Origin of the sequence: Paracraurococcus lichenis (assembly GCF_030657435.1) — a bacterium.
Lineage (GTDB): Bacteria > Pseudomonadota > Alphaproteobacteria > Acetobacterales > Acetobacteraceae > Paracraurococcus > Paracraurococcus lichenis.
In genome coordinates this window covers 1-55,854 of the sequence record NZ_JAUTWS010000023.1, presented here as the reverse complement: position 1 = coordinate 55,854, position 55,854 = coordinate 1, and the positions used below count along the sequence as shown (strand labels likewise).

Annotated in this window: 50 protein-coding genes (1 of these 50 only partly in view); 24 read left to right on the top strand and 26 right to left on the bottom strand. The window is 73.5% G+C overall.

The window, feature by feature from the left end; genetic code table 11:
* Together sdhD and sdhC are read right to left on the bottom strand one after the other, a co-directional pair.
* Positions 1-218, bottom strand: the 5' portion of a protein-coding gene (sdhD, locus tag Q7A36_RS21800) for a succinate dehydrogenase, hydrophobic membrane anchor protein (RefSeq protein ID WP_305105859.1). 187 nt of this gene lie to the left of the window's left edge; the window shows 218 of its 405 coding nt (coding positions 1-218); it begins with the start codon at positions 216-218; its stop codon lies off the left edge, out of view.
* 12 nt (positions 219-230) lie between these two features.
* A complete protein-coding gene (gene sdhC, locus Q7A36_RS21795; RefSeq protein ID WP_305105858.1) occupies positions 231-647 on the bottom strand; it encodes a succinate dehydrogenase, cytochrome b556 subunit in 417 nt (138 codons plus the stop codon).
* Positions 648-830: 183 nt separating this feature from the next.
* Here sdhC and Q7A36_RS21790 point away from each other — a divergent pair, with 183 nt between their 5' ends.
* On the top strand, positions 831-971 hold the full coding sequence (locus Q7A36_RS21790; protein ID WP_305105857.1) for a hypothetical protein: 141 nt from the start codon (positions 831-833) through the stop codon (positions 969-971).
* A 59-nt stretch (positions 972-1,030) separates the two neighbouring features.
* Here the strand turns inward: Q7A36_RS21790 and Q7A36_RS21785 are convergent, their stop codons facing one another.
* The 7 genes from Q7A36_RS21785 to Q7A36_RS21755 all read right to left on the bottom strand — a co-directional run bounded on the left by Q7A36_RS21785 (position 1,031) and on the right by Q7A36_RS21755 (position 7,999).
* Positions 1,031-1,345: a DMT family transporter gene (locus Q7A36_RS21785; protein WP_305105856.1), complete on the bottom strand. Its 315-nt coding sequence runs from the start codon at positions 1,343-1,345 to the stop codon at positions 1,031-1,033.
* 136 nt (positions 1,346-1,481) lie between these two features.
* Positions 1,482-3,254, bottom strand: coding sequence for an ABC transporter ATP-binding protein (locus tag Q7A36_RS21780; RefSeq protein WP_305105855.1), 1,773 nt, complete (start codon positions 3,252-3,254; stop codon positions 1,482-1,484).
* Between the two features lie 119 nt (positions 3,255-3,373).
* A complete protein-coding gene (locus Q7A36_RS21775; RefSeq protein WP_305105854.1) occupies positions 3,374-4,912 on the bottom strand; it encodes a sensor histidine kinase in 1,539 nt (512 codons plus the stop codon).
* A gap of 233 nt (positions 4,913-5,145) precedes the next feature.
* Complete coding sequence (locus Q7A36_RS21770; protein WP_305105853.1) at positions 5,146-6,360, bottom strand: CCA tRNA nucleotidyltransferase; 1,215 nt, start codon at positions 6,358-6,360, stop codon at positions 5,146-5,148.
* Positions 6,357-6,608 carry a hypothetical protein gene (locus Q7A36_RS21765; protein ID WP_305105852.1) on the bottom strand — a complete coding sequence of 84 codons (252 nt, stop codon included), beginning with the start codon at positions 6,606-6,608 and terminating at the stop codon, positions 6,357-6,359. The genes Q7A36_RS21770 and Q7A36_RS21765 overlap by 4 nt, the downstream gene beginning before the upstream one ends.
* 85 nt (positions 6,609-6,693) lie before the next feature.
* Positions 6,694-7,284: a CoA pyrophosphatase gene (locus tag Q7A36_RS21760; RefSeq protein ID WP_305105851.1), complete on the bottom strand. Its 591-nt coding sequence runs from the start codon at positions 7,282-7,284 to the stop codon at positions 6,694-6,696.
* Positions 7,285-7,345: 61 nt separating this feature from the next.
* Positions 7,346-7,999 (bottom strand): DUF1285 domain-containing protein, encoded by a 654-nt coding sequence (locus Q7A36_RS21755; RefSeq protein ID WP_370655691.1) that lies wholly within the window; start codon positions 7,997-7,999, stop codon positions 7,346-7,348.
* A 132-nt stretch (positions 8,000-8,131) separates the two neighbouring features.
* Between Q7A36_RS21755 and Q7A36_RS21750 the strand changes: the two genes are divergently transcribed.
* From Q7A36_RS21750 to Q7A36_RS21720, 7 genes are all read left to right on the top strand, one after another.
* Complete coding sequence (locus tag Q7A36_RS21750) at positions 8,132-9,160, top strand: AAA family ATPase (protein WP_370655690.1); 1,029 nt, start codon at positions 8,132-8,134, stop codon at positions 9,158-9,160.
* On the top strand, positions 9,153-10,082 hold the full coding sequence (locus Q7A36_RS21745) for a DUF58 domain-containing protein (RefSeq protein ID WP_305105850.1): 930 nt from the start codon (positions 9,153-9,155) through the stop codon (positions 10,080-10,082). The genes Q7A36_RS21750 and Q7A36_RS21745 overlap by 8 nt, the downstream gene beginning before the upstream one ends.
* Positions 10,083-10,286: 204 nt before the next feature.
* The gene (locus tag Q7A36_RS21740) at positions 10,287-13,034 is read left to right on the top strand and encodes a DUF4159 domain-containing protein (protein WP_305105849.1); all 2,748 of its coding nucleotides are present in this window, start codon (positions 10,287-10,289) and stop codon (positions 13,032-13,034) included.
* A 14-nt stretch (positions 13,035-13,048) separates the two neighbouring features.
* The gene (locus Q7A36_RS21735) at positions 13,049-13,348 is read left to right on the top strand and encodes a hypothetical protein (protein ID WP_305105848.1); all 300 of its coding nucleotides are present in this window, start codon (positions 13,049-13,051) and stop codon (positions 13,346-13,348) included.
* Positions 13,345-15,435: a hypothetical protein gene (locus Q7A36_RS21730; RefSeq protein ID WP_305105847.1), complete on the top strand. Its 2,091-nt coding sequence runs from the start codon at positions 13,345-13,347 to the stop codon at positions 15,433-15,435. Before Q7A36_RS21735 ends, Q7A36_RS21730 begins: the two co-directional genes overlap by 4 nt.
* A complete protein-coding gene (locus tag Q7A36_RS21725; protein ID WP_305105846.1) occupies positions 15,435-15,785 on the top strand; it encodes a hypothetical protein in 351 nt (116 codons plus the stop codon). Before Q7A36_RS21730 ends, Q7A36_RS21725 begins: the two co-directional genes overlap by 1 nt.
* 94 nt (positions 15,786-15,879) lie before the next feature.
* A complete protein-coding gene (locus Q7A36_RS21720; RefSeq protein ID WP_305105845.1) occupies positions 15,880-16,545 on the top strand; it encodes an ankyrin repeat domain-containing protein in 666 nt (221 codons plus the stop codon).
* Positions 16,546-16,708: 163 nt separating this feature from the next.
* Here Q7A36_RS21720 and Q7A36_RS21715 read toward each other — a convergent pair whose 3' ends face one another.
* Both Q7A36_RS21715 and Q7A36_RS21710 read right to left on the bottom strand, forming a co-directional pair.
* Positions 16,709-17,287 (bottom strand): TIGR04282 family arsenosugar biosynthesis glycosyltransferase, encoded by a 579-nt coding sequence (locus tag Q7A36_RS21715; protein WP_305105844.1) that lies wholly within the window; start codon positions 17,285-17,287, stop codon positions 16,709-16,711.
* Complete coding sequence (locus Q7A36_RS21710; protein WP_305105843.1) at positions 17,284-17,958, bottom strand: TIGR04283 family arsenosugar biosynthesis glycosyltransferase; 675 nt, start codon at positions 17,956-17,958, stop codon at positions 17,284-17,286. The genes Q7A36_RS21715 and Q7A36_RS21710 overlap by 4 nt, the downstream gene beginning before the upstream one ends.
* An 89-nt stretch (positions 17,959-18,047) precedes the next feature.
* Between Q7A36_RS21710 and Q7A36_RS21705 the strand changes: the two genes are divergently transcribed.
* Positions 18,048-19,163 (top strand): PA0069 family radical SAM protein, encoded by a 1,116-nt coding sequence (locus Q7A36_RS21705; RefSeq protein WP_305105842.1) that lies wholly within the window; start codon positions 18,048-18,050, stop codon positions 19,161-19,163.
* Between the two features lie 145 nt (positions 19,164-19,308).
* Here the strand turns inward: Q7A36_RS21705 and Q7A36_RS21700 are convergent, their stop codons facing one another.
* Positions 19,309-19,722 carry a cupin domain-containing protein gene (locus tag Q7A36_RS21700; protein WP_305105841.1) on the bottom strand — a complete coding sequence of 138 codons (414 nt, stop codon included), beginning with the start codon at positions 19,720-19,722 and terminating at the stop codon, positions 19,309-19,311.
* A gap of 187 nt (positions 19,723-19,909) precedes the next feature.
* Between Q7A36_RS21700 and Q7A36_RS21695 the strand changes: the two genes are divergently transcribed.
* The 5 genes from Q7A36_RS21695 (at position 19,910) to Q7A36_RS21675 (ending at position 25,146) form a co-directional block, all read left to right on the top strand.
* The gene (locus Q7A36_RS21695; RefSeq protein ID WP_305105840.1) at positions 19,910-20,305 is read left to right on the top strand and encodes a cupin domain-containing protein; all 396 of its coding nucleotides are present in this window, start codon (positions 19,910-19,912) and stop codon (positions 20,303-20,305) included.
* Between the two features lie 98 nt (positions 20,306-20,403).
* The gene (locus tag Q7A36_RS21690) at positions 20,404-21,030 is read left to right on the top strand and encodes a ribonuclease HII (RefSeq protein WP_305105839.1); all 627 of its coding nucleotides are present in this window, start codon (positions 20,404-20,406) and stop codon (positions 21,028-21,030) included.
* Between the two features lie 125 nt (positions 21,031-21,155).
* Positions 21,156-22,253, top strand: a complete 1,098-nt coding sequence (locus Q7A36_RS21685; RefSeq protein ID WP_305105838.1) for a site-specific DNA-methyltransferase — start codon at positions 21,156-21,158, stop codon at positions 22,251-22,253.
* A gap of 206 nt (positions 22,254-22,459) precedes the next feature.
* Complete coding sequence (locus Q7A36_RS21680; protein WP_305105837.1) at positions 22,460-22,912, top strand: (2Fe-2S)-binding protein; 453 nt, start codon at positions 22,460-22,462, stop codon at positions 22,910-22,912.
* A gap of 14 nt (positions 22,913-22,926) precedes the next feature.
* Positions 22,927-25,146 carry a xanthine dehydrogenase family protein molybdopterin-binding subunit gene (locus Q7A36_RS21675; RefSeq protein ID WP_305105836.1) on the top strand — a complete coding sequence of 740 codons (2,220 nt, stop codon included), beginning with the start codon at positions 22,927-22,929 and terminating at the stop codon, positions 25,144-25,146.
* 312 nt (positions 25,147-25,458) lie between these two features.
* Here Q7A36_RS21675 and Q7A36_RS21670 read toward each other — a convergent pair whose 3' ends face one another.
* The 5 genes from Q7A36_RS21670 to Q7A36_RS21650 all read right to left on the bottom strand — a co-directional run bounded on the left by Q7A36_RS21670 (position 25,459) and on the right by Q7A36_RS21650 (position 31,407).
* Positions 25,459-26,322: a WecB/TagA/CpsF family glycosyltransferase gene (locus tag Q7A36_RS21670; RefSeq protein ID WP_305105835.1), complete on the bottom strand. Its 864-nt coding sequence runs from the start codon at positions 26,320-26,322 to the stop codon at positions 25,459-25,461.
* Positions 26,323-26,333: 11 nt separating this feature from the next.
* Positions 26,334-27,440 carry a hypothetical protein gene (locus Q7A36_RS21665; protein ID WP_305105834.1) on the bottom strand — a complete coding sequence of 369 codons (1,107 nt, stop codon included), beginning with the start codon at positions 27,438-27,440 and terminating at the stop codon, positions 26,334-26,336.
* A gap of 37 nt (positions 27,441-27,477) precedes the next feature.
* The gene (gene wecB, locus Q7A36_RS21660) at positions 27,478-28,611 is read right to left on the bottom strand and encodes a non-hydrolyzing UDP-N-acetylglucosamine 2-epimerase (RefSeq protein ID WP_305105833.1); all 1,134 of its coding nucleotides are present in this window, start codon (positions 28,609-28,611) and stop codon (positions 27,478-27,480) included.
* Positions 28,612-28,961: 350 nt separating this feature from the next.
* Positions 28,962-30,848 carry a PHA/PHB synthase family protein gene (locus Q7A36_RS21655; protein ID WP_305105832.1) on the bottom strand — a complete coding sequence of 629 codons (1,887 nt, stop codon included), beginning with the start codon at positions 30,846-30,848 and terminating at the stop codon, positions 28,962-28,964.
* 196 nt (positions 30,849-31,044) lie between these two features.
* Positions 31,045-31,407, bottom strand: a complete 363-nt coding sequence (locus Q7A36_RS21650) for an HPF/RaiA family ribosome-associated protein (RefSeq protein WP_305105831.1) — start codon at positions 31,405-31,407, stop codon at positions 31,045-31,047.
* Positions 31,408-31,488: 81 nt separating this feature from the next.
* Between Q7A36_RS21650 and Q7A36_RS21645 the strand changes: the two genes are divergently transcribed.
* Complete coding sequence (locus tag Q7A36_RS21645; RefSeq protein WP_305105830.1) at positions 31,489-32,061, top strand: NUDIX domain-containing protein; 573 nt, start codon at positions 31,489-31,491, stop codon at positions 32,059-32,061.
* A gap of 99 nt (positions 32,062-32,160) precedes the next feature.
* Here Q7A36_RS21645 and Q7A36_RS21640 read toward each other — a convergent pair whose 3' ends face one another.
* A complete protein-coding gene (locus tag Q7A36_RS21640) occupies positions 32,161-34,140 on the bottom strand; it encodes a phosphatidylglycerol lysyltransferase domain-containing protein (RefSeq protein ID WP_305105829.1) in 1,980 nt (659 codons plus the stop codon).
* Entirely contained in the window at positions 34,137-35,708 is a 1,572-nt protein-coding gene (locus tag Q7A36_RS21635) for a lysine--tRNA ligase (RefSeq protein WP_305105828.1), read from the bottom strand. Before Q7A36_RS21635 ends, Q7A36_RS21640 begins: the two co-directional genes overlap by 4 nt.
* A 159-nt stretch (positions 35,709-35,867) precedes the next feature.
* Between Q7A36_RS21635 and Q7A36_RS21630 the strand changes: the two genes are divergently transcribed.
* The 5 genes from Q7A36_RS21630 (at position 35,868) to Q7A36_RS21610 (ending at position 42,093) form a co-directional block, all read left to right on the top strand.
* The gene (locus Q7A36_RS21630) at positions 35,868-36,866 is read left to right on the top strand and encodes an aspartate-semialdehyde dehydrogenase (protein ID WP_305105827.1); all 999 of its coding nucleotides are present in this window, start codon (positions 35,868-35,870) and stop codon (positions 36,864-36,866) included.
* A gap of 394 nt (positions 36,867-37,260) precedes the next feature.
* The gene (locus Q7A36_RS21625; RefSeq protein WP_305105826.1) at positions 37,261-37,884 is read left to right on the top strand and encodes a PRC-barrel domain-containing protein; all 624 of its coding nucleotides are present in this window, start codon (positions 37,261-37,263) and stop codon (positions 37,882-37,884) included.
* A 7-nt stretch (positions 37,885-37,891) separates the two neighbouring features.
* Positions 37,892-39,142 (top strand): MFS transporter, encoded by a 1,251-nt coding sequence (locus Q7A36_RS21620; RefSeq protein WP_305105825.1) that lies wholly within the window; start codon positions 37,892-37,894, stop codon positions 39,140-39,142.
* A 124-nt stretch (positions 39,143-39,266) separates the two neighbouring features.
* Positions 39,267-40,283, top strand: coding sequence for a D-cysteate sulfo-lyase (gene cuyA / locus Q7A36_RS21615; RefSeq protein WP_305105824.1), 1,017 nt, complete (start codon positions 39,267-39,269; stop codon positions 40,281-40,283).
* Between the two features lie 307 nt (positions 40,284-40,590).
* Entirely contained in the window at positions 40,591-42,093 is a 1,503-nt protein-coding gene (locus Q7A36_RS21610; protein ID WP_305105823.1) for a flavin-containing monooxygenase, read from the top strand.
* 28 nt (positions 42,094-42,121) lie between these two features.
* Here the strand turns inward: Q7A36_RS21610 and Q7A36_RS21605 are convergent, their stop codons facing one another.
* Positions 42,122-42,640 carry a hypothetical protein gene (locus tag Q7A36_RS21605; RefSeq protein WP_305105822.1) on the bottom strand — a complete coding sequence of 173 codons (519 nt, stop codon included), beginning with the start codon at positions 42,638-42,640 and terminating at the stop codon, positions 42,122-42,124.
* Between the two features lie 166 nt (positions 42,641-42,806).
* Here Q7A36_RS21605 and Q7A36_RS21600 point away from each other — a divergent pair, with 166 nt between their 5' ends.
* From Q7A36_RS21600 to Q7A36_RS21590, 3 genes are all read left to right on the top strand, one after another.
* Complete coding sequence (locus tag Q7A36_RS21600; protein WP_305105821.1) at positions 42,807-45,650, top strand: ATP-dependent DNA helicase; 2,844 nt, start codon at positions 42,807-42,809, stop codon at positions 45,648-45,650.
* Positions 45,651-45,741: 91 nt separating this feature from the next.
* Positions 45,742-46,158 carry a tellurite resistance TerB family protein gene (locus Q7A36_RS21595; RefSeq protein WP_305105820.1) on the top strand — a complete coding sequence of 139 codons (417 nt, stop codon included), beginning with the start codon at positions 45,742-45,744 and terminating at the stop codon, positions 46,156-46,158.
* A 270-nt stretch (positions 46,159-46,428) separates the two neighbouring features.
* A complete protein-coding gene (locus Q7A36_RS21590; protein WP_305105819.1) occupies positions 46,429-47,931 on the top strand; it encodes an oligosaccharide flippase family protein in 1,503 nt (500 codons plus the stop codon).
* 91 nt (positions 47,932-48,022) lie between these two features.
* On the opposite strand, the gene Q7A36_RS21585 is transcribed toward Q7A36_RS21590, so the two are convergent.
* From Q7A36_RS21585 to Q7A36_RS21560, 6 genes are all read right to left on the bottom strand, one after another.
* Complete coding sequence (locus tag Q7A36_RS21585; protein ID WP_305105818.1) at positions 48,023-48,544, bottom strand: cyclase dehydrase; 522 nt, start codon at positions 48,542-48,544, stop codon at positions 48,023-48,025.
* Entirely contained in the window at positions 48,541-49,710 is a 1,170-nt protein-coding gene (locus Q7A36_RS21580) for a zinc-dependent alcohol dehydrogenase (protein ID WP_305105817.1), read from the bottom strand. Before Q7A36_RS21580 ends, Q7A36_RS21585 begins: the two co-directional genes overlap by 4 nt.
* Before the next feature lie 61 nt (positions 49,711-49,771).
* On the bottom strand, positions 49,772-50,758 hold the full coding sequence (locus Q7A36_RS21575; protein WP_305105816.1) for a cation diffusion facilitator family transporter: 987 nt from the start codon (positions 50,756-50,758) through the stop codon (positions 49,772-49,774).
* A 19-nt stretch (positions 50,759-50,777) separates the two neighbouring features.
* Entirely contained in the window at positions 50,778-51,248 is a 471-nt protein-coding gene (locus Q7A36_RS21570) for a nuclear transport factor 2 family protein (protein WP_305105815.1), read from the bottom strand.
* A 97-nt stretch (positions 51,249-51,345) separates the two neighbouring features.
* On the bottom strand, positions 51,346-52,140 hold the full coding sequence (locus Q7A36_RS21565) for a Bax inhibitor-1/YccA family protein (protein ID WP_305105814.1): 795 nt from the start codon (positions 52,138-52,140) through the stop codon (positions 51,346-51,348).
* A 197-nt stretch (positions 52,141-52,337) separates the two neighbouring features.
* On the bottom strand, positions 52,338-54,911 hold the full coding sequence (locus Q7A36_RS21560; protein ID WP_305105813.1) for an ABC transporter permease: 2,574 nt from the start codon (positions 54,909-54,911) through the stop codon (positions 52,338-52,340).
* Positions 54,912-55,027: 116 nt separating this feature from the next.
* Here Q7A36_RS21560 and Q7A36_RS21555 point away from each other — a divergent pair, with 116 nt between their 5' ends.
* Positions 55,028-55,783: a TerC family protein gene (locus tag Q7A36_RS21555; RefSeq protein WP_305105812.1), complete on the top strand. Its 756-nt coding sequence runs from the start codon at positions 55,028-55,030 to the stop codon at positions 55,781-55,783.
* Positions 55,784-55,854 lie beyond the last annotated feature (71 nt).

Genomic DNA, 55,854 nt, shown 5'->3' with positions numbered 1-55,854 from the left:
GCGTTCAGCGGATGCGCGATCCAGGCCCGCGTCGCCTCATAGGGCGCGCCGGCGAGGGAGGCGGCGGAGAGCGCGAACCAGAGCGTCAGCGGCAGCAGGGCGACGGAGGTGATGCGCTGCATCCACCAGTGATGCGTGCCCCCCTTGGCGGAGCCGAAGCCCCGCACCCGGCCGAGCGGCGAGCGGAGCGTGGTGTTGCGGGCGGTTTCGGTGGCCATGGCGGCGGCTCCTCAGCGGGCCCAGGCGATGATGGCGATGAGCCAGGTGAGCGCGGTCATGGCGGCCGTCCCGATCAGCACCGCCCGGCCGGACTTGTAGGTGGTGGGGATGTCGTAACCATAACCGGCATCCCAGGCGAGGTGGCGGATCCCGTTCAGGCTGTGGAACCAGGCCGCGGCGGTCAGGCCCACCAGGCCGAGCACGCCGATCCAGGAGGAGAGGAACCAAGTGACGGTGGCATAGGGGCCGGGGCCGCTGGCGGTCGCCACCAGCCACCAGACCAGGAAGAGCAGCCCGATGGTCCAGACGACGCCGGTGATGCGGCCGCTGATCGACAGCGCGCTCGTCAACTGCATCATGTCGTAGACCTGCAGGTGCGGCGACAAGGGCCGGCGGATGGTCGTGCCGTCCGTTCGGCGACCGATCATCGTCGCCTCCCGCGAATCCTGCATGATCGACATAATCGGGTACACTCCGGAATTTCATGGGCCGCGCCGGGCGCGGAGCCATGGCCAAGCCTTCTATTGTGCCCTGCGGCACAGCGTCAATTGCACGGTGCCGCAGGCGTAATCATGTGGACGCCGGGGATTAGGAATGATATCCTAATCTTTATGTCCGACACCCAGCCCGACATGCCGCCTCCGCCGCCGCGCCCGCCCTGGGCGCAGCGGGTCCGGCCCTGGGTCGAGCTGATCTCCAGGCTGCTCGCGGCCCTTGCCTATGCGATCGCGATCTGGAAGGAGCTGGGTTGAGGACAGGGCCACCCCCACCAAAGAACGAGGCAGGCGCCGCGGTTCCCGCGCCGCCGCGGTCACGCCGCAAGCTTGAGCCCCGCGACCCCGGCCAGGATCAGCGTGAGGCAGAGGATGCGGGCGGCGGTCGCCGGATCGCCCTCCACCGTCATGCCCCAGAGCGCGGTGCCGAAGGCGCCGATGCCGACCCAGACGGCATAGACCGTGCCCATGGGCAGCACCTGCAGCGCCCGCGACATGCAGTAGAAGCTGACCGCCATGGCGCCGAGCGTGGCGGCGCTCGGCAGCAGGCGGCTGAAGCCGTCGGTGTATTTCAGCAGCACGGCCCAGACGATCTCGAAGCCGCCGGCGACGGCCAGCCAGACCCATGCCATTCGGTGCCCTCCCGGCTCGACAGGCAGCGCATCCCGCCCTGCTCGATAGCTGGGCACTCCCGGGTCGGCGACCACCGCCATTCCCGTCGCCCTGCCCTGCAGCCGCGCCATGCGCCCGGCTGCCCGGCGGGCCGCATCAGGCGGCGACCGGCGCCTCCGCCGCGAAGGCCTGGGTCCGCACCAGCCGGGCATAGAGCCCGTCCTCGGCCATCAGCGCGGCATGGGTCCCCTGCTCCACCGCGCGGCCATCCTGCATGACGACGATCCGGTCGGCCTCCCGCACGGTCGCCAGCCGGTGGGCGATGACCAGCGTGGTCCGCCCCTGCCGCAGCCGCGCCAGCGCCGCCTGCACCAGCGCCTCGTTCTCGGCGTCCAGCGCGCTGGTCGCCTCGTCCAGCAGCAGCACGCGCGGGTCGCGCAGCAGGGCGCGGGCCAGCGCCACCCGCTGCTTCTGCCCGCCGGAGAGCCGCCCGCCGCCGGGGCCGAGCAGCGTGCGGTAGCCATCCGGCAGCGCCGCGAGGAAGTCATGCGCCGCGGCGGCGCGGGCGGCGGCCTCGACCTCCGCCGCGGTCGCGCCGGGCCGGCCGCAGGCGATATTGGCGAAGGCGGTGTCGTCGAAGATCACCGCGTCCTGGCCGACATAGGCAATGGCGTCGCGTAGCGAGGCCAGCGTCACCGCGCGCAGGTCGGCGCCGTCGATCCGCACCGCGCCGGCGGTGACGTCGTAGAGCCGCGGCACCAGCGCCAGCGCCGTCGACTTGCCGGCGCCGGAGGGGCCGACCAGCGCCACGGTCTCGCCCGGCTCGGCGGTGAAGGAGAGGCCGGCCAGCGCCGCATCGGGCGTGCCCTCGTAGCGGAAGCCGACGGCGTCGAACTCCACCCGGCCGCGCCCGGCCGGCAGCGGCGCCGCCCCCGGCGCCTCGGCGATCGAGCGCGGCGCATCCACCACGGCGAAGACCCGGGCGAGGCCGGCCAGCCCCTCCTGCAGCGCCGCGTTCAACGAGCCGAGGGCGCGGGCGGGGCGGGAGGCGATGAGGAGCGCGGCGACGAAGCCGGTGAACTCGCCGACCGTCCCCTGCCCGGTCGAGACCCGCCAGCCGACGAAGCCCAGCACGGCGGCGACGGCGAGGCCGCCCAGCGCCTCCAGCATCGGGTCGAGGCTCGCGCGGGTGCGGGCGATGGCCATCAGGCTCTCGCGCAACCGGGCGAAGGCGCGGCTCGCGCGCGCCTCCTCCTGCCCTTCCAGCCGGTAGGCGCGGACCACGCGGGCGGCGGCGAAGCTCTCGGTCAACTGCGCCGCGGTCTCGCCCATCCGCTCCTGCATCCCGCCCGAGGCGCGGCGGATCCGCTTGCCCAGCCGCAGGATCGGCAGGATGGCGATCGGGTACATGGCGGCGGCGATCAGCGACATCTGCCAGTCCAGCCAGACCATGGAGCCGACCAGGCCGACCACGGTCAGGATATCGGCGGCGCCGTTGATCGACTTGGTCAGCGCTTCCCGGATGGCGGCGGCATCGACGGTGAACTTCGTCGCATGCCGCGCCGGCGCGTCGCGGATGACGGCGGCGAGGTCGGCGCGGGTGAGGGCGCGGAACAGGTCGCCCTGCAGCGCCTCGATCACCCGCAGCACCACCGCCTGCACCGCGACGGCCTGGCCGTACTGGGCGAGCGCCTTCGCTGCGGTCACCACGATGATGACCAGCGGCAGTTGCCAGGCGAGGTCGGGGTCGTTCGCGGTGAAGCGGTCGAAGCCCTGCTGGATGACGATGGGATAGAGAGCGGTAAGGCCGGCCAGCGCCAAGGTGCAGACCACGGCGAAGGCGATGCCCCGGCCATGCCGGGCCAGGTAGTCGCGGGCCAGGCGGCGGACCAGGGCGCGGGAGGAGGGGTCGGCAGGAAGGGCGGCCATGGCGGCGGGGCGTAACAGCTTTTCCCGGGGGCGTCGAAGCCCGGCATCCTCCCGGGCCGCAGCGGCGACCACCCTTGCCCGACCTGCGACAGCGGGACGCCGCCCGGACGCGCGGGCGGTCAGCCCGGACCGCGCATCGGCGCGGGCGTGAAGCGGATGCTGGCCTGCAGCCCGGCGGGGTCGAAATGCAGCGTCACCGTGCTGCCGGGCCCGAGGTCGTGCGCCAGGCCGCGCTCGAGCAGCCGCGTCCCGAAGCCGCGCCGGTCCGGCGGCCGCGACACCGGCGGGCCGCCCGTCTCGGTCCAGTGCAGCAGGACGGTTGCACCCGGCGCCGCCTCGCACCGGATCCCGACGCGTCCCCCCGGCACCGAGAGCGCGCCGTATTTCGTGGCATTGGTCGCCAGCTCGTGGAAGGCCAGGACGAGCGCCTGCGCCTGCGCCGGGGACAGCTTCGCCGTGCCGGCCGCGTTGACGATGCCGATCGACGGCGCCGCCCGGTTCGTGCCCAGCCAGGGCGCGAGGGCGGTGCGGATCACCTCCTCGACGCCCGTCGGCTCCCAGCCATGCGCGGTCAGCAGGTCGTGCGCGCGGGCCAGGGTGCGCAGCCGCGCCCCGAAATGCTGCGCGAAGCGCCTGGGATCGCCGCCCACGCCCTTCAGCGTCTGGGCGGCGAGGCCCTGGATGGTGGCAAGGATGTTCTTGACCCGGTGGTTCAGCTCCGCCAGCACCACCTCGCGCCGGGCCTCGGCCCGCACCCGCGCGTCGACATCCTCGACCAGCAGCACCGCCCCGGCGACGCTGCCCGCCGGTCCGGGCACCGGCACCGCGGCCACCCGCGTCCAGCACTCGGCGCCGTCCTGGCCGTGGTGGAGGAAGTCCGCCCCGGGCACCACGCGTTCGCCGCGCAGCGCACGTGCCACAGGAAAGTCCTGCGGCGCGATGCGCCGGCCGTCGGGGTGATACCCGACCCAGCGCGCCGCCAAGGCGGCATCCGTCGAGGGCACCGCCGTGGCCAGGAAGCGGTGCAAGGCCGGGTTGCCGAGGATCATGCGCCCCGCCGTGTCGACGATGCCGACGCCGACCGGCAGGTATTCGAGGATCGCGGCAAGCTGCCCGCGCCCGAGTTCCGCCTCCTGCCGTGCCGTCTCGAGCGCGGCGAGCAGCGCCTCGCGCTCGGCCGCCGCGGCCCGGCGCGCCGTGGCGTCGAGGATCACGGACATGGCGCCGTCCACCTGCCCGGCCGGGTCGCGGGTCGGCGAGACGTGCACCTCGACCCAGACCGGCGTGCCGTCGGGGCGGAGATAGCGCTTCTCGAGGGCGAAGGGCTCGCCGGTGTCGAGCAGGCGGTGGAAGAGCGCGAGATTGCCGGGCCTGTCCTCCGGATGGGTCAGGTCCTGCATGCGCAGGCCGCCGAGAAGCTCCTGCCGGGTCCGGCCGAGGATGGCGCAGTGGCGGTCGTTCACCAGGACGAAGCGGCCCTCGGCATCCGTCAGGCCGATGCCGACCGCGGCCTGCGAGACGACGGCCTCGAGCCTCTGGCGGCTCTCGTGCAGCGCGGCATCGAGGGGTCCGAAGACAGCGCGGGCGGCGGCCTTGCCGACAACCCCGGGCCCGGACGCAACGGCGGCCGGCCGGGCCGCGTCCTCCTCATCAAGCATCAGATCGGCTCATCACGCGTCGCATCGGCCGGTTCGGCGCAGGGGAAAGCAATGTCGATCTCCAAATTCTGCCCCCCGGCAGGCGGGAGCAGGGCGCGCGCATGACGGCCCGGAAACCGCCCGGGGAACGGTCCTGCAATCTACCATCGCGTGCGGATGAGGATCATAAATTTTCCAGGGAATGCAATTCTCGCGCTGGGCAGCCGCGCTTCCGGCCAGGTCCCGCCATGCCCTCAGCCTGCCGGGCGCGCCGCGGCCTCGCGCAGATGCGCCCGGCAGGCCTCGGCATCGTCCGTGCAGCCGCGCCAGAGCCACCAGGCGCGGGTCTCGGCCAGCGCCGCGCCGAGCGCCGGGCCGGGCGGGATGCCGGCGGCGAGCCCGTCCCGGCCCTTCAGCGGGAAGATCGGCCGCGGTGTCGCCGCGATGCGGGCGCGGAGCGCCGCCCAGTCGCCCGGCAGGCCGCGCGCCTCGGCGATCCAGGCGCGGTCGAGGGCGGCGTCCGGCGCGACATCGGCCAGCACCCGGCGCAGCGCCGCGCCCTCCGGCAGCGCCAGCACCGGCGCGAGGTCGCGCGCCGCGGCATAGCGGGCGGCCTCGGCCACCGACCAGCGCAGCCGCTGCGGCAGCCCGGCATCCGCGGCCTCCGGCGCCACCAGCGCGGCGATGCGCAGCAGCGGGTCGACCGGCCCGCCGGCGGCGACCAGCGCCGCCAGCACGACGCGGTCCGCACCTTCCGGCAGCACCGCGCCGAGCACGCCGGTCTCCGCCATCAGCGCCAGCGCCGCCACCGGGTCGGGCGCCGCCAGCAGGCGCTTCAGTTCCATCCAGACCCGCTCGGCCGAGAGCCGCGCGAGGCCCGGCACCGCCGCCCGGATCGCCGCGACCGCCGCCAGGTCGGGCGCGCCCTCCCCGTAGCGGGCCTGGAAGCGGAAGAAGCGGAGCGCCCTGAGGTAGTCCTCGGCCAGCCGGGTCGCGGGGTCGCCGACGAAGCGCACCCGCCCCGCCGTCAGGTCGGCACGGCCGCCGAAATAGTCGAACAGCGCGCCTTCGGCCGAGAGCGACATGGCATTGATCGTGAAGTCGCGCCGCGCCGCATCCTCCCGCCAGTCGGTGGTCCATTCCACCTCGGCATGCCGGCCGTCGGTCGCGAGGTCGCGGCGCAGGCTGGTCACCTCCACCGGCTCGCCCTCCAGCACGGCGGTGACGGTGCCATGGGCGAGGCCGGTCTCGAAGACCTTCAGCCCGGCGGCGCGCAGGCGGGCCGCGATCGCCTCCGGCGGCAGCGGCGCCGCCACGTCCACATCCTGCACCGGCCGGCCCGCCAGCAGGTCCCGCACCACGCCGCCCACCGCCCGCGCCCCGGGCAGCGCCGCCAGCACCGCCGCCGGCGCGCCCCGCCGCAGCAGGTCCGGCGGGTCGAGTTGCGCGGCGGGCGGGTCCGCCGTCACCGCGCCGGCTCCAGCCGGCCGGGGACCACCCTTCCGTCCGGGCCGAGATGGGCCGGCACATAGACCTCGTGCGGCGCCATGGAGACGGAGAGGCCGTACCAGATCGCGAAGAGCAGCATCAGCAGGACCCCGGCCGCGGCCGCGGCCATCACCCGCGGGCCCGGCTCGATGCCGGGATTGTACCAGCGCCAGACCGCATAGGCGGCGAAGGGCAGGAGGAAGAGCAGGAACTCGATCAGATAGGGCATGGGTTCGCCACGCTGCGCAATGGTATCATGGCACGCCCAACGCGAGACGCGTCCGGCCCGCCGCACCCGTGATCGCAGGGGCGGTTCACCCGCCGCGCAGCACCTTCGCCAGGTTCACCAGGATCGCCGCGGTCGCGCCCCAGATATAGTGCCGCTCATGCGGCCAGACCCAGAAGGTGCGGGTGCGGCCCTTCCATTCCGCCGTCCGCCGCTCCGGCGCCTTCGGGTCCAGCACGACCGAGAGCGGCAGCTCGAAGGGCTCCTCCACCTCGGCCGGATCGGGCACCAGGTTCAGCGGCGGCGGCACCAGGCCGACGATGGGCGTGATGCGAAAGCCGGTGCCGGTATGGTGTTCCGGCAGCCGCCCGATCAGCTCCGGCAGCCGCGGGTCGAGCCCGACCTCCTCTGCCGCCTCCCGCACCGCCGCCGCCTCGGGCGTCTCGCCCGCCTCGATCCGGCCGCCAGGGAAGCTGACCTGGCCGGCATGGGCCGAGAGCTTCGCCGCCCTGAGCGTCAGCAGGATGGTCGGCGCCGGGTGCAGCACGATCGGCACGAGCACGGCGGCGGGGCGGATGCTGTCCGCCGCGAAACCTTCCGCATCGTTGAACAGGGTCGGGCCGACCAGGGCCTGGGCCGCGGGGTCGGCGAGGCGGGCGGCGATCTCGGCGGGCGTCACGCCGGCAGGATAGACCGGCGCCGGCAGCCTCGGCCATCCCCGGCGGCGGGATGCCGCGCGCTCACTCCGCCGCGGCGTCGATCGCGCTCACCTCGTCGATCGGGAAGAAGACGCCCTCGCTCCAGACGCCGAGCACCTCCCGCCCGTCCACCACCTCGGTCTCGCCGAGCGCGACGAGCTCGTAGAAGACCGCGCGGTTGATCTTCGCCTCGAGCCCCGGCCGCACCAGGATATAGGGCCGCGGCTCGCGCGTCCGCGGATCCACATGGATGCGGATCGGGTGCTCGGCATTGGCCGTCACGATCTGGTCCAGGTTGGTGCGGAAGGCCAGGCATTGCTGCGGCCGGCCGCTGCCGCAGTCGCAGTCCTTCCAGACCATCTCGACGGCGACGAAGGGGGCATCCTCCACCTCGATCCGGCCGCGCTCCACCGGCGTCTCCAGCCAGTAGGACCCGTCCGGCTCCCGCCGCAGCACGCTGGCGAAGAGGCAGACCAGCTCCTTACGGTTGATCGGACTGCCCTGGTAATACCAGGTGCCGTTGCGGTCGATGCGGATCGCGTAGTGGCCCACCTCGTGCTTGCGCCGCAGGCCATTCGCCCCGCGCATGCCCGGCGCCTCCGGCCCGGCCGCGATGCCAGTCGGGCAGCCCTGGGACGTCCCCGCCTGGGATGTCCCCGGCCGGGAGTTCTCCTCGGCCCTCATCCGGTTCTGCACGGCAGCCTCCCATTCACCGCTTTGTTCTCGCCGCTCCTGGCCATAGGCTGCTGCATCCACACGTCCGGGTGACGCACATCCCCGGGGCGTCGCCAGGGCCGCTCAGGCGCCAATATAGGGATCGACGTTGGGATGATTGAAGTGGCCGACACCGCAATGAGTGGCAGCAACGGCACCGGCGACCCCGCCGCCATGGTGGCGGAGGTCGAGGCCCTCGGCGAACGCCTGCACCGCGTGCGGGAGGCCGTGGGACGGGTCATCTTCGGCCAGGAGGAGGTGGTCGAGCATACGCTCATCACCCTGCTCTCGGGCGGCCATGCGCTGCTCGTCGGCGTCCCCGGCCTCGGCAAGACCAAGCTGGTCGAGACGCTCGGGACCGTCCTCGGCCTCGATGCCCGCCGGGTGCAGTTCACCCCGGACCTGATGCCGGCCGACATCATCGGCTCGGAGGTGCTCGAGGAGAGCGAGGAGGGCCGCCGCGCCTTCCGCTTCATTCCCGGCCCGGTCTTCTGCCAGCTTCTCATGGCAGACGAGATCAACCGCGCCAGCCCGCGCACCCAGTCCGCCCTGCTGCAGTCGATGCAGGAGCACAAGGTCTCCGTCGCCGGGCATGTCCACCCGCTGCCGGCGCCCTTCCACGTGCTGGCGACACAGAATCCGATCGAGCAGGAGGGCACCTATCCCCTGCCGGAGGCGCAGCTCGACCGCTTCCTGCTCGAGGTCGAGATCACCTATCCGGACGAGGCCGCCGAGCGCGCCATGCTGCTGGCGACCACCGGCGCGACGGATGCGAAGCCGGTCCGGGCGCTGACGGGGCCGGAGCTGATGGCGGCGCAGGCGCTGATCCGCCGCATCCCGGTCGGCGAGGGCGTGCTCGACGCCATCCTGCGGCTGGTCCGCGGCGCGCGGCCCGAGAACTCCCCCATCCCCGCCGTCGGCAAGCACCTCGCCTGGGGCCCCGGCCCGCGCGCGGCGCAGGCGCTGATGCTGGCGACCCGCGCCCGCGCCCTGCTGGACGGCCGCCTCGCCCCCTCGATCGAGGACGTGCTGGCGCTGGCCGCGCCGGTGCTCCGCCACCGCATGGCGCTGAACTTCTCCGCCCGTGCCGAGGGGGTGCAGATCGCCGACGTCATCGAGACGCTGAAGGCCCGGCTTGGCTGAGCCCCGCACGCCGGCCGCCCGGCCGCCCGGCAGCCCTCCCCTGGCGCCGGGCCAGGCGGCGCTGCGCGCCGAGGCGCTGGGCGCCCGGCTGCCGCCGCTGGTGGTCGCGGCGGACCGGGTCGCCGCCACCATCCTGCAGGGCGTGCATGGCCGCCGCCGCGCCGGCCAGGGCGATGCCTTCTGGCAGTTCCGCCCCTTCCTGCAGGGCGATGCGGTCGGCCGCATCGACTGGCGGCAGAGCGCCAAGTCCGACCGGCTCTTCATCCGGGAGACGGAATGGGAGGCGGCGCAGACCATCGCCCTCTGGTCCGATGCCTCCCGCAGCATGGAATGGCGCTTCTCCGCCAACCGGCAGAGCAAGCGGGAGAGGGCGGACCTGCTCACCGCGGCGCTCGCCGCGCTGGCGCTGCGCGGCGGGGAGCGGGTGCGGCTGATCGGCGGTCCGCCGCGCGCCCATGCCGGCCGGGCGGGCCTGGCCTCGCTGGTCGAGACCATGACCGCGGTCACCAAGTCGCGCGCCCTACCGCTGCCGGACCACAGCCTGCCGCGGCATGCCCGCGCGGTGCTGATCGGCGATTTCATGGCGCCGCTGCCCGAGATCCATGCGGCGGTCGCGGCGCTGGCCGCCTGGCCGGTGCGCGGGCACATCCTGCAGGTGCTGGACCCCGAGGAAGAGACTCTCGGCCAAGGCAACCGGGCCTATGCCGGGCGCGTCCTGTTCGAATGGGGCAGCGGCCGCGAGGGCGTGCTGGTGCCGAGGGTCGAGGAGGCCCGCGCCGTCTATGTCGAGCGCCTGCGCCACCATCGCGACGGGATTGCCGCCATCGCCGCCGCCGCCGGCTGGGGGTTCATGACCCATCATGTCGATCAGCCGCCGCAGACGGCTTTGCTGGCCTTGTGGCAGGCACTCGCGCCACAGTAGGCCCGATCGCGTGGGCACAACCGACATGCTGCAGGGTCCGATGGCGCCGCGTCCGGCGAGTTCGTTGCCAGTTAGGCACACAAAAGCATTGAGGACGGGCCCGGCCTGGCACGCGACGTGCCTCGACCGGTCCTCCCGGCAAGGCCCGCGCATGCTCCACAGCGCCGCAAGACTGCGCCCCCCCACCCCGACGCCGAGTCCCGCATGCTGAGCCTTGGCCCGATCGCCTTCGCCGCGCCCTGGCTGCTGCTGGCCCTGCCGGCGCTGCCGATCCTGTGGTGGCTGCTGCGGGTCACGCCGCCGGCACCGCGGCGCATCGGCTTCCCGGCGCTCCGCCTGCTGCGCGACCTGCCCATCACGCAGGAGACGCCGGCCCGCACGCCCTGGTGGCTGCTGCTGCTCAGGATCGTGGCGGCCGCGCTGCTCATCCTCGGCCTCGCCCAGCCGGTGCTCGGCCCGCGCGGCGGGGTGGGCGGCGAGGGCACGCAGCTCCTGGTCCTGGACGACGGCTGGGCCGCGGCGGCCGACTGGCCGGCCCGCATGGCGGCCGCCGGGGCCGCGCTCGACCGCGCGGCACGGGAGGGACGGCGGGCCGCCCTGCTGGCGACCGCGCCTTCCGAAACAGGTGATGCGCCGCGGGTGATCGGCCCCATGCCGGCCGAGGACCTGCGGGCGCGGCTCGCGGCGCTCCGGCCCAAGCCCTGGGCGCCGGACCGGGCGGCGGCGCTGGCCGCCTTCCAGGCCTGGCGCACGACCAATACCGGGCCGGTCAGCACCCTGCTGGTCAGCGACGGCATCGAGCATGCCGAGGCCGGCGCCGCGCCCTTCCAGGCCGCGCTCGCCGGGGCGGGGACGCTGACCCTCGCCATGGATGCGGCCCGGCCGGTCCGGCTGCTGCCGCCGCCGGTGGCGGAGGCCGACCGGCTCCGCCTCACGGTGCAGCAGCGGCCGCTGCCGACCCCGTCCGAAGCGGTGGTGCTGGCCCGCACCGGCGATGGCCGCGCGCTGGCCCAGGCGACCGTGCCGGTCCCGGCCAATGCCGCGCAGGGCGAGGGGGTCCTGGAACTGCCGGTCGAGCTGCGCAACCAGGTGGTGCGCCTTGAGATCGAGGGCGAGACCGGCGCCGGCGGCGTGGTGCTGCTGGACGAGCGCTTCCGCCGCCGGCCCGTCGGCCTGCTGCCGGCGCAGGAGGAGAGCGCCGACGCGCCGCTGATCGGCGACCTCTTCTACCTCGACCGGGCGCTGGCGCCCTTCGTCGAGATCCGCCGCGGCCCGCTCGACCGGCTGCTCTCCCGCCCGATCGCCGTGCTGGCACTGGCCGACCGGCCGGTGGCCGAGGGCGTCGAGCGCGACGCCCTGACCCGCTGGGTGGAGCGCGGCGGCACGCTGATCCGCTTCGCCGGGCCGCGCATCGCCGACCATCAGGATCCGCTGCTGCCGGTGCCGCTCAGGGCCGAGCGCTCGCTGGGCGGCTCGCTCTCCTGGGAGCAGCCGCAGCGCCTGGCGCCCTTCCCCGACCATTCGCCCTTCCTGGGCCTGCCCGTGCCGGCCGAGGTGACGGTGGAGCGGCAGGTGCTGGCCGAGCCCTCCCCGCGCCTGTCGGAGCGGACCTGGGCGCGGCTCGCGGACGGCACGCCGCTGGTCACCGCCGAGGCGCGCGGCCAGGGGCGCATCGTGCTGTTCCACGTGACCGCCAATGCCGAGTGGTCGAACCTGCCGCTCTCGGGCCTCTTCGTGCAGATGCTGCGGCGGATCGTCGCCCTCTCGGCCGGCATCCAGGGGCAGGAGGGCGACGCGCCGCTCGCCCCGCTCGAGACGCTGGACGGCTTCGGCCGGCTGGGCGCGGCGCCGCCGGCGGCGAGCGCCCTGCCGGCCTCCGCCATCGAGGGCACGGTGCCCTCCCCGCGCAACCCGCCGGGCTGGTACGGCACGCCCGGCCAGGACGCGGCGAATGCCGCCTATCGCCGGGCGCTGAACCTCGGCGGCGCCATCCCCGGCCCGCGCGCCGCGCCGCCGCCGCCGCCGGGCACCTCGGTGCTGGCGATCGGCGGCATCCCGGCCGAGCGCGACCTCGGCCCCTGGCTGCTGGCGGCGGCGCTGCTGCTGCTGGCCGCCGACCTCGTCATCGGGCTGGTCCTGCGCGGCCTGCTGGCGGTGCCGCGCGCCGCGCGGGTGGGCGCCGTGGCGGCGCTCGCGCTGCTCGCCGCCGCACCCGCCATGGCGCAGCGCGGCTCGGCCGGCGGGCCGGAGGGCGACCCGGTGCTGGCCACCCGCCTCGCCTATGTCGTGACAGGCGATTCCTCGCTGGACGAGACGCAGCGCATGGGGCTGGTCGGGCTGTCCGACTTCGTGAACCGGCGGACCGCGGCGGCGCTGGCCGATCCGGCGGCGGTGACACCGGGGCAGGACGACCTCTCCTTCTACCCCCTGCTCTACTGGGTGATCACGCCCGACGCGCCGCAGCCCGATGCCCAGGCGGTGACGGCGCTGAACGACTTCATGCGCCATGGCGGCATCATCCTGTTCGACACGCGGGACGAGGGCTCGGGCGAGGGCTTCGCCAGCGGCGCCCGCGCCGCCCTCCGCCGCGTCACCCGCGACCTGGCGATCCCGCCCCTGGCGCAGGTGTCGGAGGACCATGTCCTCAGGCGCGCCTTCTACCTGCTGGTGGACCTGCCCGGGCGCTTCGCCGGCGGCCCGGTCTGGGTGGCGCGCGACCAGGACCGGGCGAATGACAGCGTCTCGCCGGTCATCATCGGCGGGCATGACTGGGCGGCGGCCTGGGCGATCGACGCGCGGGGCAACAACCCCTTCGCCGTGGTGCCGGGCGGGACGCGGCAGCGGACGCTGGCCTATCGCTTCGGCGTCAACCTCGTGATGTACGCGCTGACCGGCAACTACAAGGGCGACCAGGTGCATGTGCCGGCCATTCTCGAGAGGCTCGGCAATTGAGCCCGGAGGCAGGCATGCTGCTCGACCTCCGGGAGGAGTACGAGGCGGGCGGGACGGCCGGATCCCGGCTGCTGCGTGCGCTCGACCACCTCGAGGTGCAGGCGCGGCACAACCTCGCCGACCTCTCGACCTGGGAACCGGTGGAGCGCGACCTGGTCTACACCGAGATGGATGCGCGCTGCGCGCATGAGCCCCTGCTGCCGGGGCTCTGCGCCGCGATCCGCGCGCAGGCGGAGATGCGGATGGCCATGGCCGGAGAGGATGTCGCAGCGCTCCGTGCCAGGCACGGCCTGCCGGCGGAGGCCACGCCATGACCCAGGCCCTCGCCGGCATCGACCTCGCCCCCGTCCTGCCGCTCTGGCTGCTCGGCGCCCTCGCCGCGGTCGCGGCGCTCTCCCTCGTCCCGGCGCTCTGGCGGCGGGCGCGGGGCACGCCGCTGCGGGCGCTCGCCTTCGCCCTCATCCTCCTCGCGCTGGCCAATCCGCGGCTGGTCGAGGAGACGCGCGAGACGCGGCCCGACATCGCCCTGCTGGTCGTCGACCGCTCCGACAGCGCCCGCATCGGCGACCGCGCGAAGCAGCTCGAGGCCGCCCGCGCCGCCATCGAGGCGCGCGCCGGCAAGCTGCCCGAGCTGGAGCTGCGCACCGTCGAGGTGCCGGAGGCGGGCAACCAGGGCACGCGCCTCTTCACCGCCATGGAGCGGGCGCTGGCGGAGATCCCGCGCCCGCGCCTCGCCGGCGTCATCGCGCTGAGCGACGGCCAGGTGCACGACGTCCCGGCGGCCTCCCCCGTCGAGGCGCCCTTCCACCTCCTGCTCCCCGGCAAGCCCGGCGAGGTGGACCGGCGGCTGCGCATCATCGAGGCGCCGGGCTTCGGCATCGTCGGCCGCGCGGTCGAGCTGCGGGTGGCGGTGGACGATCTCGGGGTGCCGAACGCGGGCGGCGCCGCCCGCCTCTCCATCCGCCGGGACGGCCAGCCGCCGCGGATCGAGAGCGTGCCGGTGGGCCGCGAGCACCGCATCGAGGTGCCGATCGAGCGCGGCGGACCGACCGTCATCGAGCTCGCCGCCGAGGCGCGGCCGGGCGAGGTCTCCGAGCTCAACAACCGCGCCGTGGTCACGGTGACGGGCGTGCGCGACCGGCTGCGCGTGCTGCTGGTGAGCGGCGAGCCGCATGCCGGCGAGCGCACCTGGCGCCGCCTGCTGAAGGCCGATCCGGGCGTCGATCTCGTTCACTTCACCATCCTCCGCCCGCCGGAGAAGGACGACCTGACGCCGCTGAATGAGCTGGCGCTGATCGCCTTCCCCGTCCGCGAGCTGTTCCAGGTGAAGCTCCGCGAGTTCGACCTGGTCGTCTTCGACCGCTTCGCCAATCGCGGCATCCTGCCGCCGGCCTATCTCCGCAACATCGCCGACTATGTCCGCGGCGGCGGCGCGCTGCTGATGTCGGTGGGGCCGGAATTCGCCGGCCCCGTCAGCCTCGCCTCGACGCCGCTCGGCGCCGTGCTGCCGGCGCGGCCGCCGCAGGGCGGCGGCAACGGCGCGGCGGAGGGGGCCTTCCGGCCGATGGTGACCGCCCTCGGCGCCCGCCATCCGGTGACGGAAGGGCTGACCGGCGCCAACCCGGACGAGCAGCACGAGGCGAGCTGGGGCCGCTGGTACCGCAGCATGCGCGCCGATACCCGCGGCGGGACCACGGTCATGGAGGCGGCCGGCGGCGCCCCGCTCATGGTCCTCGATCGGGTCGGGGAGGGCCGGGTCGCGCTGCTGCTCTCCGACCATATCTGGCTCTGGTCGCGCGGGCATGACGGCGGCGGGCCGCAGGCCGAGTTGCTGCGCCGCGCCGCCCATTGGCTGATGCGCGAGCCGGAGCTGGAGGAGGAGGACCTGACCGCCCGCATCGAGGCCGGGCGGCTGCGCGTCCTCCGCCGCAGCGTCGAGGCCGGGCCACCGCCCGAGGTGACGATCACCGCCCCGGACGGCAGCGCGCGCCGCATGCCGCTGCAGGCCGGCGCGGGCGGCCGCGCCACGGCGGAGATGCCGGCGGAGCAGCCGGGCGTCTGGCAGGTGACGGACGGCAAGCGCACGACCTTCGTCGCCGCCGCCAATACCAATCCGCTGGAGATCGCCGACCTCCGCGCCGATGGCGCGCGGCTGGCGCCCATCCTGGCCGCGACGGGCGGGGGGCAGCGCTGGCTCGGCACCGGGGCGGAGCCGGCGCTGCCGGAACTGCGCCGCGTGGCGCCGGGCCGCGACGCGCAGGGCGCCAACTGGATCGGCCTGCGGCGCAACGGCGACCATACGGTGACCGGGATCGCCGCCCTGCCGCTGCTGCCGCCCTGGCTGGCCCTGCCGCTCATCCTCGGCGTCGCGGTGCTGGCGTGGCGGCGCGAGGGGCGCTGATGCGGCGATTGCTGTTCCTGACCCTGCTGGCGCTGGCTGCCTGCGCGCAGGAGCCGCCGCTCGAGGCGCGGCTGCAGCCGCTGGTCGGCAGGACGGAGGCCGAGCTGGTCGGTGCGCTCGGCGTGCCGAACGCGACCTATGAGGCCGAGGGCACGCGCTTCCTGCAATACGAGGACCGCACCAGCACGGTCTATCCGGGCGACCCCTTCTGGCCGGGCGGCCCCTATCGGCGCTGGGGGGCGCCGATCTACTCCCCGCCGCTGGTCATCAACCGGGTCTGCAGCATCACCTTCGGCGTGCGGCAGGGGCGCGTGGCGGGCTTCACCTTCCGCGGGAATGGGTGCCGGTAGGGCGCTGCCGGAGGTTTTGCGCCTGTAAGCGTTTCTGCCCTGCGGCGATCCGCCCTGGCTGGCGGCCTGTGGCGGAGCGCGGTAAGCAGGCGCCATGCGCGCCCCTGCCCGTCTGCTGCCGCTCGCCCTGATCGCCCTCGCCCTGCCCTCCGGCGAGGCCGCTGCGCAGTTCGCCCGCGGCCCGAGCCGCGTGCCGCGGCCGGATGCCTCGCAGAACGCCACCCGGCCGCCGCCGCCCGCCCTGCCCGGGCTGCAGAACCGCGACGCACCGGCGCCGATCCCGGGCGACCCGACCCAGGTGCTCTCGCCCAATGCGGCGCTGTTCGACGCCATCAACCGCGGCGACATCGCCGCGGCGCGGGATGCGGTGGCGCGCGGCGCCGATCTCGAGGCGCGGAACGTGCTCGGCCTGACGCCAGTGGATGCGGCGGTCGATCAGGGGCGGAACGAGATCATGTTCTACCTGCTCTCGGTCCGGGGCGGCACGCGGGTGGCCGGGCCGCCGGAGGAGGAGCCGCCGGTGAAGCCGGCGCCCGCCGCCCGCGGCCGCCGCCCGGCCGAGCCGCCGGTGCCCGCGCCGGCCGCCGAGCGCGGCGTGCCGATGCCGGCCCCGGTCGTGCGCAACCCGCGGCTCTGGGCCGGGGATGGCGGCGCGGCCAATCCGGAGATCGGGTTCCTCGGCTTCGATGCGGGCCGGCCGGCGGGGGCAGCCGCACCGGTATCCGCGCCGGCAGCGCCCGCGCGGCGCGGCCGCGGCTGAACCGACTTCGTCGGATCGGGCACGCCCGGCCCGGTCGAGCGCAGGCGAGGCTCGGAACGGGGTCGAGGACGCGGCCGCTCGGCTTGCGAGAGCGCGCTTCCGTTGCGCGGCATCCCTGGCGCCGCTCCGGCCGCCCGGCATTCGGCCATGCGGCGGCGACGCCTCAGCCGCCTTCGCGGGGCGGACCGAGGGCGCGGAGGTCGGCGGCGGTATCCACGTCCCGCAGCCGGCGCAGCAACGCGATGCGATGGCCGCGGCAATTCGCCAGCGTGTCAGCCAGCGCATGCTCAGTCGACCAGCGCACCCGGGCGAAGGGCGCCGGCGGCCGGCGCGGGCCGAAGCCCACCAGCCAGTAGCCGCCATCCTCCGCAGGACCGAACACCGCCTGCGCCCGGCCGAGCGCCCGGAAGGCCGCGGCAACATCCGCCCGCTTGAGCCCCGGGATGTCGCAGCCGACCAGCACCGCCCGCCGGTGCCGCGCCAGCGCCCGGCCCATCCGCTGGCCGAGGTCGCCCCGCCCCTGCCCCACCGCGGCCAGGCCGGTGGGCCAGCGCGGTCGGTCCGGCGTGACGGCCAGCACCGTCCGCCAGCGGCGGTCGCGCCCCACCTCCCGCATCATTCGCCGGAGTTGCCCCTTGTAGAAGCGCAGCGCCGCCATGTCGCCGATCCCGGCTGCCAGCCGCCGCTTGACGGTGCCGAGGCGCGGCGCGCGGGCGAAGACGATCAGCGTGTCGCCCCTCATGCATAGAGCTTCCGGATCAGCCGCGGCGGCACGCCGAGAAACCAGAGCGACAGGCAGGCCAGGTTGCGCGCCGAGCGGCGGCGCCAGCCCTCCCGCCGCCAGCGCTCGGCCGAGGTGACGGCAGGGACGGGCAGCCCGACGATCCGCCGCCGGCCCAGGCGGCGGACCAGGTCCACATCCTCCATCAGCGGGATGGGCCGGAACCCGCCCACGGCCTCATACAGCGCGCGGGAGAGCAGCAGCCCCTGGTCGCCATAGGGCAGCGCGAGCGCGCGGCAGCGCCAGGCCACCAGCCGCTCCAGCCGCCGCGCCTCGGGCGAGGGATCATCGAGGGCGAAGGCGAAATGCGCGGCGCGGCCGCGGTTGCCGGGACCGGCCATGAAGGCGCGCGCGGCCGCCGACCAGCCCGACGCCGGCCGCGTGTCGGCATGCAGGAAGAACAGCCAGTCCCCCCGCGCTTCCGCCGCCCCGGCGGCAAGCTGCATCCCCCGCCCGTGCGGCGCCTGCACCAGCCGCGCCCCGGCGGCGCGGGCGATCGCCGCCGTGCCGTCAGTGCTGCCGGCATCGGCGACGAGGATCTCCGCCCCGGCCTCGGCGCAGGCGGCGAGCGTCGCGGCGAGGCCGGCCGCGGCATTCAGCGTCGGGATGACGATGGTCGGGCTTTGTTCCAAGGCTTTCTTAACCAAGTGTTCCCAAACTGTTCTTGACACCGGGCCGGGGAACCCGGCAAGGTGCTAACGAACAGAATGGGAACGCCGCCATGCCGGATGGTCTCTCCGCTTCTGCCGGGCTGCCGGGGCTGCGCAAGGGCCGCGGCGCGGTGTCGAATCCCGCCATCCGGTACGAGTCCACGGCGCGCGAGGCCTTCGACGACGGCTGGGACACACTGGCCGATTTCTCCGAGTTGCCGCCGCTGCCGACCACGCTGCTGCGGGAGAGGGCGAAGACCGCCCTCACCTTCAACGACAGTCCCGATATCGGCTTCGACCGGTCGCTGAACCCCTATCGCGGCTGCGAGCATGGCTGCGTCTACTGCTATGCCCGGCCGAGCCATGCCTATGTCGGCTATTCCCCCGGCCTGGATTTCGAGACCAAGCTGCTCTTCAAGCCCGACCTGCCGGCGCTGCTGGAGAAGGAACTGCGCCGCCCGGGCTACGAGCCGCGGCCCGTCGCGCTCGGCGCCAATACCGACCCCTACCAGCCGATCGAGCGCAGCCTGCTGATCACCCGGCAGGTGCTGGAGGTGCTGGAGCGCTTCGGTCACCCCGTCACCATCGTGACCAAGTCGGCCGGCGTGCTGCGCGACCTCGACATCCTGACCCGCATGGCGCGGCGCAACCTGGTGCATGTCTGCCTGTCCGTCACGACGCTGGATGCGAACCTCGCCCGGCGGATGGAGCCCCGCGCCGCCGCGCCCTGGCGCCGGCTGCAGGCCATCGCGGCGCTGACCCAGGCGGGCGTGCCGACCGGCGTGCTCGCGGCGCCGATGATCCCCGGGCTGAACGACGCGGAGCTGGAGCGCATTCTGTCCGAATCCTGCAGGGCCGGCGCCACCCGCGCGGGCTACGTCCTGCTGCGCCTGCCGCTCGAGATCCGGCAGATGTTCGAGGAATGGCTGCAGGCGCATGTGCCGGACCGGGCGGCGCGGGTGCTCGCCCTGGTGCGGGAGACGCGCGGCGGCCGCGCCTATGACAGCCGCTGGGGCCTGCGGCAGACCGGCACCGGCGCCTATGCCGACATGCTGGCGCAGCGCTTCCAGGTGGCGGCGGCGCGGCTCGGCCTCTCCGGCACGAATGCCCGCAGCCAGCCGCTCGACTGCGGCCAGTTCGCCCCGCCGCCGGAGCGGGCGGAGCCGCGGCAATTGGAGCTGCTCTAGCCGGCGCGACGGCCGTCCCCCCGCGTCATGGCCGGGCTGCTTCCCCCCACCCGGCCATCCCGCCCATCGGCGCCGCCCCGCGCCCGGGCGGGGTGCACGGCCGCGGCCTTCCCCGGGCCGCGGCCGTGCATGGCGGGACGGGCGGCTACGGCCTGTCCTGCGTGAAGAAGGGCCGGCCATCGGCGAAGATGTTGGGCCGGAGGAAGATGCCGAGGATGGTCGCGCCTTCCTTCCCGGCCCAGGCGACATGCGTGTTGCCCTCCGGCCGCCAGACGAACTGGCCGGGCAGGCACTCGCCTTCCTCGTCGACGAAATGGCCGGCGAGGACATAGGTCTGCTCGATCGCCGTGTGCTCGTGCAGCGGCACCACCGCGCCGGGCTCGAGCTCGAGCAGCAGCGTCGCCATGCCGCTGCCGTCGCTGTAGAGCGTCTTGCACTTGATGCCGGGGAACTTGGTCTCCTCCCAGGGCATATTCGGCACGTCGAGGAAGACCGAAGGCGGCGAGGGCTCGTCCTTCGTCAGGCGCTGGCGCATCGGCTTGCTCGCCCCGTCGGGCATGGACGCCTCCTGTGTTCTTCTTGGCCATCCAGCCTAGCGCGCGCCGCGCGGGCGGGCCAAGCGGCTTGCACGCGCCGGCGCCGCCGGGCGCTGGTGGTCCGGACAGGGTCACGCCGCAGGGCGTTTCCACGCCGCGGCGATCTGCTCTAGCGTCCCGGGATCGAAACACCCGAGGAGGACACACGTCATGGCATCCCGTCGCGGCTTCATCACCTGCGCCATCTGCAGCGCGGTCGGCCTGATCGCCACGGGCGTCGAGCCGGCGCAGGCCCAGGGCGTGCAGCGCAAGACTCTCAGCACCATCGACTATCCCGGCGACGGCAAGATCTCGATCCTGATGACGCTGGAGGCGCCGGCGGAGACGGTGATCGCCCGCCACACCCATCCGGGCATCGAATCCACCGTTGTCATGGAGGGCGAGCTGGAGCTCGAGGTGCAGGGCCAGCCCAGCAAGCGCTTCACCGCCGGCGAGGGCTTCCAGGTGCCGCCCGGCGCGGTGCATGGCGGGAAGACGCTGAAGCCCTGCCGCCTCGCCATCACCTATGTGGTGGAGAAGGACAAGCCGCTGGCCACCCCGGCCTGATCGCGCGGCGGCGGAGGATCCGGCCCTTCATCCCAGCCGAGCGAATTCCGGGGTCCGGGAGGCTCCCCCCGGGCGTCCTTTGCCCTACCCTGCCCACCATGCCGGATTTCTCCCTGGAACTGGCGGCGGGCGGCCGGGTCGCCGGGATCGATGAGGCCGGGCGCGGCCCGCTCGCGGGCCCCGTCCTCGCCGCCGCCGTGGTCTTCCCGCGCGGCGTGCCCGGGGACCTCGCCGCGCTGCTCGACGACAGCAAGCGCCTAAGCGCGGCGGCGCGCGAGGCCGCCTTCGCCGCCCTGCGCGCGACCGCGGCGCGGGGCGAGGCGGAGATCGGCATCGCCGCCGCCTCCGCCGCCGAGATCGGCCGGCTGAACATCCTGCGTGCGACCCATCTTGCCATGGCGCGTGCCCTGGCGCGGCTGCGGCGGCCGCCCGACCTCGCGCTGGTCGACGGCAACCGGCCGCCGCCCCTGCCGTGCCCGGTGCAGTGCGTCATCGGCGGGGACGGGCTGAGCCTCTCGATCGCCGCCGCCTCCATCCTCGCCAAGGTCACGCGGGACCGGGCGATGGCGCGGCTCGACCCGCGCTGGCCGGACTACGGCTTCGCCGCCCATGCCGGCTATCCGACGGCGCGGCACCGGGCGGCGCTGGCCGCGCATGGCCCCTGCCCGCACCATCGCCGCGGCTTCGCGCCGGTGGATCGGGCCACGCTCGCGCTCGCGCCATAGCCGGTGGGCCAAGCTTCCATTGACCCCGGGACTCCGCGCGGCGAATGTGGCGACTCGTGGGGATTCGCGCCCCGATCGCATCGATCCGGGCCGCCCCGGCATGCGGGAGGCCGGCGCGCGATGGCATGAGGGACAGCGTGGGAACCGGCCTGGATCTGCCACTCGATCAGGTGCTGGTCGGGGACTGCATCGACCTGATGCGGCGGCTGCCGCCGGCCTCGGTGCATGCGATCTTCGCCGACCCGCCCTACAACCTGCAGCTCAAGGGCGACCTGCGCCGGCCGGACGACAGCCTGGTGGACGGGGTGGACGACGAGTGGGACCGCTTCGACGGCCTGCCCGCCTACGACGCCTTCACCCGCGCCTGGCTGGCCGAGGCGCGGCGGGTGCTGCGCAAGGACGGCACCATCTGGGTGATCGGCAGCTACCACAACGTCTTCCGCCTCGGCGCCACGCTGCAGGACCTGGGCTTCTGGGTGCTGAACGACATCATCTGGCGCAAGGCGAACCCGATGCCGAATTTCCGGGGCCGCCGCTTCACCAATGCGCATGAGACGCTGATCTGGGCCGCCCGCGGGGCGGAGAGCCGCTACCGCTTCAACTACGCGGCGATGAAGGCGCTGAACGAGGAGGTGCAGATGCGGAGCGACTGGTTCATCCCGCTCTGCACCGGCCAGGAACGGCTGCGCGACGAGAAGGGCGGCAAGCTGCACCCGACCCAGAAGCCGGAGGCGCTGCTGCATCGGGTGATCCTGAGTTGCACCGCGCCGGGCGAGGTCGTGCTTGACCCCTTCTTCGGCACCGGCACCACCGGCGCGGTCGCCAAACGCCTCGGCCGCCGCTTCCTGGGGCTGGAGCGCGATCCCGCCTATGCCGAGGCGGCGAAGGAGCGCATCGCGGCGATCGAGCCGATCTCCGAGACCGCCGCCCTGGTCACGCAGGGCAGGCGGGAGCAGCCGCGCCTGCCCTTCGGCACGCTGGTCGAGCGCGGCATCATCCCCGCCGGCACCCTGCTGACCGACCGCGCGCGGCGCTGGAGTGCGACGGTCGCGGCCGATGGGTCCCTCCGCTGCGGCCGCGCGCAGGGCTCCATCCACCAGGTGGGCGCCGCGGTGCAGGAGGCGCCGTCCTGCAACGGCTGGGCCTTCTGGCATGTCGAGCAGCCCGGCGGGAAGCTGCGCGTGCTGGACGAATACCGGGCGGAACTGCTCGGCACGGCGTAGCGCAGGCCGCGAACCGCGACGGTTTCATGCTGCACTGCAACGACAGCGCGATCGCGATTGCCGGAAAGCCGACCAATACAGGCATGATCCGGCTCCGCCGGATGGCGGGGGGCGCCTGGACACCCACGCCGCTCCCGCCATGTCGCTCGTGATCGCCCTGCCGGGCAACCGGTGCGGCGCGAATCCTCCAGCACGGAGCAGCCCCGATGATCGAGATCACCGTCAACGGCCGCAGCCAGCGCGTGGATGCGGAGCCCGATACGCCGCTGCTCTGGGTGCTGCGGGACTGGCTCGGCATGACCGGCACCAAGTACGGCTGCGGCGTCGCGCAGTGCGGCGCCTGCTCGGTCCTGGTGGACGGGCAGGTGATGCGGAGCTGCCAGGTGCCGGTCGAGAGCGTGGCCGGCCAGCAGGTGCTGACCATCGAGGCGATGGCCGACCACCCCGTGGGCCGGAAGGTGGTGGAGGCCTGGGTCGCGCAGCAGGTGCCGCAATGCGGCTACTGCCAGTCCGGCCAGGTGGTCGCCGCGACCGCGCTGCTGCTGCAGACGCCGAAGCCGACGGAGGCCGACATCGCCGATGCGATGACCAATCTCTGCCGCTGCGGCACCTATCTCGACATCGCCGCCGCGGTGCGCCGCGCCGGCACGGCGGCCTGAGGGAAGCGGACGCAATGGGCAACATCTTCCGCCTCGCCGCCGGCGAGATCGCCAATGTCTCCGCCTCCCGCCGCGACCTGCTGGGCGCCGGCGCCGCCGGCGCGCTGCTGCTGGCCTTCGGCCTGCCGCGCGGCGCCCGCGCGCAGAAGGGCCCGCCGCTGTCGCGGCACGCGACGGAGGTCGCGGCCTATCTCCGCATCGAGACGGACGGCACCATCCGCCTGCTGAGCCCCTTCGTCGAGGGCGGGCAGGGCATCGCCACCTCCTCCGCCCAGATCATCGCGGAGGAGCTGGACGCCGACCCGGCGCGCTTCGTCGTGGACTGCGCGCCGGCCGGCGCGGCCTACCAGATGATGTTCAACGACCAGGTCCGCTTCACCGGCGGCAGCTTCTCGACGCGCGCGAGCTACGAGATGTTCCGCAAGCTCGGCGCGACGGCGCGCGCCATGCTGGTGAATGCCGCGGCCGAGCGCTGGGGCGTGCCGCCGGAGCAGCTCTCGACCGAGCCGGGGCGCGTGCTGCATGCCGCGACCGGCCACGCGCTGTCCTACGGCGAGCTTGCCGAGGCGGCCGCGAAGCAGCCGGTGCCGCCGAACACGCCGGTGAAGGATCCCGCGGGCTTCCGGCTGATCGGCAAATCCGTTCCTCGCCTCGATATCAGGGCAAAGTCCACCGGCGCCGCACGGTACGGCATCGACAGCCGTGCGGATGGCATGCTGCAGGCCGCCATCGCGCATGCGCCGCGCCTCGGCGCGCAGCCCACGGCCATCGGCAACGAGGATGCGGTGAAGGCGATGCCGGGGGTGCATTCCATCCACCGCCTGCCCGGCGCGGTCGCGGTCGTCGCCGATCGCTGGTGGCACGCCCGCAAGGCGGCCGAGGCGCTGGAGGTGACCTGGGGCGAGGCCGGACTGCCGGCCGACTTCTCCTCCGCCGGACAGCTCGCCGCCTTCAAGGCGGCCGTGGGCGGCGCGGCGGAGCCGGCGGAAGCGCATGGCGATGTCGAGGCCGCGCTGCGCGGCGCGGCCAAGGTCGTGGAGGCCGAGTACGACGCCCCCTACCTCGCGCATGCGCAGCTCGAGCCGCCCTCGGCGCTCGCCTCCTTCGCGCCGGACGGCTCGCTGGACCTGACGCTGCCCAACCAGGCGCCGGAGATGTACCAGGTCGCGGCGGCGCAGATCGCCGGTCTTAAGCCGGAGCAGGTGCGGATCCACTCCCCCATGCTCGGCGGCTTCTTCGGCCGGCACTTCCTGTACGACACGGCGAATGTCTTCCCGCAGGCCATCGCCCTGGCCAAGGCGACGGGCAGGCCGGTGAAGGTGCTGTGGAGCCGGGAGGAGGAGTTCCGCCGCGACGCCTACCGCCCGCTCTCCTACGTGAAGCTCCGCGCCGGGCTGGATGCGCAGGGCCGGCCCGTCGCGCTGCATGCGGCGGCCGTCGGCGAGGGCCCGCTCGGGCGGCACATGCCGGGCTTCCTGGCCAATCCGAAGGTCGATGACAGCGTGGTCGAGGGGCTGACGGAGAAGCCCTACGGCATCGCCGCGAAGCGCATCGACTTCGTCAAGGCGCCGCAGCCCGTCAATATCGGCTTCTGGCGCTCCGTCGCGCATTCGATGAACGACTTCTTCTACGAGTCCTTCATCGACGAACTCGCGGGCACCGCCGGCCGCGATCCCTTCGAGTACCGCATGGCGATGCTGTCGGGCAGCCCGCGCCACGCGACCTTGCTGCGGGCGGTCGGTGAACTCTCCGGCGGCTGGAAGCGCGGGCCCTACCAGGCCGAGGACGGCACGCGCCGCGCCCGCGGCGTCGCCATGGCCTCGCCCTTTGGCTCGGAAACCGCGACCATCGCCGAGGTCTCGATCAGGGATGGCGAGGTGGTGGTGCACCAAATCTGGGTCGCCATCGACCCGGGCAGCATCGTCAACCCGGCGATCGTCGAGGCGCAGGTGCGCTCGGCCGTCGCCATCGGCCTCTCCTCGGCGCTGCTCGAGGAGGTGGTGTTCGAGAAGGGCGAGCCGCAGGCGCTGAACTTCGACGGCTACCCGATCCTGCCGCCGGCGCGCATGCCGAAGGTCAGCGTGCGCATCGTCGAGAGCGGCGCGCCGATGGGCGGCGTCGGCGAGCCGGGCACGCCCGGCGTGCCGCCCTCGGTGGCCAATGCGGTGGCGGCGCTGACCGGCCAGCGCATCCGCAGCCTGCCGCTGGCGAAGACGCGGCTCGGCACGACCTGAGGCGCGCGGCCGGGGCGGGCGGTCCTCCGCCCCGGCCCGCGCAAGGCGGAGGCCGGGCGTCTGGCGGGCCGGCCACCGGGCCTCGCTCGACCACCGCGCCAGGGCGGATGCGGCGCTGCGACGCCGGATCGGCGGAAGCCGCGATCGCCGGAGCATTCCCGCGCTGATTCCGCAGCGCGAGAATGCTCCAGGCTCTCGATCTGCTGCGCAGGTTCATGCCGCCGAGCGTTTCCACTCTGCGGCGATCCGCCCTGCAGCGGATTGTGGAGCGGCTTCACGCTCCCGGCCGGTCACGTCCGGCCGCGATCCGCTCTAGGGATGCGGGGGTTCGGGCCCCCCGGCGGGCACTCCGCCGCGCACCACCAAGCGCGCCGCATCCTCGGCGCGCTCGCCCTGCGCCTGGACCGCGGCGATCGGCCCGCGCAGGCGCTCCTGCAGCACCAGCCAGAGGAAGCGGCTATTGCCGACGAGGTAGCGCTTCCACAGCCGCCGCGGCTCCAGCCAGAGCCGCCAGGCCCATTCCAGCCCGGTCGCCTGCATCCAGCGCGGCGCGCGCGGCACCAGGCCGGCCAGCACGTCGAAGGCGCCGCCGACGCCCATGATGAGCTTCACCTCGAAGGCATCCCGGTGCTGCTCGCACCAGACATCCTTGAAGGGGGAGGGCATGGCGACGAAGAGCATGTCGGCGCGGGACTCCGCGATCTGCCGCACCACCGCCGGATGGTCGGCCGGCGTGAAGTAGCCGTCGCGCCAGCCGGCGATCTCGATGCCCGGATTGCGCTCCCGGCAAAGGGCCACGAAGCCCTCGATGACAGCGGGCTTCGCGCCGAGCAGGAAGACGCGCAGGCCCTGCCGCGGCGCCTCGGCCAGCAAGGCTTCCAGCAGGTCGATCCCGGTCACGCGCTCGGGCACCCGCGCGCCCAGCAGCCGCGCCGCCCAGACCAGCGACATGCCGTCGGGCGTGACGAGGTCGGCCGCCGCCGCCGCCTGACGCAGCGCCGGGTCGTCCTGCATGGCGACGAGGTGGGAGGCATTGGCCGTCAGCAGGATGCGCGCCCGCGGGCTGCTGCGGGCAGTCTCCAGGCACCAGCGCAGCGCGGCCTCCTGCGGCAGGGCATCGACGGTGCAGTCCAGCAGCCGGACAGCCTGGGGGCGCAGGGGTGTTGGCTCGGTCATGGCGATGCCCTTCACACGATGTGCCCGGCCGGGGCGGAGCCGCCCTCGATGGCCGAGGCATAGAGCAGCCAGCCCCATTCATAGGGCCGCATCTCGCGGTTCAGCCGGAAGCGCGGCGCCTCGCCCGCCCCGGTCCGCAGGCCGAGCAGCATGCGCGCATGCCGCAGCCGGTGGGCCAGGGCGCCCTCCTCGCGCTCGATGCTGCGCCAGATGATGCCCGTGCTGGGCTCGACCATGTCGATGCCGAGCTCGTTGCCCTGCAGCCAGGCACGGCTGCGCGCGGCCGCCGCCGCGTGGTTCGTGCCGCCGGCGACGGCGAGCGCGCGCAGCGCCATCGGCGCCATGCTGTGCTGGTGCACGGAATAGACCGGGAAGCGCTCCGCCACCGCGCCGGTCGAGGCGTCGTGGTGCCACCACCACTGCCCGAGCGGGCCCTGCGCCGCGACCAGGTGGCTCGCGCAGCGCTCCGCCAGCGCGCGCCGCACCGGGTCGCCGAGCGCGATGGCGGCGAAGGCCAGCGCCTGCAGCGGATAGACCTGGTCGGCGAAATTGGCGATCCGCCCGCGCAGCCGGTGCGCCAGCGGCGCCTCCGCCGCGGCGTGGCGGAAGACCAGCGTCTCGCGGCCCAGCCGGCCCTCCAGCGCCCGCAGCGCGGCGGCGCAGGCCGGGCGCAGGGCGGGCAGGTCGGCATGCAGCAGGCCGCTCACCAGCCAGGCCAGTTCCATGGTGGTGATCCGCGGCACCACCGCCTCGAGGTCGGAGGCGTCGCAGCCGGCCTCGGCCAGCAGGGTGAGCGGCGCCGCCGCCTGCAGCGCGCTGTTGGCCCAGAGGACGAGGCCGAGGCCGCCCGGATAGCCTTCCTCCTGCACCCGGCGGGCGAGGTGGCGGCAGAGCGCCGCCGGCTCGGCCACGACGGCGCGCGGGTCGATGCCGGCGCGGCTCAGCCCGATCAGGCAGATAGCGGAACTCGTCAGGCTCTCGGTGCCGAGGGTCGGCGCCCAGACGCCGTCGCGGATCTGCCGGCCGAAGCGGCCGGTGGCGGGGTCGACGCAGTCCCGCAGCCGGGCGATGCAGAGGTCCTGGAGGTTGTCGAACCGCGTGGCCAGGGCCTGGGTCATCAGGGGTGGGCTCCTTCGGGGAACGGGAAGGGGAGGATCAGGCTGCCGGCTCGAGCAGCGCGGGCTGGATGCCGACGGCCTGGGCGACGATCGCCGCGATCCGCTCCGCCGCGCGGCCGTCGCCATAGGGGGAGACGCCCTTGGCCATGGCGGCATAGGCGATGGGGGAGGTGAGCAGGGCCGAGGCCTCGGCCAGGATGCGGGCGGGATCGGTGCCGACCAGCCGGGCCACGCCGAGATCCACCGCCTCCGGCCGCTCCGTCACCTCGCGCAGGACGAGGACGGGCTTGCCGAGCGCCGGCGCCTCCTCCTGCAGCCCGCCGCTGTCGGTCAGCACCAGGGTGCAGTGCCGCATGGCCGCGACCAGCTCGGCATAGCCCAGTGGCCCGGTCAGCGTGACCTGCGGATTGGCCCCGAGCATGGCATGCGCGGCCTCCCGCACATTCGGGTTGGGATGCACGGGGTAGAGCACGTGCAGGTCCGGGAAGGCGGCGCAGAGGCGCTGCACGGCCGAGAGCACCTGCCGCACCGGCTCGCCGAAGCTCTCGCGCCGGTGCAGCGTCATCAGCACCAGCCGGCCATGCGGCGGCAGGCCGGCGGGCATCGGCGGGGCGCGGCGGGCGACGTCGAGCAGCGCGTCGATCACGGTATTGCCGGTGACGTGCACTCTCGCCTCCGGCACGCCCTCCCGCAGCAGGGCGAGGCGGGCGCCCTCGGTCGGGGCGAAGTTCAGCGTGGCGGCGCGGCCCGCGACGATGCGGTTGAACTCCTCGGGGAAGGGGTGCTGCAGGTCGCCGGTGCGCAGCCCGGCCTCGACATGGCCGAAGGGGATGCGGCGGTGGAAGCAGGCGATGGCGGCGGCCATGACCGTGGTGGTGTCGCCCTGCGCCAGCACCATGGCCGGCGGCGCCTCTGCCAGCAGCGGGTCCAGCCCATCGAGGATGCGGGCGGCGAGGCCCGAGAGCGTCTGGTTCGGCCGCATCAGGTCGAGGTCGATATCGCCCCGCAGGCCGAAGGCGGCGAGGGCCTGGTCGAGCAGGTCGCGGTGCTGACCGGTGAGCAGGAGGCGGACCTGCACCCCGTTGTAGCGCCGCAATGCCTGCACGATCGGCGCCATCTTGATCGCCTCGGGGCGCGTGCCGACCACGCAAAGAACCGTCGAAGGAGTCACGGGACCCTCCTTGCCAAACCACCAACACTGAGTTGCAAAAGGCCCCAAGCCCGGCGGCCAGCTTGCCAATAGCGCGACAAACCGGGGCAGCAGTAACGGAGCTACAAACCTAGATTGCTTGCCCCGTTACACGCCTGTCATTGCTTCCGGGATACCTGATCATTGCAGAACGTCCAGCCTCGTTTACAAGGCGGACAATACACCGGGGCTCTGCCACCGAAATATAACCGTCGCGTGTACCGCAAAATGCTAACGCGCACGTGACATATTAGCACATACCGCTGGATGCGGCCTCGGGCGGAGCGCCGGTGCGCCCCGCCCAAGCCCGGCCCGTCCGTGCCTGCCGCGCCTTATTTCTCCAGCACATAGCTGCCCGGCGCGTCGCCGAGCGGCGGGTGCGAATTGCCGCCGAGCGGCGGCGGCGCGACCCGCTTGCCCGACCGCGCGGCCAGCCAGGCGGACCAGTCGGTCCACCAGCTCCCGTCATGCTTGCGGGCGCCGCGCCGCCACTGCTCGGCGGTCTTCACGCCGGCATCGTCGTTGGTCCAGTAGCTGCCCTTGCCGCCCGGCGGGTTGATGACGCCCGCGATGTGGCCGGAGGAGCCGAGGATGTAGCGCACCTTCCCGCCCGCGAGCCGGCTGATCTGCCAGGCCGCGTCCCAGGGCACGATGTGGTCCTTCTCGGCGCCGACGGCGTAGATGTCCTGGGTGATGGTGCCGAGGTCGAGCGGCTGGCCCTTCAGCGCCACCTTGCCCGGCCGCATCAGGTTGTTCTCGACATAGGTGTTGCGGAGGTACCAGGCATGCGCGTTGCGCGCCATGCGCGTGCCGTCGCTGTTCCAGTAGAGCAGGTCGAAGGCCGGCGGCTTCTCGCCGAGCAGGTAGTTGTTGACGACATTCGCCCAGATCAGGTCGTTCGAGCGCAGCAGGTTGAACATGTTCGACATCTCGCGGCTGTCGAGATAACCGCGCTGCATCATCTGCGCCTCGATCGCGTCGATCGCGCCCTCGCCGAGGAAGACCGCGGTGTCGCCGACGCGCGAGAAGTCCTGCAGCGAGACCATGAAGGTGACGGCGTTGAAGCGCCGGTCGCCCTCGGCGGCCAGCCAGGCCAGGACCATCGCCAGCAGCGTGCCGCCGATGCAGTAGCCCATGACGTTCAGCGTCTCGCTGCCCGTGATGTCGCGCACCACGTCGCTGGTCTCGAGCACGCCGAGATCCATGTAGTCCTCGATGGAGATGCCCTCCATCGAGGCGTCGGGGTTCTTCCAGGACACGACGAAGACGGTGAAGCCCTGCTTCACCAGGAAGCCGATCAGGCTGTTCTTCGGCTGCATGTCCATGATGTAGAACTTGTTGATCCAGGGCGGCAGGATCAGGATCGGGCGGCTGTGCACCGTCTCGGTCTGCGGGGCGTACTGGATCAGCTCGACCAGCCGGTTGCGGTGCACCACCTTCCCCGGCGTCAGCGCCAGGTTGCGGCCGGGCGCGAAGGCCGTCTCGTCCACCATGGAGAGCCGCCCGGCCTGCAGGTCGTCGAGCAGGTTGCGCGTGCCGCTGGCGAGGCTCGCGCCGCCGGTCTCCATGGCCCGCTTCAGCGCGACGGGGTTGCTCGCCAGCATGAGCGTCGGGCTCATCGCATCGATGAACTGCCGCAGGTGGAACTCGACGCGCTGCCGCTCCGCCGGATCGAGGCCGGGCGCCTCGTGGCCCCGCTTCAGCAGCCATTCGGAGGCGAGCAGATAGGCCTCCTTCAGCGTGCGGAAGACCGGGTTGGCCTGCCATTCCGGTGCCGCGAAGCGCTTGTCGGCGGCGGGCTTGCCGTCCGGCGTGCCGTCGCCCAGCCAGCGCTGCCCGGCCTCCGCCCAGGCATCGAGCGCGGCGCGGAAGACATTGGCGCCGAGCGCGGCGGCCGAGGCGATGGTCGCGGCGGGATCGGCCAGCGACTGCATCCAGACGATGCGCAGCGCGCGGGCGACCTCCGCCCAGTCGACCGGGATCACTTCCCGCAGCGGGTTGGCGTTCCACATGGAATCGACCGCCTTCAGCAGCGGGTCGCGGTCGACCAGCGCCTTGGCCTGGCGCAGCGTCTCGGCGACCGCGGCGTCGCTCAGCATGGCCGTCGGCGCCGTCGGCATGGCCGCGGTCCAGGAGGCGAGCGAGGCGAGCATCGCCTCCGCACCCGGGATCGCGCCGAAGCCCGCGGCCGGCCCGCTGCCGGTGTTCTGGTCCGCCATCTCCGTCCCTCCCCTCTTGGCGGCGCCGTCCTGGCCCGCCCGGCCGCAACGCGAGGCGGGCGGCAGGGTTGGGCGGGCCGGGCGCCATGGCCATGATCCATCGCAAGGATGGCGGGCGGGCGCCAGGGGCGGTCCGGCCGCGGGCCCGACCGGAGGGTCACGATATCCGACCGCCTCCGCCCGGGCCTCGGTTGTCCTACAGAACCCCGTCGCGGGTCGGGTTCACCGCCTTGTCCTCCCGCAGCTCCCGCTTGCGCCGGCGTAGCTGCTTCGCCACGCGCTCCAGCGCTTGGTTGAAGGCGACGGGCGCGGCGCTGTTCTCGCCCTCCCCGTCGAAATGCAGGCCCTTGCCGCTATGGACGCGGATGGTGCAGCCGAAGCCGCCCTTGCCGGTGCGGGAGAAGGTGCAGGTGATGTCCTCCGCCCCGCCGAAATACTTCGCGGCAAGCGCCTCGAGCTGCTCCATCGCGTGCCCGCGCAGCGTCTCGCCGACATCCACCTGGTGGCCGGAGACGATGATGCGGGAGGCCGTGTCGTCGTCGGTCTGGCGAGGCTCCATGCCCTTCCTCTCCCTGGCGTTGTCCCGGGCGAACGCCGGCATGACGGCGCCGTTGCAGCGGGGGCGGAGAGGGGTGCGGGCATGGCGGAGGTCGAGATCGAGACGGTGGAGACGCTGGCCGAGGGCTGGCGGCCGCTGCGGCGCTACCGGCTGCGCCAGCGCCGGCGGGACGGGCGCGAGCAGCACCTGGTGCGGGAGGTCTATGCCATGGGCCCGGCCGCGGCGGTGCTGCCGCACGACCCGCAGCGCGGCACGGTGCTGCTGATCCGGCAATTCCGCCTGCCCGCGCTGCTGGGCGGCGACGGCCCGCGGCTGGTCGAGGCCTGTGCCGGCCTCGTCGATCCCGGCGAGGATCCCGAGGGCACGGTCCGCAAGGAGGCCGAGCAGGAGATGGGCGTCCGGCTCTCCGCGCTGCGGTCGGTCATGGCCCTCTACTCCAGCCCGGGCGTGGTGGCGGAGAAGGTCCACCTCTTCACCGCGACCTATACGCCCGCCAGCCGCCTCGGCCCCGGCGGCGGCCTGCCGGAGGAGGGCGAGGAGATCGAGGTGCTGGAACTGCCGCTGGAGGAGGCTTGGCGGATGGTCCGCCGCGGCGAGATCGTGGACGCCAAGACGGTGCTGCTGCTGCAGCACCTGAAGCTGGCCTCCGACTAGGCAGACCTTCGCGGGTTGGGCCACATTTCGTGCGGCCCAACCCTTTGAAGCGAAAGCCTGCTCAGGGTCTTGTTGCAGCGCAAACCCCGAGGGGTTTGCTCAGGCCGCCCGGCTCCGCGCCGGCGCCACCTCCGCCGCGCGCCGCATCTCGGGCGGCAGCAGCGGGCCCAGGCTCTCGAAGTCCCGCTCGGCGCGCAGCGCGAGGTAGCAGGGCCGGGCCTCCTCCCGCTCCCGCAGCGGGACTGCGTGCAGGCCGATATCGGCATAGATCCGCAGGTAGTCGCGCCCGACCCGCCAGAAGGCCGGATCGACGCCCGCCCGCTCGCAGAGGTCGCGGAAGCGCCAAATGGCGGAGATGGCGTCCCGCCGCTCCCCCGTCGGGTCGCCCAGCGCCAGCCAGACGCCGTCGCGCTTGAGGAAGGCGAAACCCGCGCGGTCGTTCTCGCCGAACACCGCGCCATCGGCCTCAAGCGGCGCCAGGGCGCCGAGGGCGATCAGGCGCGCCCGCGTCTCCCCGTCCCAGGCCGCCGGCCGCAGCCGCGCCGGCCGCAGCAGCCGCACCATGCCGACCAGCAGCAGCACCGCCGTCAGCCCCACGGTGAAGCGCAGGCTGTCCGGCGCCAGTTCGGTGAAGACCACCTCCCACCAGGAGGCCTCGGAGACGCGGCCGCCATAGGCGACGAGGGCGAGGGTGATGCCGCAGGCCGCGACGGCCAGCAGCGGCACCAGCGCCTCCTGCGACAGCGGCTCCCGCACCAACCGGCTGTCGCGGTAGAAGGCACCGCGCACCAGCGCGACCAGCAGCGCCAGCAGCAGGAAGGCGCCCCAGAGCCACCAGTCCTCGCCGCGCACCCAGGCGATGGCGGCGCCGTTCAGCAGCAGGAAGAGGCTGAGGCCCCAGGCGATGGTCAGCCGCCGCAGCAGGCCATAGGCCATGACCAGCAGCAGGGAGCCGACGACCGAGGCGGCGAAATGCGAGGCCAGCGCGGCGATGTGCCCGGCCCATTCCTCGATGATCGTCCCCTTGGTGGGCAGGGCGCCGAGGAAGATCAGCAGCGCGCCGGCCAGCGCGACGAGGGAGGCGATGGCCGGCACCTCCAGCGTCTCGCTCCCCCGCCCGAGGGCGGTGATGCGGTCGAGCACGGCGCGGCGCTGGCCGATCTCAAAGCCGACGAAGAGCGAGCCCGAAATGAAGAGGGGTATGATGTAGTAGTAGAGCCGGAAGACCAGCAGGGCGCCGATCACCTCCGGCGCGCCGAGATAGGGCTGCAGGCCGATCAGCACGGCGCCGTCGAAGACGCCGAGGCCGCCCGGCACATGCGCGGCGATGCCGGCGGTATAGGCGGCGAGGTAGATGCCGACGAAGCGGAGGAAGGTCAGCCCCTCGGCCGCCGGCAGCAGGGTGTAGAAGATTGCCGCCGTCACCGCGACGTCCACCGTGGCGAGGCCGGTCTGCATCAGCGCCATGTGCGGCCCGGGCAGGTCGAGCTGGTGGCCGAAGACGCGGATATGCTGCTTGAAGCGGCTGAGGACGATGTAGGTCCCGACGATGCCCCAGAGCGGGAGCGCACAGGCCTGCAGGCCCCAGCGCGGCAGGTGGGTGCCGAACCAGGGCACCACCTCCGGCTCGAAGACCAGCACGAGGCCGCCGAGCGCCATGCCGCCGAGGCCGTAGGTGAGGCTGGTGAAGCCGACCACCTTGGCGATCTCGAGCGGCGAGAGACCCCAGGCGGAGTAGAGCCGGTAGCGCACCGCGGCGCCGGAGACCGCGGCGAAGCCGAGGTTGTGCGCCAGCGAGTAGCCGCAGAAGGAGGCGAAGAAGCTCTTCGGCCAGGAGACCGGCCGCCCCGCATAGACCGAGCCGAGCTTGTCGTAGATCGCCAGCACGAGATAGGCGAGCACCGTCCAGCCGGCGGCGGACCAGAGTGCGGCCGGCGGGATCGCCGCCATGGCCTTGCGGATGTCGGCGACCGAGAGGTCGCGGAACTCCCGCTGGACGACATAGATGGCGCCGGCCAGCAGGGCCAGGCCGAAGACGGCGGGGCCGTTCCGGCGCAGCCAGGCGAAGCGGCTGGTCACGCCGCGTCGGCCTCGCGGGCCAGCGCCGTCTCGATCAGGCCGATGGTGCCGGGGATGCCGTAGAGCGCGACGAAGCCGCCGAAGCGCGGCCCCTCCTGCTGGCCGAGAAGCACCTGGTACAGGCAGCCGAACCAGTCGCGGAGATTGGCGAAGGCATGCCGCTTGCCGACCTCGTAGAGGAGGTTCTGGATCGCCTCGGCGTCGCTGTCCTCCGGCAGGCTGCGGAGCACCTGCAGCAGGTCCTCGAGCGCGCCGCGCTCGACCTCGGTCGGTGGGCGATGCGTCTTCGCGGGCGCGACGAAGTCGCGGTAATAGGCGACGGCGTATTCGGCCATGCGCGCCAGCATCGGGTGGCTCTCGGGCGTGACGTCCGGCGCGTAGCGGCGGACGAAGCCCCAGAGGATGGCTGGGTCGTCGGCATTCACCACGCTGGCCAAGTTCAGCAGCATGGCGAAGGAGACGGGCGAGCCCGGGTCGTTGCTGCCGCCGTTGTGGATGTGGAAGGCGGGGTTGGTCGGCTCCGGCTGGGCCTTCAGCTTCTCGAGATTCGCGAGGTACTCGTCGACCGCGCGCGGGATGACATCGAAGAACAGCCGCTTCGCCCGCTGCGGCGCCTGGTACATGAACTGCGCCAGGCTCTCGTTCGGGGCGTAGCGCAGCCATTCCTCGATGGTCAGGCCGTTGCCCTTCGACTTACTGATCTTCTGCCCGTGCTCGTCGAGGAAGAGCTCGTAGGTGAAGCCGACCGGCGGGGTGCCGCCCAGGATGCGGCAGATCGCGCCGGAGAGCTTCACGCTGTCGATCAGGTCCTTGCCGGACATCTCGTAGTCGACGCCGAGCGCGTACCAGCGCAGCGCCCAGTCCGCCTTCCACTGCGCCTTACAGCCGCCGCCGGTGATGCGGGTGCCGTGGCGCCTGCCCGTCGCGGGATCGATCCAGACCAGGAGGTCGTCCCCGGGGCGCACCTCCTCCATCGGCACCTGCATGACCACGCCCGTCTCCGGATGGATGGGCAGGAAAGGCGAATAGGTGGCCCTTCGTTCCGCACCGAGGGTGGGGAGGATGACCTTCCTCACCGCCTCGTGCCGTTCCGCCATGCGCAGCAGCGCCGCATCGAACCGCCCGCCCCGGTAGTAGTCGGTGGAGGAGGCGAACTCGTACTGGAAGCCGAAGGCATCCAGGAAGGCCTGCAGCCTTGCGTTGTTGTGCGCCCCGAAGCTCGGATGGGTGCCGAAGGGGTCGGGGATGGCGGTCAGCGGCCGGCCCAGATGCTCGGCCAGCATCGCCTTGTTCGGGACGTTGTCCGGCACCTTCCTGAGGCCGTCCATGTCGTCGCTGAAGGCGATCAGCTTCGCCGCCTGGCCGGTGAGCCGCTGATAGGCCCGCATGACCCAGGTGGTGCGCGCCACCTCCCCGAAGGTGCCGATATGCGGCAGGCCGGAGGGGCCATAGCCGGTCTCGAAGAGGGCGCCCTCCGGTTTCGGCGCGGCCGCCAGGCGGTCGGCGACCTTGGCGGCCTCCTCGAAGGGCCAGGCCTTGACGTTGCGGAGGGATGGATCGGCGCTCATGCAGCGGCAGATGGCAGGGCGGGGCGGCGGGGTCAACGCGGCAGGCCGGCCGGGTTGCCGGGAGCCCGGTGCCCGCGGCAGGGCAGCCACGCCATCTCCGAAGTGGCGATTCCGTGAGGTTCGCGCTACAGGGTCCATTCCTCGTGAAGGAAAGGTGTCATGCGGGTCGGCGTGATCGGGGCTACGGGCGCGGTCGGGAAGGAGTTGGTGGAGGTGCTGGGCAAGCGCCGCTTCCCGGTGACCGAGCTGAAACTCTTCGCCTCCGCCCGCAGTGCCGGCACCCGGCAGGCGACCCCCTGGGGCGAGGTCACCATCGAGGAATTCTCCCCGGCGGCGGCCAAGGGCCTCGACCTGGCGCTGCTCGCCGTCTCCGGCGACTTCGCCAAGGCGCATGCCCGGGCACTGGCGGCCGAGGGCGTGGCCGTGGTGGACAACTCCTCCGCCCTGCGCCTGGAGGCGGATGTCCCGCTGGTGGTGCCGGAGGTGAACGCGGATGCGATCGGCAACCACAAGCTGATCGCCAACCCGAACTGCACCACCGCCATCCTGGTCGTGGCGCTGGAGCCGCTGCGCCGGGAATTCGGCCTCAAGCGGGTGATCGTCTCCACCTACCAGGCCGCCAGCGGCGCCGGCGCCGAGGGCATGCAGGAGCTCGAGCAGGAGAGCCGCCGGGTGCTGCTGGAAGGCGGCAAGCCCGGGAACTCGGTCTTCGCCTGGCCGCTGCCCTTCAACGTCATCCCGCAGATCGATACGTTCCAGCCCAATGGCTACACGCGGGAGGAGATGAAGGTCGCCTGGGAGAGCCGGAAGATCATGGGGGTGCCGGACCTCCTCGTCTCCTGCACCGCGGTCCGCATCCCGACCTTCCGCGTCCATGCCGAGGCCGTGACGATCGAGACCGAGCGTCCCGTGACGCCCGAGGCGGCGCGGGCCGTGCTGGCCAAGGCGGCCGGCGTCAAGCTCGTGGACGACCCCGCCCAGAAGCTTTACCCGATGCCGCTGACCGCGACCGGGCAGGACGATGTCGAGGCGGGGCGGATCCGGGCCAACCCGGTTTTCGGCGAGTGCGGCCTCGATTTCTTCCTCTGCGGCGACCAGCTCCTGAAGGGGGCAGCGCTGAACGCAGTGCAGATCGCGGAGCGGATGACGCTGGGCTGACGCCCGGCATGCCGGGCGCCCCCGTGGGCGGCACCCGGCCCTTCGCGGTCCCAGGGCCGCCGCCCATGCCGGCCCTGATCCGCCGCGGGCGATCGTCCCGGCGCCACGATCCGGCGACCGATGCCGCCCCGCAGGCTTCCCAGGGCGCGACGGCCGGACCGCGCGCCGCCATGAGGCCGGGCAGGCGCCGGGCAACAACCGATCCCCAGGCCCCGGTGCGAAGCGTGCCGGATCGCGCCTGGGCCGGTCCGCCGCTCCGGTTGCGGGGCAGCGGCCCCGCCCGCGGCAATGCCCGGGGTGCCGCCCCTTGGCCGGTCCCGGTCCGGCCGGCAACCGGGAACGCCTTCGGCACAGCGCTGTTCTTCCCCAGGCATCACCTCGCGCAACGGAGGGCATGATGGTCACCGCGACGCTCGAGGTCTGCCCGCCACCTGGCCGCCCGGTCCGGCGGGATGCGGCGCAGCGGCGCGGCACCGGCGGGCCGAGCGCCCTCCGGTGGTCCTGGCCAGGCCTTGCCGCCGCAGCCGCCGCCCTCCTCCTGGCCGGGCCGCCGGCCGCGCGGGCGCAGGATCAGCCCGCGCCGCCCGCCGCCCAGCCGACCCCGCAACCAGCCACACCGCCGACCCCGCCTGCGGCGCAGGCCGCGCCGCCGGCCGCCAGCGAGACGATCCCCGCGGGCACGGTGCTCCGCCTCCTCGGGCGCGACGTGACCAGCCCGGACGGGCAGGTGGTGGCGCAGATCGTGAACCTGCTGGTCGATGCCGCGGGCCAGCCGCAAGCCGCCATCCTCGACTACGGCGGCTTCCTCGGCGTCGGCAAGCGGCGCATCGCGGTCGTCTGGCGGGCGCTGCGCTTCGCGCCCGACCGGCAGGCGGGCGCCATCACCCTCGCCCTCGGCCCGGACCAGTTGAAGAACTTCCCCGAGTTCAAGGCCGACGGCCCGCTCGTCGCCGCCGCGCCGCCCGAGCCGCCGCCGGGCCCGCCGGTGGCCGAGCCCCCCGATGCGACGCGGGACTAGCCGGCGCATGGCGCAGCGCCGCAGCGAGCGGGGGCTCGACTGGCTCAACCTCTTCGTCGCCGATGTCCAGACCGGCTTCGGCCCCTTCATCGCCGTCTACCTGACGGCGCAGGAATGGACGGAGTTCAGCGTCGGGCTGGCGCTCAGCCTCGGCACCTTCACCGCGCTGGTCAGCCAGGTGCCGGCGGGGGCGCTGGTGGATGCGACGCCGCGCAAGCGCCTCGCCGCCCTCCTTGCCCTGCTGAGCCTCGCGCTCAGCGCCCTGCTGCTGGCGACCTGGCCGGCCACGCTGCCGGTGCTGGTGGCCGAGGTGCTGCACGGCTTCGCCTCCTGCGTCCTCACGCCCGCGGTCGCGGCGATCAGCCTCGTGCTGGTCGGGCGCGCCGCGCTCGGGGAGCGGCTGGGGCGGAACGCACGTTACCGCGCCCTCGGCAACGGCGTGGCAGCGGGGGTGATGGGGGCGGCCGGCGCCTGGATCTCGGGCGCGGCGGTGTTCTGGCTGACCGCCGCCCTGACCCTGCCGGCCATGCTGGCCCTGTCCTGGATCCGTGCCGGCGACCTCGCGCAGGGGGAGGCGGCCGTTCAGCGACCCGCCGAGGCGACCGGCCGCGGCGGCCTGCGCGACCTGCTCCGCAGCCGCGGCGTACTGGTCTTCTCCGGCTGCTGCGCGCTCTTCGCGCTGTCGAACGCGGCCATGCTGCCGCTTGCGGGCACCCAGGCCACGGCGCGCACCGGCGCTATGGCCAACCTGGTCATCGCCGCCTGCATCGTCGTGCCGCAATTCGTCGTCGCGGCGATCTCGCCCTGGATCGGCCGCCTGGCGGAGCGGCGCGGGCGGCGGCTGGTGCTGCTGCTCGGCCTCGCCGCGCTGCCGGTGCGCGGACTGCTGCTCGCGGTCGTCCACCATCCGGTCGGGCTCGTGCTGGTGCAGGCGCTCGACGGCATCGGCGCGGCGGCGCTCGGCGTGCTGGTGCCGCTGCTCGCGGCGGACCTGACGCGCGGCAGCAACCGGTTCAATACCTGCATGGGCCTGTTCGGCCTCGCCGCGGGCCTCGGCGCCACGGTCAGCACGGCGGCCGCGGGCTTCCTCGCGGCGGAGTTCGGCGCCGGGGTGGCCTTCACCGCCCTGGCCGGGGCGGGGCTTGGCGCCGTGGCGCTCGCCTGGGCGGCGATGCCGGAGACCGCGCCGGTGCCGCAGGCTGCCGCGCGCGACGGCCAGCAGGCCGGCGTGGCGCAGGCGTCGCGGGAGCTTGTCTGAGTGGGCTGATCCCCGTGCCCGGCCCGGCGCCTCGCCCGTTGCGCCGATCGCGGCTAGACCATCCGGAGGCTGCCCCTGCAGCGCTCGCGTGACCCGCGCCCCTTCGCCGGAGGAAACCGCCCCCATGAACCTCGCCCGCTTCCCGCGCGTCCGGCTCGGCCACCTGCCGACGCCGCTCGAGCCGATGGAGAGACTGACAAAACACCTCGGCGGGCCGAAGCTCTGGATCAAGCGGGACGACTGCACCGGCCTCTCGACCGGCGGCAACAAGACCCGCAAGCTCGAGTTCCTGATGGCGGATGCGCTCGCGCAAGGGGCGGACCTCGTCATCACCCAGGGCGCCACCCAGTCCAACCACGCCCGGCAGACCGCCGCCGCCTGCGCCAGGCTCGGCCTGGCCTGCCACATCCTGCTGGAGGACCGGACCGGCTATACCGACCCGGCCTATGCGCGCTCCGGCAACGTGCTGATGGACAAGCTGCACGGCGCGACCGTCTCCCGCCGCCCCGGCGGCGCGGACATGCAGGCGGAGATGGAGACGGTCGCGGAGGAGATGCGCGCCGCCGGCCGGCGGCCCTATGTCATCCCGGGCGGCGGCTCCAACCCCATCGGCGCGCTGGGCTACGTCAATGCGGCGCAGGAACTGGTGACCCAGGCCTCCGACATGGGGCTGCGCATCGACCATGTGGTGCATGCGACCGGCAGCGCCGGCACCCAGGCCGGGCTGGTGGCGGGGCTGGTCGCGCTCAACAGCGGCATCCCCGTGCTCGGCATCGGCGTCCGCGCGCCGAAGCCGAAGCAGGAGGCGAATGTGCTCGCGCTGGCCGAGCGGACCATCGCCCATCTCGGCCTGCCGCCACTGGTGAAGCCCGAGCACGTCGTCGCCAATTGCGACTATGTCGGCCAGGGCTACGGCCTCCCGACCCAGGGCATGGTCGAGGCCGTGCGGCTGGTGGCGGAGCAGGAGGGCATCCTCCTCGACCCCGTCTATTCCGGCAAGGGCATGGCCGGGCTGATCGACCTGATCGGCAAGGGCGCCTTCGGCCGCGACCAGAACCTGGTGTTCCTGCACACCGGCGGCCAGGCCGGGCTCTTCGGCTATCCCGACGCCTTCGGCCTGCCCGGCGACCTGCCGCGCTGAGCGGGCTGCCGGGACAGGCGGCGCCGAGCCCTGGCGGAGCGTCGGACGGAGGAGCGGCACCCGGCCGGCGCCGCCGGCCTCCGCCGGTCCGGCGCAACGACCCGTCCCGATCGGGCGAGACGGGCCACCGTTCCGGCGTCACGCTTGGACGGCCGACCGCCTTGCGCCATATCAAGGCACCCCGCCGATCCGGCCCCGAGGCTCCGCGCCGCCATCGCGGGGCTGTTCGCGGCCCCACGCGGCATGCTGCAATGCGCCGAGACGCGGCCCCGATGCCGCCAACCATTCCGCAGGAGGACGATCCCTGATGTCCGAGGCAGAGACCCTCGAAAGGCCCGCCACGCGCTCCGCCGAGCATTTCGACGTCCTGATCGTCGGCGCCGGCATCTCCGGCGTCGGCGGCGCCTATCACCTGACGACGCAGTGCCCGGACAAGAGCTTCGTCGTGCTCGAGGCTGCCGAGACCTTCGGCGGCACTTGGTGGACGCACAAATATCCGGGGATCCGCAGCGACAGCGACCTGCACACCTTCGGCTACCGCTTCAAGCCCTGGGTCGGCCCGCCCATCGCCACCGCCGACGAGATCCGCAAGTACATGGGCGAGGTGATCGAGGAGAACGGCCTCGGCAGCCATATCCGCTACAACCACAAGATCAGCAGCGCGAGCTGGTCGAGCGCCGAGAACCGCTGGACCATCGAGGCGACGAACGCCGCGACCGGCGCGCCTGTCGTGATCACCGCGAACTTCCTCTGGATGTGTCAGGGCTACTACCGGCACGCCGAGGGCTTCACGCCGGAATGGCCCGGCGTGGCCGCCTTTAAGGGCCGGATCGTGCATCCGCAGACTTGGCCGGAAGGGCTGGACTATGCGGGCAAGCGGGTGATCGTCATCGGCTCCGGCGCCTCGGCGGCCACCATCGTCCCGGCCATGGCGGGCAAGGCGGCGCATGTCACGATGCTGCAGCGCTCGCCCACCTATTTCCGCACCGGCCGCAATGCGATCGAGCTGGCGGAGGAGCTGCGCACCCTCGGCGTCGAGGAGGCCTGGATCCACGAGATCGTCCGCCGCAAGATCCTGCTGGAGCAGTCGCTCTTCACCGAGCGCTGCTTCAAGGAGCCGGAGCAGGTGAAGGCGGAGATGCTGGCCAATCTGCGCAGCATCCTCGGCCCCGACTACGACATCGGCACGCATTTCACGCCGAGCTACCGGCCCTGGCGGCAGCGCATCGCCCTCGTCCCCGATGCCGACCTGTTCCAGGCGGTGGCACGCGGCGAGGCCTCGGTCGTCACCGACGAGATCGAGCATTTCGACGAGACCGGCATCCAGCTCAAGTCGGGCCGGCACCTGGAGGCGGACATCGTCGTCACTGCCACCGGCTTCCACCTGAACGTGCTGGGCGACATCGAATTCGCCATCGACGGCAAGCCGCTCGCCTTCCATGAGACGGTGACCTATCGCGGCATGATGTTCACCGGCGTCCCGAACATGGCCTGGGTCTTCGGCTATTTCCGCGCGAGCTGGACCCTGCGCGCCGACCTGGTCGGCGACTTTGTCTGCCGGCTGCTCAAGCACATGGAGGCCAAGGGCACGCAGCGGGTCGAGGTCGCGCTGCGGCCCGAGGATGCCGACATGGAGATCCTGCCCTGGATCGACCCGGAGAACTTCAACCCGGGCTACCTGATGCGCGGGATGCACCTGCTGCCCAAGCGTGGCGCCAAGTACGAATGGCAGCACACCCAGGACTACTGGCGGGAGAAGGACGAGTTCCCGAAGATCGACCTGGATGGGCCGGAGTTCGTCTATCGCTGATCCGCTGCGCCTTCCGCCCGGTGCGTCGCTACATCGGGCGGAAGGACAGCGACATGGTCGTCACCGCCGCCTCCAGGCAGGGGCGCAGCGCGCGCGGGAACTCCATCCAGAGCGTCGCCACGGTGCCGTCCGGCGCGAGGAAGCTGCGTCTGTAGAAGATGCGGCCGAGGATATAGCCGCTGAACACGAACCAGTTGTCGCGGCGGCGCCGATAGGTGATCTCGCCGTGGCTGTTGCGGAGGATGTCCTCCTCGGCCTCGGCCAGGAGCCGGTCCAGGCTCTGGGTCCCACTTGTCCTCGCCGCGTTCACCACGGCGGTCGCCCGCCGGTCCGCCGTCCAGAAGCGGGCGCTGTCCCCCAACGCCGGGATGCTGTCCGCGTCGAGCGCGAAGACTGAGGGGTAGCGCATCAGGACGCCGTAGCGCTCGTTGCGGTAGGTCCGGTCGCGGCCGTCGCCCGGGGCGGGGCAGGCCTCCGGCGCCGCCGCGCGCGACGCGGCTGCGGCGAGCAGCCCGAGGGCGAGGGCCGCGTGTCGCCAGGATCGCATCGGGTCTCCTCGCAGGGCCGGCGGACCGGACCGCCCGGTGCCGGCTGCGACAACGCGCCGGCGCTGCCGGGGATACCGCGCGGCGCGCCCTCCCGCCCCGCGCATGCCCGGGCGGCGCCACGCCGCCCGCGACCGATGCCGCGGGCTGCGCTACCCTGACGACTCCATGGCCCTCCCTCCCCGCCTGCTGCTCCCCGATGCCCCGGCCCTCGTCGCGGGCCATGGCCGTGGCACGCTGCTGACCCCGGACGGGGAGCTGCTGGAGCTCTCCGCGGCCGAGTTGCACCGGCGGCTCGGCGAGCTTGGCCCGCCCCTGCTGGTGCATGGCCCGGCCACCGCCCGCCGCCTCGACCTGCCGCGCTTCGATGCCTGCTTCGACCTGCTCGAGCTCTTCGCCTTCTGCCTGCCGGCCCGGCCGGCGGCGCCGACGCCGCGCGGCCTCGCCATGGCGCTCGAGCTCGATGTGCCGCCGGACGATGCGGCCGCCGCGGCGCTGCTGCCTGAGATGGCGACGATCCTGCTCCGCCGCCTCGCCGCCGGGCGCGGCACGCCGCTGAACCGCGATGCCGGCATCCTGGCGGCGCAGATGCAGAAGGCCGCCGCCTGGCCCTGGGCCGAGGCGGTGCTGGCGGCGCTCGGCGCCGGCGAGCCGAAGCCGAGCCTCGATCCCTACAAGGTCTGGCGCCGCCTGCCGGACTGGGAGGATCCCGGCCCGCCCCAGCCCCCGGCCAGCTTCGACGTCTCGCCCACCGAGGCGCGCACCCGCCTCGGCCAGATCCTCGGCGAGGGCGCGGAGCAGCGGCCGCAGCAGGCCGACTATGCCTCGGCCGCCGCCGGCGCCTTTGCGCCACGGGAAGACCAGGGTGCGCCGCATGTCGTCCTCGCCGAGGCCGGCACCGGCACTGGCAAGACGCTCGGGTACATCGCCCCTGCCTCCCTTTGGGCGGAGCGCAACGGCGCGCCCGTCTGGATCTCCACGTTTACCCGCAACCTGCAGCGGCAGATCGACCAGGAGCTGGGACGACTCTACCCCGAGCCGGAGGAGCGCCGCCGCCGCGTCGTCCTCCGCAAGGGGCGGGAGAACTACCTGTGTCTCCTGAACATGGAGGAGATGCTGGGCCAGGCCGGGCAGCCCGACATGGCGGTCCCCCTCGGCCTGGTCGCCCGCTGGGCGCTGGCGACGCGCGACGGCGACCTGATGGGCGGCGACTTCCCGGGCTGGATCACCGAGCTGCACGGGCCGCATGCCATCTGGCCGCTGGCCGACCGGCGCGGCGAGTGCATCCGCTCCGCCTGCGGCCGCTACAAGCAGTGCTTCGTCGAGCATTCGATCCGCCGCGCCCGCACCGCGAGCCTGGTCGTCGCCAACCACGCCCTCGTCATGGTCCAGGCGGCGCTCGGCGGCGGGGAGGATGGCCGCCCGCTGCGCTACGTCTTCGACGAGGGGCATCACCTGTTCGATGCGGCGGACGCCGCCTTCAGCGCCGCCATCACCGGGGCCGAGACGGCGGAGCTGCGGCGCTGGCTGCTGGGCGCCGAGGGCGGCCGCAGCCGCGCGCGGGGGCTCCGTCGGCGGATCGAGGAGCTGGCCGGCGACATCCCGGACCTGCTGGCACCGATGGAGGCGGCACTGCAGGCGGCCCGCGCCCTGCCCGGCCTCGGCTGGGTGACGCGGCTGTCGGAGGCGCCGCGGCCGCCCCGGCACGACCCGGCGCAGGACGACGATGCCGGGGAGGACCGCCCTGCCCTCGCCGCCGCGGCGGCCGAGCGGCCGGCGAACCCGACCGAGGCCTTCCTCCGCGCCGTCCGTCGCCAGGTGCTGGCCCGCGCGCCGGAGGAGGAGGGGCTCTACGACGCCGAATGCGACCTGCACCCGCTCGGCGAGGACATCCCCGAGGCGGCGGAGGCGCTGGGGCGCGCGCTGAAGCGCCTGGAGGAGCCGCTGGTCCTGCTGCGGGACCGCCTGATGGCGCGGCTCGAGGACGAGGTGGAGGAGCTCGAGACCGGCGACCGCATCCGCATCGAGACGGCCGCCAAGGGGATCGAGCGCCGCGCCCTGATCCCGCTGCGCGCCTGGCAGGCCATGCTGCGCGCCCTGCAGGCCCCGCCGCCCGGCCCTGGGGAGCGGCGGGAATTCGTGGACTGGCTCGCCCTGACGCGGCGGGAGGGGCGGGAGGTCGATGCCGGCATGCACCGCCACTGGCTCGATCCGACCACCCCCTTCGCGCTCAGCGTCGCCGCCCCGGCGCATGGCCTGCTGATCACCAGCGCGACCCTCCGGGATGCCGGCCTGGCGGAGGAGCCCGAGGCCGCCTGGGCCGCCGCCGAGGCGCGTACCGGCGCCAGCCACCTGCCCGCACCCGCCATCCGCGCCGCCGTCCCCTCCCCCTTCGACTATGCCGCCCGCACCCGCGCCTTCGTCGTCACCGATGTGGACAAGGCCCGCGCCGGCCAGGTGGCGGCGGCGATGCAGGCGTTGTTCCTGGCGGCCGGCGGGGGCGCGCTCGGCCTCTTCACCGCCATCCGCCGCCTGCGGGAGAGCTTCCACCGCATGGCCCCGGCCCTGGAAGCCGCCGGGATTCCCCTCTACGCCCAGCATGTCGATGCCATGGACAACGCCACCCTGGTGGATGTCTTCCGGGCGGAGGAGGATGCCTGCCTGCTCGGCACCGATGCCATGCGGGACGGCGTCGACGTGCCGGGCCGGTCGCTGCGGCTGCTGGTCTTCGACCGGGTGCCCTGGCCCCGCCCCTCCATCCTGCATCGCGAGAGGCGCCTCCACCTCTCGGGCGGCGCGCCCTCGGCCTATGACGATGCCCTGGCCCGCCACCGGCTGCGCCAGGCCTTCGGCCGGCTGATCCGCCGCGGCGACGACCGCGGGGTCTTCGTCCTGCTCGACCGCTCCTGCCCCTCCCGCCTGCTGGCCGGCCTGCCGGCCGGCGTGGCGGTCCGCCGCACCGGGCTCAGCGAGGTCGTGGCCGAGACGCGCGATTTCCTGAATCAGCCGTGAGGCATGTTACCGAACTGATCATTGACGTGAGCGCGGGGCGGCGCGAGGACCGGGGCGGAGCGGGCCGATCCGTGCCCGGAAGCGAGGCCCCATGCCGAACACCCGGTTCAATCCGCAGGAAGCGCTGGTCTGCGCCATGGTCCTCATGGCGGCCTCCGACCGCAACATGACCGATGCCGAGGTCGGGATGATGTCCCGCCTGGTGCAGGAACTGCCGGTCTTCAGCGATTTCCACCCGACCAACATCGCCAGCGTGACCGAGACCTGCCTCGGCCTGCTGGCCCGGGAGGACGGGCTGGACCGCGCCATGAACCTGATCCGCGACGCGCTGCCGCAGCGGCTGCGGGAGACCGCCTATCTGCTGGCCTGCGAGGTCGCGGCCGCCGATGGCGAGGCCTCCCAGGGCGAACTGCAATTCCTGCAGGACTTCCGCATCGCCCTCGACCTCGACCGCCTCATCGCCGGCGCGATCGAGCGCGCCGCCAAGGCCCGCTACCAGGTGATCTGACGACCGCAGGCGGAACGCTGCAGCGCCTTCGGAAACCCTGCTGCGGCGCGGCACGTTTGGCAGCGGGTCCCGACTTCATCCCGAAGCGGCGCGGACCAGCCCCCGAGGTGAGCCGCATGTCCATCGCCAAGGCCCTGACTCCGCCCTGACGTCCCGGCGTCGCGTCGCGCCTCCCCCGGGCGTGGCGTTCCTTCGCGGCCATGCTCCGGTCAGGCCCGGGGCAGGCGGCGCCGTGCAGCGGGGCGATCGCCCCAGCCTTGGACATCCCCCGTGCAACTTCGTATCCCCTCGGCGCATGCGCCGATCTGGGTCCTGGCCGAAACCGTGGCCGCGGCCGCCTTCTCGCTCGTCTCCATGCTGGCGGTCGGCGCCGTCATCGGCCCGCATGCGGCGGGCACCGGCACCGTCGCCATGGCCGCCTTCCTGATCGCGGAGGTGCTGGTCGGCGCGCTGTTTCCCGACGCGCTGGTCCGGCTGGCACGGCTCGAGCCCCGGCATGCCGACAGCGCCGCGACCGCCTCGGTCCTGCTCGGGGCGCTGGGCGGCGTCCTGCTCGCCGCGCTCGGTCCCTTCCTGGCGGAGGCCTCCGGCGAGCCGGAGGTCGCCTGGCTCGCCCTCGCCCTCGCGCCGCTGCTGCCCCTCTCGGCCTTCTCCGGGACCGCCTCCGGCCTCTACCTGCGCGACCAGCGCTTCCGGCTGCTCTCGGCGCGGCTGCTGCTCGGCCAGCCGGTCGCGCTGGCGGTCGGCCTGGCCCTGGCGCGGCAGGGCTACGGCGCCTGGGCCATGATCGCGGCGCAGGCCATCGCCACCATCGTCACCTTCCTCCTGATGCTGCACGGGCGCCCCGGGCTGCGGCCGCGGCTGGACCGGGCGGCGCTCGCCGATCTCTGGCCGGTCGCGCTGCCGCAACTCGGCGGCGCCGCGGTGCTGACCGGCAAGTACCGCATCTTCCTCATGGCGCTCGGCCTGACGGTGGTGCCGGGCGTGCTCGCCGTCTCCCACTTCGCCTTCCGCCTGGTCGATGCGGCGGTCGGGATCGTCTGGCAGACCGTCACCCGCATCGCGATGCCGCGGCTCTGCGCCCTGCAGGAGGATCCTGAGGCGCTGGCCGAGACCTATGGCGACATGGTGCAGTTCCAGGCGCTGCTCGGGCTGCCGATCTGCCTCGGCATCGCGCTGACAGCGCCCGACGTGGTGGCGCTGCTGCTCGGCCCGCGCTGGGAAGGCATGGCGGGGGCGGCGCAGGTCGTCGCGCTCGGCGCGACGCTCACCTTCCTCTATGGCGACACCACCAGCCTCTTCGTCGCGCTCGGCAAGGCGCGCTGGAATTTCCGGGTGGCGGTGGCGACGCTGGCGCTGCCGCTGGCCGTGCTGCTGCTCACCGGGCCGGAGACGCCGGAGGGCGCGGCGCTGGCCTGGACCGTGCCCTCCCTCGCCCTGCCGCCGGTGCTGGCCGTGGTCGTGCTGCGGACACTGGACCGCTCGCTGCCCTGGCTGCTGGGCCGGCTGCTGCCCGGCCTGGCCGCGGCGGTGGTGATGGTGGCGGCGGTGCTGGCGGTGCAGGAGGGGCTGGACCTGGCGGGCTGGCCGCGGCTGCTGGCGGCGGTCGGGGCGGGAGCGCTGGCCTATGGCGGCGTGGCGCTGGCCGCGCTCGGCGGCAGGCTGCCCCGGGCGCTGCAGACGCAGCGGCCGCGGCGCCCGGCGCGGGACGTGGCGCGGGCGCGGCCGGTCGCGGTGCGGGAGCCCCAGGCAGCGTCCAGCGCCTTGCCATAGCGGTCGGGGGCCGAAGGCCCCCGCGCGAAGAGACCGGGCATCTCCAGGGTATGCCCGGCCTCTCCATGAGAGCGCGAATTCGGCGGCAGGCTCAGGCCGCGCTGGTCCAGGGGCGCAACGCCTCCGGCGTCCGGAAGTCGCGCGGCACCTCGAAGTCGCGCGCCGCGCCGCGCATGTCACCGGGCGGCTTGGGCAGGCCGCTGCGGTCGCCATAGTCCCGTCGCCGCGCGATCCGGCGCGCCTGCCGCCGCGCCGACAGCGCCCGGCCGCAGAGCAGGTCCAGCAGCGTGACGCCGGCGACCGCGGCGAGGGCGGCGCCGGCCGCCCCCCGCGCCCGGTTGTGGCCATCGAGCGCCGTCGCCAGCGTGCCGATGTCGAGCGCATCGCCGGCGACGCGGCCCCAGATCCAGGGCGTCGGGTCCCGCGCGCTCAGGATGCCGATCCCCGTGGCGATCTCCCGCGCGCCGTAGCTGGCGATCAGCCGCTCATGGCCCCGCATGCCGAGGCCGCGGGCGAGCGCCTGCGGCGCGAGGACCTCCGCCAGGCCGAGGCCGATGCTGAACCAGCCGAGCGCCCTGGCGGTGGCGAGGGTGCCGTCCTTACGCGCGCTCATGGCCGGATCACCACCTTGATGCAGCTGTCCTGCTTGTCGCGGAAGGTCTTGTACATGTCGGGCCCCTGCTCGAGCCCGATGCGGTGGGTGATGACGAAGGAAGGGTCGATCTGCCCCTGCTCGATCCGCCGCAGCAGGTCGTCGGTCCAGCGGTTCACATGCGTCTGGCCCATGCGGAAGGTCAGGCCCTTGTTCATCGCCATGCCGAAGGGGATCTTGTCGAGCAGCCCGCCATAGACGCCGGGGATGGAGAGCGTGCCGGCGGGACGGCAGACATACATCATCTCCCGCAGCACATGCGGCCGGTCGGTCTCCAGCATGACCGCCTGCTTGGCGCGGTCATACATGGAATCGAGCGTCGCCGTCGCATGCGCCTCGAGCCCGACGCAGTCGATGCATTTCTCCGGGCCCTTGCCATGCGTCAGCTCGTTCAGCCGCTCGACGATGCTCTCCTCCTCGAAGTTCAGCGTGATCGCGCCGCCGGCCCGCGCCATGGAGAGGCGCTCCGGCACCCGGTCGATGGCGATGACCTGCCGGGCGCCGAGCAGGATGGCGCTGCGGATGGCCATCTGCCCGACCGGGCCGCAGCCCCAGATCGCCACGGTGTCCGTCGGCTCAATGTCGCACTGCACCGCGGCCTGCCAGCCCGTCGGGAAGATGTCCGACAGGAACAGAAGCTGCTCGTCCGTCAGGCTCTCCGGCACCTTGATATGCGTCCGGTCCGCGAAGGGCACGCGGAGGTATTCCGCCTGGCCGCCCGGATAGCCGCCGGTCAGGTGCGTGTAGCCGAAGAGGCCGGCGGTGGTATGGCCGAAGACCTTGTCGGCGAGGTCCTTGTTGCGGTTCGACCGCTCGCAGACGCTGAAATTGCCGCGCCGGCACTGGTCGCAGTCGCCGCAGATGATGGTGAAGGGGATGACGACCCGGTCGCCCTTCCTGAGGTTGGTGCATTCCGGCCCGACCTCCTCGACGATCCCCATGGTCTCGTGGCCCATGACGTCGCCGTTCTTCATGCCGGGCATGAAGCCGTCATAGAGGTGCAGGTCGGAGCCGCAGATGGCGCAGGAGGTCACCTTGATGATGGCGTCCCGCGGCGCCTCGATCCGCGGGTCGGGGACGCTGTCGCAGCGGATGTCCTTGGGGCCGTGCCAGACCAGAGCGCGCATGCCGGGTTCCTCTCGCCGTTCCCGTCGGAACGCGGGCGGAGGGGCCGGGTTGTGCCGGCGGCTACAGCGTCTCGGCCGGCGCCAGGGCGCAGGGATGGGCGGGGTCGCCGCTCTCGACCTGCAGTGTCGCATGGCCGATGCCGAAACGCGCCCGGAGTTCGCCGCAGAGGCCGGTCAGGAAGGCATCGTCCGGCCCGGCCTCGGGCCGGACCAGATGCGCGGTCAGCGCTGTCTCGGTGGTCGAGAGCGGCCAGATATGCAGGTCGTGCACCTCCCGCACGCCCGGCTGGGCCGCCAGGAAGTCCTGCACGGCCGTCGGGTCGATCCCGGCCGGCACCGCATCCATGGCAAGGTCCATGCTCTCCCGCAGCAGGCCCCAGGTGCCCCAGAGGATGACGGCGGCGATGAGCAGGCCGAGCACCGGGTCCACCCATTGCCACCCCGTCGCCTGGATCAGCAGCGCGCCGACCACCACCCCGGCGGAGACGCCGGCATCGGCGACCATGTGCAGGTAGGCGCCGCGGCGGTTCAGGTCCGCCTCCCGCCCGCGGGCGAAGAGCAGGGCGGTGCCGGCATTCACCACGATGCCGGCGGCGGCGACCCAGAGCATGAGGCCGGTCGCCACCGGCTCCGGCGCGAGCAGCCGCTGGACGGATTCGAGGCCGATCGCCCCGACCGCGACCAGCAGCAGCATGGCATTGCCGAGCGCGGCCAGGATGGTGCCGCGGTGCCAGCCATAGGTGCGCCGGCCGGTCGGCAGCCGGCGCGTGAGCCGCGCGGCGACCCAGGCGAGCACGAGGCCGAGCACGTCCGAGAGGTTGTGGCCGGCATCCGCCAGCAGGGCGAGCGAGCCGCCGACGAGCCCCGCCGCCGCCTCCAGCACCACGAATCCCAGGTTGAGGCTGATGGCCGGGACGAAGCCGCGCTCCCCCGGCGCCGGACCGTGGTGATGGCCGGCCCCGGGCGCGTGGTCATGGTGGCCATGGTCATGCCCGTGCGCATGGTCGTGGCCGTGCGCGCGCCCGTGGTGGTGATGCGCATGGCTCATCGGCACAGTCCGCCCGGCGCTACAGGCCGAGCACCGTCAGCCCCGGATGGTCGGCCGGCCGCGGGCCCGGCGCCGGCCAGTGGAATTGCCGCTCGGCCTCGCGGATCGGGACATCGTTGATGCTGGCATGGCGCTGCGCCATCAGGCCGTCGGCGTCGAATTCCCAATTCTCGTTCCCATGGCTGCGGAACCAGGTCCCGCTGTCGTCGTGCCACTCATAGACGAAGCGGACGGCGATGCGGTTGCCCTGCCAGGCCCAGACCTCCTTGATCAGGCGGTAGTCCAGCTCCTTCGCCCATTTGCGGCGGAGGAAGGCGGCGATCGCCTCGCGCCCCGTGAAGAACTCGGCGCGGTTCCGCCAGCGGCTGTCCTCGGTATAGGCGAGCGCCACGCGGTCCGGGTCGCGGCTGTTCCAGGCATCCTCCGCCGCCCGCGCCTTCTGCGCGGCGGTCTCGGCGGTGTAGGGCGGCAGCGGGGGACGGGCGGTCATGCGGGCGCTCCGGGCTGGGCCGCCAGGATAGACCCAGAAAAAAGCCCCGGGGGAGGACCCCCGGGGCTGCGATCCGCCGGCCTTGTGGCCCGCCCGATCACTCCTCGCCCTGCCGGACGCCCATGAGCTGCAGCAGGAACTGGAAGAGGTTGATGAAGTTCAGGTAGAGCCCGAGCGCATCCATGACGCTGCGCTTGCCGGCCTCCTCCGTGCCCGCGGCATAGGCGTATTCGATGTAGTCCGCCTTGATGCGCTGGGTATCGAAGGCCGTCAGGCCGAGGAAGACCAGCACGCCGAGGATGCTGATGGCGAACTGCAGCGCGGAACTCGCCAGGAAGATGTTCACGATGCCCGCGATCATGATGCCGATCAGGCCCATCAGCAGGAAGCTGCCCATCCGCGTCAGGTCGGCCTTGGTGGTGTAGCCATAGAGGCTGACCGCCGCGTACATGCCGGCCGTGACGAAGAAGGTGCTGGCGATCGAGGCGCCGGTGTAGCGCCAGGCGAGGTTGCTCAGGCTCGCGCCCATGCAGGCGCAGAAGACCCAGAACAGTGCCTGGACCGTGGACTTGCTCAGCCGGTTGATGCCGAAGCTGAGGACCAGGATGAAGGCCAGCGGCGACAGGGCGGCGACCCAGAAGAGGATCGTCGGCTGCACCACGAGCCGGCCGGAGCCGGTGCGCGCCACGGTATAGAAGAGTTCCTGGATCGCCGGCACGCTGACCACCAGCATCGCCACGATGCCGGTGAGCAGCAGCCCCGAGGCCATCCAGTTGTAGACCCGGAGCATGTACGCCCGGAGCCCGGCATCGACGGCGGCCGCGTCAGCGGTCGCCACACGACCCCAGCCTGGCGCACCCGTCTGGTATCGATAGTCGGGTTGAAGGGCCATAGGTGTCTCGAACCTCCGAAAGGGGGCTATCCCCGCTGCGCCATAATATATGGAGATCTTGTAACCCGGTTCAACGGTATTCCGTGTTACCGGGCCGGTCCCCCGCCGGCGCGCGGGGCCGCCGGCAGGCGTGATGTAGGCATCGCACCCGATCCATTCATGTCACGAAGCGTGACGAAGCGCGAGGCCCCCCGCGCCTATTCGTTCCGCAGCAGCGGCCCGGGCCGGGCCCGGAGCGCCAGCGCCGTGCCGACCTGCCCGCAGGCGAGCGTCAGCGCGGCGCAGCCGAGCACGGTTGCCGCGAGCGTCCCCGGCAGCAGCACCCAGTCCGCCCGCATCACCTGCGTCACCACCGCCCAGGCGGCGGCGCTGCCCATCAGCGCCGCCAGCAGCCCCGCGACCAGCCCGACCAGCGCATATTCCACCATCCAGGCGGCGCGGATCTGCGCCCGGGTCGCGCCCAGCGTCTTCAGCACCACCGCGTCCCGCACCCGCTGCCGCTGCCCGGCCGCGACCGCCCCGGCCAGGACCAGCAGCCCGGCCAGCAGGGTGACGCTGCCGGTCGCCGTCAGCGCCGTGCCGACCCGGCCCAGGATGGCCGCCACGGCCTCGAGCGCGTCGCGCACCCGGATGCCGGAGATGTTGGGGAAGGCGTCGGTCAGCGCCCGCAGCACCGCGGCGTCCTGCGCCGCATCGCCCCGGACCGTGGCGATGTGGGTGTGCGGCGCCGCCTCCAGCAGGCCGGGGGAGGCGATGAGGGTGAAGTTCATCCCGAGGCCGCGCCAGTCCACCGCCCGCAGGTTGGCGACCCTGAGGTCGATGTCGCGGCCGAGCACGTTCACCGTGATGGCGTCGCCGATGCCCACCCCCCAGCCGCGGGCGAGGTTGGCGTCGAGCGAGAGCAGCGGCTCGCCCCGGTAGTCCTCCGCCCACCACGACCCGGCGACGAGCCGCGTGCCTTCCGGCAGGCGGGCGGCATAGGTCAGGCCGCGGTCGCCGCGGAGCGCCCAGGCGGTGTCCTCCGAAACCGGGGCGCGCTCGGCCGGCACCCCCTTCACCGCCACGATCCGGGCGCGGAGGCTCGGCACGCGCTTCACCTCCGTCACCCCCGGCAGGCCGCGCGCCACTGCGTCGAAGCGCTGCGCCTGGTCCGACTGGATGTCGATGAAGAAGAAGTTCGGGGCGCGGGAGGGCATCTCGGCCGCAAGCTGCCGGCGGATATTGCCCTCGATCTGGGCGATGGCGGCCAGCGTGGTCAGGCCGATGCCGAGGGAGACGACCAGCAGTGCCGTCGGCGCCCCCGGCCGGTGCAGGTTGGCGAGGCCGAGCCGGAGCGCCGGCCGCCGCAGATGCGACAGCCGCCGGGCGAGCGCCGCCAGCGCCCAGGCGCCGCCGCGGAAGAGCAGCAGCGCGGCGACCGCCGCGCCGCAGAAGCCGAGGGCGAAGGCCGGGTCGCCGGAGGTCAGCACGATGAGCGCGACCAGCGCTGCCGCCGCCGCGAGGTTGAGCCCGATGATGGCCCAGGAGGGCACCGCGCCCGCCGGCTGCACCGCATCCCGGAACAGCGCCGCGCCGGAGATGCGGGCGGCCCGGCCGAGCGGCCAGAGGGCGAAGGCGAGCGCCGTCAGCAGCCCGTAGAGCGCGGCCAGGGCCAGCGGCGCCGGATAGGGCGCGAGGCGCGGCGGCACCGGCAGGCTTCCCGAGAGCGCCTGCGCCGCCAGCCAGGTCAGCCCATAGCCGCCGAGCAGCCCGGCCAGGATGCCGAGCCCGGCCAGCGCCAGCACCTGGATCAGGTAGGTCAGGAAGATGATGCCGGAAGGCGCGCCGAGGCAGCGGAGCGTGGCGATGGACCGCGCCCTGGCGTCGAGCCAGCCGCGCACGCCGGTGGCGACGCCGATGCCGCCGACCAGCAGCGCCGTCAGCCCGGCCAGCGTCAGGAAGGCGGCGGCGCGGTCGAGGAAGCGGTTCACCCCCGGCTCCGCCTGGTCGGCGGTGCGGATGCGCCAGCCCTCCCCGGCGAAGGCGCTGCGGAGGTCGGCCGCGAAGCGGGCGCGGGAGGCGCCCTCCGGCAGGCGGATGCGGAGGTCGTGCTGCACCAGGGCGCCGGGCTGGAGGAGCTGGGTGCGGGCCAGCATCGCCTCGGTGATCAGGGCGCGCGGGCCGAAGAGCGCGGGGGTGGTGGCCTTGTCCGGCTCCGCCGCGACGCGAGCGACGAAGCGGAAGCTCGCCTCGCCGATCCGCACCCGGTCGCCGACGGCAAGCCCGAGTCGTTCGGCGACCAGCGGGTCGAGGGCGATGCGCGGCTCGCCCGCCGCCGCCTCCGCGGCCGGCGGGGCCTGCAGGATCGGGACGGCGTTCATCTCCTGCGGCGTGCCGAGGGCGACGGGCGGATCGAGCTCGAGCGCGCCATAGAGCGGCCAGGCCTTGTCGACCGCCTTCAGCTCCACCAGCATCCGCTCGCCCGAGGGCGCGACCAGCATGGAGCGGAGCGTCACCACCGCCGAGACCCGGCCGCCGCGGGCCTCGATCCAGGCGCGGGCGGCTTCGGTCGCCGGTCGGTTGCCGCTGCGCAGCTCGACATCGCCGCCGAGGATGCGGGCGCCGTCGGCGGCCAGCCCGGCCTCGATGGCGGCACGGAGGGTCCCGACCGCGGCGATGGCGGCGACGCCGAGGGCGAGGCAGGCGAGCACGATGCGGAGCGAGCGGATGCCGCCGCGCAGCTCGCGCCGGGCGAGGCGGAGGCCAAGGAGGAACTGGCCGATCGGGCCCAAGAGGCGAAACTCCGTCAGGGTTCCTGCCGCAGTTGGGGCGGCCAGGCGCCGATCCAAGCCCGGCAACGCCGAGCGAGAGCTTGCGTTACAGCGCGGCAATCTGGGACAAGGCCGGAATGGACAGCGAACTCCTCGTCGCCCTCGTCGCGCTCATCGGCATGGAAGTGGTGCTGGGGATCGACAACCTGGTCTTCATCGCCATCCTCTCCAACCGCCTGCCAGAGCACCAGCGGGTCAATGCCCGGCGGATCGGCCTCGGCCTCGCGGTGCTGCTGCGCTTCGCCATGCTGGCGGGGACGAGCTGGCTGCTGACCCTGACCCGGCCGCTCTTCGAGGTCCTGGGGGTCGAGATCTCCGGCAAGGACCTGATCCTGTTGGCCGGCGGGCTCTTCCTGATCGGCAAGGCGACGATCGAGATCCACCACCGCGTCGATCCCGACAGCGTCGAGGCGAGCCATGCCGCCGATGCGGTGACCGCCGCCTTCTGGCCGACCGTCTTCCAGATCCTGCTGCTGGACATGGTGTTCTCGGTGGATTCGATCCTGGCGGCGGTCGCGCTGACGCGGGAGTTCTGGGTGATCGCCACCGCCATCGTCGTCTCGGTGCTGGCGATGCTGCTGTCCATGGACGCGCTCTCGCGCTTCATGGAGCGCAACCCGACCGTCGTGATGCTGGCGCTGGCCTTCCTGGTGATGATCGGGATGGTGCTGGTCGCCGAGGGCCTCGGCTTCCATGTGCCGAAGGGCTTCGTCTACACCGCCATGGCCTTCGCCGCGGGGGTGGAGGGGCTGAACCTGCTGGCGAAGCGGGCGGGCCGGCGGCGGCGCGCGGCGGGGGCCGACCGGGCGGCAGGGCCGGCGCCGCGGGGGTGACGGCCGGCCCCCGAACGCAGAACGGGCCGCCCGAGGGCGGCCCGTCCCACAGCCCGGATCGGGCCGGAGCC

Excerpts from the sequence above, each read along its gene's own strand:
- sdhC (WP_305105858.1), bottom strand. The coding sequence starts at position 647 with ATGATCGGTCGCCGAACGGACGGCACGACCATCCGCCGGCCCTTGTCG.
- Q7A36_RS21790 (WP_305105857.1), top strand. The coding sequence starts at position 831 with ATGTCCGACACCCAGCCCGACATGCCGCCTCCGCCGCCGCGCCCGCCC.
- Q7A36_RS21785 (WP_305105856.1), bottom strand. The coding sequence starts at position 1,345 with ATGGCATGGGTCTGGCTGGCCGTCGCCGGCGGCTTCGAGATCGTCTGG.
- Q7A36_RS21780 (WP_305105855.1), bottom strand. The coding sequence starts at position 3,254 with ATGGCCGCCCTTCCTGCCGACCCCTCCTCCCGCGCCCTGGTCCGCCGC.
- Q7A36_RS21775 (WP_305105854.1), bottom strand. The coding sequence starts at position 4,912 with ATGCTTGATGAGGAGGACGCGGCCCGGCCGGCCGCCGTTGCGTCCGGG.
- Q7A36_RS21765 (WP_305105852.1), bottom strand. The coding sequence starts at position 6,608 with ATGCCCTATCTGATCGAGTTCCTGCTCTTCCTCCTGCCCTTCGCCGCC.
- Q7A36_RS21750 (WP_370655690.1), top strand. The coding sequence starts at position 8,132 with ATGATTGAAGTGGCCGACACCGCAATGAGTGGCAGCAACGGCACCGGC.
- Q7A36_RS21740 (WP_305105849.1), top strand. The coding sequence starts at position 10,287 with ATGCTGAGCCTTGGCCCGATCGCCTTCGCCGCGCCCTGGCTGCTGCTG.
- Q7A36_RS21735 (WP_305105848.1), top strand. The coding sequence starts at position 13,049 with ATGCTGCTCGACCTCCGGGAGGAGTACGAGGCGGGCGGGACGGCCGGA.
- Q7A36_RS21730 (WP_305105847.1), top strand. The coding sequence starts at position 13,345 with ATGACCCAGGCCCTCGCCGGCATCGACCTCGCCCCCGTCCTGCCGCTC.
- Q7A36_RS21725 (WP_305105846.1), top strand. The coding sequence starts at position 15,435 with ATGCGGCGATTGCTGTTCCTGACCCTGCTGGCGCTGGCTGCCTGCGCG.
- Q7A36_RS21720 (WP_305105845.1), top strand. The coding sequence starts at position 15,880 with ATGCGCGCCCCTGCCCGTCTGCTGCCGCTCGCCCTGATCGCCCTCGCC.
- Q7A36_RS21715 (WP_305105844.1), bottom strand. The coding sequence starts at position 17,287 with ATGAGGGGCGACACGCTGATCGTCTTCGCCCGCGCGCCGCGCCTCGGC.
- Q7A36_RS21705 (WP_305105842.1), top strand. The coding sequence starts at position 18,048 with ATGCCGGATGGTCTCTCCGCTTCTGCCGGGCTGCCGGGGCTGCGCAAG.
- Q7A36_RS21700 (WP_305105841.1), bottom strand. The coding sequence starts at position 19,722 with ATGCCCGACGGGGCGAGCAAGCCGATGCGCCAGCGCCTGACGAAGGAC.
- Q7A36_RS21695 (WP_305105840.1), top strand. The coding sequence starts at position 19,910 with ATGGCATCCCGTCGCGGCTTCATCACCTGCGCCATCTGCAGCGCGGTC.
- Q7A36_RS21690 (WP_305105839.1), top strand. The coding sequence starts at position 20,404 with ATGCCGGATTTCTCCCTGGAACTGGCGGCGGGCGGCCGGGTCGCCGGG.
- Q7A36_RS21685 (WP_305105838.1), top strand. The coding sequence starts at position 21,156 with ATGAGGGACAGCGTGGGAACCGGCCTGGATCTGCCACTCGATCAGGTG.
- Q7A36_RS21680 (WP_305105837.1), top strand. The coding sequence starts at position 22,460 with ATGATCGAGATCACCGTCAACGGCCGCAGCCAGCGCGTGGATGCGGAG.
- Q7A36_RS21675 (WP_305105836.1), top strand. The coding sequence starts at position 22,927 with ATGGGCAACATCTTCCGCCTCGCCGCCGGCGAGATCGCCAATGTCTCC.
- Q7A36_RS21670 (WP_305105835.1), bottom strand. The coding sequence starts at position 26,322 with ATGACCGAGCCAACACCCCTGCGCCCCCAGGCTGTCCGGCTGCTGGAC.
- Q7A36_RS21665 (WP_305105834.1), bottom strand. The coding sequence starts at position 27,440 with ATGACCCAGGCCCTGGCCACGCGGTTCGACAACCTCCAGGACCTCTGC.
- Q7A36_RS21655 (WP_305105832.1), bottom strand. The coding sequence starts at position 30,848 with ATGGCGGACCAGAACACCGGCAGCGGGCCGGCCGCGGGCTTCGGCGCG.
- Q7A36_RS21650 (WP_305105831.1), bottom strand. The coding sequence starts at position 31,407 with ATGGAGCCTCGCCAGACCGACGACGACACGGCCTCCCGCATCATCGTC.
- Q7A36_RS21645 (WP_305105830.1), top strand. The coding sequence starts at position 31,489 with ATGGCGGAGGTCGAGATCGAGACGGTGGAGACGCTGGCCGAGGGCTGG.
- Q7A36_RS21635 (WP_305105828.1), bottom strand. The coding sequence starts at position 35,708 with ATGAGCGCCGATCCATCCCTCCGCAACGTCAAGGCCTGGCCCTTCGAG.
- Q7A36_RS21630 (WP_305105827.1), top strand. The coding sequence starts at position 35,868 with ATGCGGGTCGGCGTGATCGGGGCTACGGGCGCGGTCGGGAAGGAGTTG.
- Q7A36_RS21625 (WP_305105826.1), top strand. The coding sequence starts at position 37,261 with ATGATGGTCACCGCGACGCTCGAGGTCTGCCCGCCACCTGGCCGCCCG.
- Q7A36_RS21620 (WP_305105825.1), top strand. The coding sequence starts at position 37,892 with ATGGCGCAGCGCCGCAGCGAGCGGGGGCTCGACTGGCTCAACCTCTTC.
- cuyA (WP_305105824.1), top strand. The coding sequence starts at position 39,267 with ATGAACCTCGCCCGCTTCCCGCGCGTCCGGCTCGGCCACCTGCCGACG.
- Q7A36_RS21610 (WP_305105823.1), top strand. The coding sequence starts at position 40,591 with ATGTCCGAGGCAGAGACCCTCGAAAGGCCCGCCACGCGCTCCGCCGAG.
- Q7A36_RS21605 (WP_305105822.1), bottom strand. The coding sequence starts at position 42,640 with ATGCGATCCTGGCGACACGCGGCCCTCGCCCTCGGGCTGCTCGCCGCA.
- Q7A36_RS21600 (WP_305105821.1), top strand. The coding sequence starts at position 42,807 with ATGGCCCTCCCTCCCCGCCTGCTGCTCCCCGATGCCCCGGCCCTCGTC.
- Q7A36_RS21595 (WP_305105820.1), top strand. The coding sequence starts at position 45,742 with ATGCCGAACACCCGGTTCAATCCGCAGGAAGCGCTGGTCTGCGCCATG.
- Q7A36_RS21585 (WP_305105818.1), bottom strand. The coding sequence starts at position 48,544 with ATGAGCGCGCGTAAGGACGGCACCCTCGCCACCGCCAGGGCGCTCGGC.
- Q7A36_RS21580 (WP_305105817.1), bottom strand. The coding sequence starts at position 49,710 with ATGCGCGCTCTGGTCTGGCACGGCCCCAAGGACATCCGCTGCGACAGC.
- Q7A36_RS21575 (WP_305105816.1), bottom strand. The coding sequence starts at position 50,758 with ATGAGCCATGCGCATCACCACCACGGGCGCGCGCACGGCCACGACCAT.
- Q7A36_RS21570 (WP_305105815.1), bottom strand. The coding sequence starts at position 51,248 with ATGACCGCCCGTCCCCCGCTGCCGCCCTACACCGCCGAGACCGCCGCG.
- Q7A36_RS21565 (WP_305105814.1), bottom strand. The coding sequence starts at position 52,140 with ATGGCCCTTCAACCCGACTATCGATACCAGACGGGTGCGCCAGGCTGG.
- Q7A36_RS21555 (WP_305105812.1), top strand. The coding sequence starts at position 55,028 with ATGGACAGCGAACTCCTCGTCGCCCTCGTCGCGCTCATCGGCATGGAA.